This window comes from Nocardia sp. NPDC006982, assembly GCF_042869435.1.
GTDB lineage: Bacteria > Actinomycetota > Actinomycetes > Mycobacteriales > Mycobacteriaceae > Nocardia.
In genome coordinates this window covers 1-57,671 of record NZ_JBIAFV010000027.1, presented here as the reverse complement: position 1 = coordinate 57,671, position 57,671 = coordinate 1, and the positions used below count along the sequence as shown (strand labels likewise).

The 57,671-nt window shown below is 65.7% G+C and carries 43 protein-coding genes and 1 CRISPR repeat array (1 of these 44 running past the window's edge); of the genes, 32 read left to right on the top strand and 11 right to left on the bottom strand.

Going from position 1 to position 57,671, the window contains the following annotated elements:
* The 22 genes from ACFYOW_RS45585 to ACFYOW_RS45480 all read left to right on the top strand — a co-directional run.
* Positions 1 to 387: the final stretch of an SCO6880 family protein gene (locus tag ACFYOW_RS45585; protein ID WP_387297741.1), read on the top strand. 1,086 nt of this gene lie to the left of the window's left edge; 387 of the gene's 1,473 nt are visible here — the last part of the coding sequence; its start codon lies off the left edge, out of view; it ends in the stop codon at positions 385 to 387.
* Positions 384 to 2,108 carry a hypothetical protein gene (locus ACFYOW_RS45580; RefSeq protein WP_387297738.1) on the top strand — a complete coding sequence of 575 codons (1,725 nt, stop codon included), beginning with the start codon at positions 384 to 386 and terminating at the stop codon, positions 2,106 to 2,108. The genes ACFYOW_RS45585 and ACFYOW_RS45580 overlap by 4 nt, the downstream gene beginning before the upstream one ends.
* 6 nt (positions 2,109 to 2,114) lie before the next feature.
* Positions 2,115 to 3,263, top strand: a complete 1,149-nt coding sequence (locus tag ACFYOW_RS45575) for a C40 family peptidase (protein ID WP_387297736.1) — start codon at positions 2,115 to 2,117, stop codon at positions 3,261 to 3,263.
* Positions 3,264 to 3,695: 432 nt separating this feature from the next.
* On the top strand, positions 3,696 to 4,616 hold the full coding sequence (locus ACFYOW_RS45570; protein WP_387297734.1) for a hypothetical protein: 921 nt from the start codon (positions 3,696 to 3,698) through the stop codon (positions 4,614 to 4,616).
* Between the two features lie 78 nt (positions 4,617 to 4,694).
* The gene (locus tag ACFYOW_RS45565) at positions 4,695 to 5,375 is read left to right on the top strand and encodes a hypothetical protein (protein ID WP_387297732.1); all 681 of its coding nucleotides are present in this window, start codon (positions 4,695 to 4,697) and stop codon (positions 5,373 to 5,375) included.
* Entirely contained in the window at positions 5,372 to 5,917 is a 546-nt protein-coding gene (locus ACFYOW_RS45560; protein ID WP_387297730.1) for a hypothetical protein, read from the top strand. Before ACFYOW_RS45565 ends, ACFYOW_RS45560 begins: the two co-directional genes overlap by 4 nt.
* Positions 5,914 to 7,035: a hypothetical protein gene (locus tag ACFYOW_RS45555; RefSeq protein WP_387297728.1), complete on the top strand. Its 1,122-nt coding sequence runs from the start codon at positions 5,914 to 5,916 to the stop codon at positions 7,033 to 7,035. The genes ACFYOW_RS45560 and ACFYOW_RS45555 overlap by 4 nt, the downstream gene beginning before the upstream one ends.
* Before the next feature lie 55 nt (positions 7,036 to 7,090).
* The gene (locus ACFYOW_RS45550; protein WP_387297726.1) at positions 7,091 to 8,014 is read left to right on the top strand and encodes a hypothetical protein; all 924 of its coding nucleotides are present in this window, start codon (positions 7,091 to 7,093) and stop codon (positions 8,012 to 8,014) included.
* 78 nt (positions 8,015 to 8,092) lie between these two features.
* Positions 8,093 to 9,091, top strand: a complete 999-nt coding sequence (locus ACFYOW_RS45545; protein WP_387297724.1) for a hypothetical protein — start codon at positions 8,093 to 8,095, stop codon at positions 9,089 to 9,091.
* 73 nt (positions 9,092 to 9,164) lie between these two features.
* Positions 9,165 to 10,112: a hypothetical protein gene (locus ACFYOW_RS45540; RefSeq protein ID WP_387297722.1), complete on the top strand. Its 948-nt coding sequence runs from the start codon at positions 9,165 to 9,167 to the stop codon at positions 10,110 to 10,112.
* A gap of 48 nt (positions 10,113 to 10,160) precedes the next feature.
* Positions 10,161 to 11,081 (top strand): hypothetical protein, encoded by a 921-nt coding sequence (locus tag ACFYOW_RS45535; protein WP_387297720.1) that lies wholly within the window; start codon positions 10,161 to 10,163, stop codon positions 11,079 to 11,081.
* 204 nt (positions 11,082 to 11,285) lie between these two features.
* The gene (locus ACFYOW_RS45530; protein WP_387297718.1) at positions 11,286 to 12,167 is read left to right on the top strand and encodes a hypothetical protein; all 882 of its coding nucleotides are present in this window, start codon (positions 11,286 to 11,288) and stop codon (positions 12,165 to 12,167) included.
* Positions 12,164 to 12,592 carry a hypothetical protein gene (locus ACFYOW_RS45525; protein ID WP_387297716.1) on the top strand — a complete coding sequence of 143 codons (429 nt, stop codon included), beginning with the start codon at positions 12,164 to 12,166 and terminating at the stop codon, positions 12,590 to 12,592. Before ACFYOW_RS45530 ends, ACFYOW_RS45525 begins: the two co-directional genes overlap by 4 nt.
* Positions 12,593 to 12,667: 75 nt before the next feature.
* On the top strand, positions 12,668 to 13,429 hold the full coding sequence (locus ACFYOW_RS45520; RefSeq protein ID WP_387297714.1) for a hypothetical protein: 762 nt from the start codon (positions 12,668 to 12,670) through the stop codon (positions 13,427 to 13,429).
* 64 nt (positions 13,430 to 13,493) lie between these two features.
* Complete coding sequence (locus tag ACFYOW_RS45515; RefSeq protein WP_387297712.1) at positions 13,494 to 15,344, top strand: type IV secretory system conjugative DNA transfer family protein; 1,851 nt, start codon at positions 13,494 to 13,496, stop codon at positions 15,342 to 15,344.
* A complete protein-coding gene (locus tag ACFYOW_RS45510) occupies positions 15,341 to 16,237 on the top strand; it encodes a DUF4913 domain-containing protein (protein ID WP_387297710.1) in 897 nt (298 codons plus the stop codon). Before ACFYOW_RS45515 ends, ACFYOW_RS45510 begins: the two co-directional genes overlap by 4 nt.
* The gene (locus ACFYOW_RS45505) at positions 16,234 to 17,178 is read left to right on the top strand and encodes a hypothetical protein (protein ID WP_387297708.1); all 945 of its coding nucleotides are present in this window, start codon (positions 16,234 to 16,236) and stop codon (positions 17,176 to 17,178) included. Before ACFYOW_RS45510 ends, ACFYOW_RS45505 begins: the two co-directional genes overlap by 4 nt.
* Positions 17,175 to 17,792 carry a hypothetical protein gene (locus ACFYOW_RS45500; protein WP_387297706.1) on the top strand — a complete coding sequence of 206 codons (618 nt, stop codon included), beginning with the start codon at positions 17,175 to 17,177 and terminating at the stop codon, positions 17,790 to 17,792. The genes ACFYOW_RS45505 and ACFYOW_RS45500 overlap by 4 nt, the downstream gene beginning before the upstream one ends.
* Positions 17,793 to 17,825: 33 nt before the next feature.
* A complete protein-coding gene (locus ACFYOW_RS45495; protein WP_387297704.1) occupies positions 17,826 to 18,116 on the top strand; it encodes a hypothetical protein in 291 nt (96 codons plus the stop codon).
* A gap of 227 nt (positions 18,117 to 18,343) precedes the next feature.
* Positions 18,344 to 19,201: an MBL fold metallo-hydrolase gene (locus ACFYOW_RS45490; protein ID WP_387297702.1), complete on the top strand. Its 858-nt coding sequence runs from the start codon at positions 18,344 to 18,346 to the stop codon at positions 19,199 to 19,201.
* A 108-nt stretch (positions 19,202 to 19,309) separates the two neighbouring features.
* Positions 19,310 to 20,023: a GNAT family N-acetyltransferase gene (locus tag ACFYOW_RS45485; protein ID WP_387297700.1), complete on the top strand. Its 714-nt coding sequence runs from the start codon at positions 19,310 to 19,312 to the stop codon at positions 20,021 to 20,023.
* Between the two features lie 18 nt (positions 20,024 to 20,041).
* A complete protein-coding gene (locus ACFYOW_RS45480) occupies positions 20,042 to 20,347 on the top strand; it encodes a hypothetical protein (protein ID WP_387297698.1) in 306 nt (101 codons plus the stop codon).
* A gap of 424 nt (positions 20,348 to 20,771) precedes the next feature.
* Here the strand turns inward: ACFYOW_RS45480 and ACFYOW_RS45475 are convergent, their stop codons facing one another.
* A complete protein-coding gene (locus ACFYOW_RS45475; protein WP_387297696.1) occupies positions 20,772 to 21,704 on the bottom strand; it encodes a hypothetical protein in 933 nt (310 codons plus the stop codon).
* Positions 21,705 to 22,334: 630 nt separating this feature from the next.
* Here ACFYOW_RS45475 and ACFYOW_RS45470 point away from each other — a divergent pair.
* The 8 genes from ACFYOW_RS45470 (at position 22,335) to ACFYOW_RS45435 (ending at position 47,433) form a co-directional block, all read left to right on the top strand.
* Positions 22,335 to 25,946, top strand: a complete 3,612-nt coding sequence (locus tag ACFYOW_RS45470; protein WP_387297694.1) for a CHAT domain-containing protein — start codon at positions 22,335 to 22,337, stop codon at positions 25,944 to 25,946.
* A 204-nt stretch (positions 25,947 to 26,150) separates the two neighbouring features.
* Positions 26,151 to 26,333 carry a hypothetical protein gene (locus tag ACFYOW_RS45465; protein WP_387297692.1) on the top strand — a complete coding sequence of 61 codons (183 nt, stop codon included), beginning with the start codon at positions 26,151 to 26,153 and terminating at the stop codon, positions 26,331 to 26,333.
* Positions 26,334 to 26,752: 419 nt separating this feature from the next.
* Positions 26,753 to 27,181, top strand: a complete 429-nt coding sequence (locus ACFYOW_RS45460; RefSeq protein ID WP_387297690.1) for a hypothetical protein — start codon at positions 26,753 to 26,755, stop codon at positions 27,179 to 27,181.
* Between the two features lie 548 nt (positions 27,182 to 27,729).
* Entirely contained in the window at positions 27,730 to 27,948 is a 219-nt protein-coding gene (locus ACFYOW_RS45455; RefSeq protein ID WP_387297688.1) for a hypothetical protein, read from the top strand.
* A 181-nt stretch (positions 27,949 to 28,129) separates the two neighbouring features.
* Complete coding sequence (locus ACFYOW_RS45450; RefSeq protein ID WP_387297686.1) at positions 28,130 to 28,522, top strand: Na+/H+ antiporter NhaA; 393 nt, start codon at positions 28,130 to 28,132, stop codon at positions 28,520 to 28,522.
* A gap of 226 nt (positions 28,523 to 28,748) precedes the next feature.
* Positions 28,749 to 36,689: a SpvB/TcaC N-terminal domain-containing protein gene (locus ACFYOW_RS45445; RefSeq protein ID WP_387297684.1), complete on the top strand. Its 7,941-nt coding sequence runs from the start codon at positions 28,749 to 28,751 to the stop codon at positions 36,687 to 36,689.
* A gap of 64 nt (positions 36,690 to 36,753) precedes the next feature.
* A complete protein-coding gene (locus tag ACFYOW_RS45440) occupies positions 36,754 to 44,130 on the top strand; it encodes a neuraminidase-like domain-containing protein (protein WP_387297682.1) in 7,377 nt (2,458 codons plus the stop codon).
* Positions 44,131 to 44,139: 9 nt separating this feature from the next.
* Positions 44,140 to 47,433 (top strand): toxin, encoded by a 3,294-nt coding sequence (locus tag ACFYOW_RS45435; protein ID WP_387297680.1) that lies wholly within the window; start codon positions 44,140 to 44,142, stop codon positions 47,431 to 47,433.
* A 265-nt stretch (positions 47,434 to 47,698) separates the two neighbouring features.
* On the opposite strand, the gene ACFYOW_RS45430 is transcribed toward ACFYOW_RS45435, so the two are convergent.
* Both ACFYOW_RS45430 and ACFYOW_RS45425 read right to left on the bottom strand, forming a co-directional pair.
* Entirely contained in the window at positions 47,699 to 47,869 is a 171-nt protein-coding gene (locus ACFYOW_RS45430; RefSeq protein ID WP_387297678.1) for a hypothetical protein, read from the bottom strand.
* 167 nt (positions 47,870 to 48,036) lie between these two features.
* Entirely contained in the window at positions 48,037 to 48,471 is a 435-nt protein-coding gene (locus ACFYOW_RS45425) for a hypothetical protein (RefSeq protein WP_387297676.1), read from the bottom strand.
* A gap of 2 nt (positions 48,472 to 48,473) precedes the next feature.
* On the opposite strand from ACFYOW_RS45425, the gene ACFYOW_RS45420 reads away from it, so the two are divergent.
* Both ACFYOW_RS45420 and ACFYOW_RS45415 read left to right on the top strand, forming a co-directional pair.
* Positions 48,474 to 48,692 carry a hypothetical protein gene (locus ACFYOW_RS45420; RefSeq protein ID WP_387297674.1) on the top strand — a complete coding sequence of 73 codons (219 nt, stop codon included), beginning with the start codon at positions 48,474 to 48,476 and terminating at the stop codon, positions 48,690 to 48,692.
* Between the two features lie 44 nt (positions 48,693 to 48,736).
* Entirely contained in the window at positions 48,737 to 49,168 is a 432-nt protein-coding gene (locus ACFYOW_RS45415; RefSeq protein WP_387297672.1) for a hypothetical protein, read from the top strand.
* Positions 49,169 to 50,587: 1,419 nt separating this feature from the next.
* Here the strand turns inward: ACFYOW_RS45415 and ACFYOW_RS45410 are convergent.
* The 8 genes from ACFYOW_RS45410 to ACFYOW_RS45375 form a co-directional block, all read right to left on the bottom strand.
* A complete protein-coding gene (locus ACFYOW_RS45410) occupies positions 50,588 to 51,217 on the bottom strand; it encodes a hypothetical protein (RefSeq protein ID WP_387297670.1) in 630 nt (209 codons plus the stop codon).
* Positions 51,218 to 51,385: 168 nt separating this feature from the next.
* Positions 51,386 to 52,231 carry a hypothetical protein gene (locus ACFYOW_RS45405; RefSeq protein ID WP_387297668.1) on the bottom strand — a complete coding sequence of 282 codons (846 nt, stop codon included), beginning with the start codon at positions 52,229 to 52,231 and terminating at the stop codon, positions 51,386 to 51,388.
* Positions 52,212 to 52,475, bottom strand: coding sequence for a hypothetical protein (locus tag ACFYOW_RS45400; RefSeq protein ID WP_387297666.1), 264 nt, complete (start codon positions 52,473 to 52,475; stop codon positions 52,212 to 52,214). Before ACFYOW_RS45400 ends, ACFYOW_RS45405 begins: the two co-directional genes overlap by 20 nt.
* Positions 52,472 to 53,488 (bottom strand): site-specific integrase, encoded by a 1,017-nt coding sequence (locus ACFYOW_RS45395; RefSeq protein WP_387297664.1) that lies wholly within the window; start codon positions 53,486 to 53,488, stop codon positions 52,472 to 52,474. The genes ACFYOW_RS45400 and ACFYOW_RS45395 overlap by 4 nt, the downstream gene beginning before the upstream one ends.
* A 49-nt stretch (positions 53,489 to 53,537) precedes the next feature.
* A complete protein-coding gene (locus tag ACFYOW_RS45390; protein WP_387297662.1) occupies positions 53,538 to 53,951 on the bottom strand; it encodes an ankyrin repeat domain-containing protein in 414 nt (137 codons plus the stop codon).
* A complete protein-coding gene (locus tag ACFYOW_RS45385; protein ID WP_387297660.1) occupies positions 53,952 to 55,373 on the bottom strand; it encodes a GH-E family nuclease in 1,422 nt (473 codons plus the stop codon). It abuts the gene before it with no gap.
* The gene (locus ACFYOW_RS45380) at positions 55,373 to 55,669 is read right to left on the bottom strand and encodes a WXG100 family type VII secretion target (protein WP_387297658.1); all 297 of its coding nucleotides are present in this window, start codon (positions 55,667 to 55,669) and stop codon (positions 55,373 to 55,375) included. The genes ACFYOW_RS45385 and ACFYOW_RS45380 overlap by 1 nt, the downstream gene beginning before the upstream one ends.
* Complete coding sequence (locus ACFYOW_RS45375; RefSeq protein ID WP_387297656.1) at positions 55,666 to 55,986, bottom strand: WXG100 family type VII secretion target; 321 nt, start codon at positions 55,984 to 55,986, stop codon at positions 55,666 to 55,668. Before ACFYOW_RS45375 ends, ACFYOW_RS45380 begins: the two co-directional genes overlap by 4 nt.
* Positions 55,987 to 56,313: 327 nt before the next feature.
* Positions 56,314 to 57,561: a CRISPR direct-repeat array (repeat unit 28 nt; unit sequence GTGCTCCCCGCGCACGCGGGGATGATCC).
* Between the last annotated feature and the right edge of the window lie 110 nt (positions 57,562 to 57,671).

The following is a 57,671-nucleotide window of genomic DNA, read 5'->3' as shown; positions in this document are numbered from 1 at the left end:
CGCGTCGCCATCGTGTACCGGCTGCACTCGGCCGCAGAGGCCACCAAACTCGTCGACTCCGACTTCCGTGACGCTCTCGCGGCTGAACAGACCGAACGTGGAATGGCGTCGGCGTCGGCGTCTTTGCGGGTCGGCAACACCAACGCTGCCCGCCAGGAACAAGCGCGTGGCGCGGGGTTGACCAGATTCGGTGTGTTGATCACGGTCAGTGACCATCTCGAGGCGGACCTGCCCGGCATCGAAGCATCGGTGCAGGGCATGTCGGACGCGTCGCGGCTCGGAGTTCGCCGCTGCTATGGGTCGCAAGCCAGCAGTTTCGCGGCCAGCTTGGGGATCGGGTTGATCTTGCCCGAGCACACTTCCATCTCCAAGGGGGTCTCGGTATGAGCACGAACCGCACGACCAACAGCAACGCTCGCCAGTCCGATCGGCGCCGAAAGACGGTCAATGTCGCCGGTATCCGGGTGCTGACACCGTCAGCGCGCCTCCAGGTCGAAGCGGATGCGGCGCTGCCGGGGTGGCGTGGACGACGTGCCAGGTTGGCGATGTCTGCAGATGATCACCGCCGGGTAAATGCGGCTCGCCGTGTCGAGGATCTCGACCGCGACGGTGGCTTCCAGCGATCGCTGGCCCGGCTGAGCGACCGCGGCTACGCCGGCCTCGGGGGTGGGCGTGCCGCCGTGGTCGCGTCGATGCCGGAATGGCGTTCGACCACCGTGCAGGTCGCCGGGTTGTGGCCGTTCGCGATCGGAGCCAGCGCCCCCATCGTCGGCACGCCGGTCGGCAGCCACTACATCACCGGTGCCCCCGTGCATTTCGATGTGATGTCCTGGTTCCTCCGCGGATATATCACCGCGCCGATCGCTTTCGTGTTGGCACTCAACGGTTTCGGGAAATCCAGCTTGATCCGGCGGATGGTGACCGGCGCGGTCGCGGCCGGGGAGACCGTGCTGTGCATGGGCGACACCAAACCCGACTACCGCGACCTCGTCGAACACCTGGGCGGGCAAGTCATCGACGTCGGCTACGGACACGGGCACCTCAACCCCCTCGATGTCGGCGCGCTCGGAGAGATCATCAACCGGCTGCCCGATCCGGACCAGCGCCGCCAGGTCGCCGCCCGGGTGGAAGCCGGACAAGTCAACATCGTCGCCGGGCTGGTCGAACTCGTACGCGGCAGCCGCGTCGCGGACTACGAAGAAACCCTCCTCGCGGCGGGGCTTCGCGAACTCTATAGTCCCGCAGGCGGATTCACCCCGACCACGCCGCCGGTGTTGTCGGATCTGCTGGCGGTCATCTCCGGTGGTGGGAAACAGTTGCGCCAGTTCGCCGAAGAAGACGACGACCGCAGCTACCGGGCCAGCACCAAAACCTTGCGCCGCTCTCTGCGGGCACTGGTCGAGGGCCCGTTCGGTGCCATCTTCGATGGCCACACCAGCACACCCCTGAACCTGGACAGTCCCGCGATCTGTGTCGATGTCTCCCGTATCCCCGAAGGCGACACCAAACTGCTGGCGGCGGTGCTGATGGTGTGCTGGTCCCAAGGTTTCGGGGCTGTCGCCGCCGCACACGCCCTCGCCGATGCCGGACTGGCCCGCAAACGCACCTACGAAGTCGTGATGGACGAAATCTGGCGCGTTCTCGGGGTCGGTGAGTTCATGGTCGACCGCGTCGATGCACTCACCCGACTCAACCGTGTCCTGGGTACCGGGTTGATCATGTGCAGTCACACCATTAGAGACCTGGCTGCTTTCGATTCTGTTGCCGCAGTATCCAAAGCGCTCGGCTTCTTCGAACGAGCCCGCGCGAAAATCATCGGCCCCGTCGGGCCGGAGGAGATCAACCGTATCCGTGCCGCGGTCGGGATCACCGAAACCGAGAAACTACTGGTCACCTCCTGGGCAGCGCCACGTCCACCCAGCGACGAGGACACCGACACCCGCGAAACCCCACCGGGCACCGGATGCTTCCTGCTCAAAACCGGAGAATCCGGCGAACCCGGAATCGCGTTCCGGCTGACCTTCACACGAACCGAGCGCGAATCCGACATCCACAACACCAACCGTCGCTTCCAGAACATCGGAACCACCCAGGAGGCGGGCAGGTGAACAGTGGTGAATTCTTCGAAAACCCTTGCAGCAGTCGCAATGTCGCTGCCGGTCGCCCTGATCTTGATGTTGCTGATCTTTGTCGGAGCCGACCCAGCGACCTCGTGTGCGGCGACAGTAGCACCCAGCTCCGCCGGTGGGGAGGCCGGATCGGGAAAGGCCGGCGTGGCTGGGCTGAACGAAGCCCAGCTGAAACTGGCCCGCAATGGTGTCGCGATCGGCAAACAGCGGCAGGTGCCCGAATCAGTAATCGTGGCCGAGCTGGCTGCCCAAGCCACCGAGTCGACGTTCCGCAACTTGGCGAATTCGTCTGTGCCGGAATCACTGTCCTACAGCAACGACGGCGTCGGCCACGACCACGACAGTGTCGGTCCACACCAGATGCGGGTCAGTCTATGGGGATCGGTCGGTATCGCCCGATTGATGGATCCGACCTATCAGATCAACTGGTTCTACGACCGAGCCACCAAAACCGCTGGCGCCGAACAGATGCCCCCGGCCGAGCTCGCGCAAGCCATCGAACAATCCGCCCCGGCCGCCTACGCCGGGCAACTCGACCTCGCCCGTCAGCTGTATGCGATGTTCGCCGACATCGACCCGGCCTCGATGCCCGCACCGCAGGCAGGGCAACAGCCAACGGGATGCGGTGGCAACGGTTCCGGTGCACCCAATACCCCAACCGGTTCGTTCGCGCAAGCGGTCATCGACGCCGCCCGACGTTGGATCGGCACCCCGTACGTATGGGGTGGCGGGGACGCCAATGGCCCGACCAGCGGCGGATTCGACTGCTCCGGGTTGACCTTGTACGCGATCTATCAGGCCTCGGGCGGGCAGTTGCGGTTGCCGCACTACACCCAAGCTCAGCAAGATCATCCGTCTGCACAGCCGGTGCCGTTCGACAAGAAACAACCGGGAGACCTGGTGTTCTTCACCGAACCCGGCGCCACGGATTCCCACCATGTCGGGATCTACGCGGGCCGCAACGAACAAGGTCAAGACCTGCTGCTGCACAGCCCGCAGACCGGGCAAACCGTCACCCTCACCCCACTGAGTGCATGGACCGGCGAGCACATGGACGTGCGCAGATACACCCCGCCCTCCACCACCACGACCGAGGTCTCGGCGAACCACGAAGCGGGACAACGCCATCGATGACAACGAAGACCAGCGGCCATACCGCGCAGCAAGTTCGCGCAACGGAGAAAATCAAGAGAGTACTCGGATGACAACGCCACAACCGCCCGTCGGCGACAGCGCCGCGGGACTCGAAGAGCAGCATCTTCAGCGCAGATCTGCGCTGAAGGCAGCGATGTATTTCGGACCGGAGCCCGAGTGGGTATCAGGCGAGATGCCCCGATACCGACTCCCAGGCGGGCACGTCACGAGATCGCGGGTTCTCGCGATGACCGACCACATGCTCAGTCCAGGATCGGCGCGGCGGGACACGAAATCTAGGGCTGCCCAAGGATCTATCGCACAAGCCGGGTACGAAGCCGATCCGCATACACACCAGAGATCACGGCACATCCAGATCGCGGACCCGGGATCTGAAACATGGTTTCTGCCAGCTAGTTCGGGTCCTCGACTATGACTGCCCCGGCGTCGGATGGCAGCGCGGCCAGCGCGGTTCAGTTGGGAATGCTGAAGGTGATCCAGAACGTCACCGCCGATGTGGCTCAGCTCGCCGACGGCCCCAGTGGCGGCGAGCTCAGGAAGTGGCGCAACAACTTACGCGGACTGTCGGTGGCATCACAGCTGGTCGAGGAACAAGCTCGAGCTATCGGGGTGCCCGATACCTGGATCACCGTCACCAAGAACGCCGGAAACACCGGAGCACGCTGGAGCGGCGGTGAGCCGCTGCCGCCCGCAGCCGCGGTAGATCGCGAACAGTTGCTGGCGCACCTGCGCGAGCAAGTGGCGCTGCTCTACGACATGACCGCCACCCACACGGTTTGCGTGGACCGCTTCGGCGCTGTCCCCGGCGATCTCGCCGACCGATTCCACGAGCACCTGCGGTTGCAGTGGGCCAGGGTCGCGATGGTCGCTATCGCCCTCGAGGTGACCGAGACCGAGGTCGCGGGATGGTGGTTCACCAGCAGCGACGCGTGGGGATCGGTGCTGGGGTCAACCCGCGATCAGGCCGCATCGCAACTGCTTCAACGGTGGAGAACGCACACGAAGACGACCGCGGTGAGCGACGCCCACGTGCGAGTCGAAGCCCTGAATATGGCGGGGATCAGCCTCAGCGACGCCGCCACACACCAACTTCCACCGCGCCCCGGTGAGCTGATCAAGGCCGCTGAAACAGCGTGGCTCACAGGCGCCAGGAGCGGTGGCATGGGCATCGCCTCCGATCTGGGGACAGATGGCGCCACCGCGATCAGCGACGTCGTTGACGCCGCGCTGCCGGGCAGTACGACTCGTACCTGGCAGGGCGAGGACCTCGGCGGCGACACCACACACGACACAGCGAGGCAGCCGTCCCCCATTGCGGACCCGGGCCCATGACCGGACCAGGTGAAACCGCTGCACCGCAATCGAACCGAACAGCAACGAGCCAACCCGCCAACGAGAAAGCCCTCACCAATGACAGTCACGCCCACTGTGACCCCCGCTGACGCACACGCACTCACCCTCCCGCAGTTGGTGGTGCGGATCTTGGCGCGTGAGCTGCGCGGTTGCACCAGTTACCGGCAGCTGGACCGTGTCGCTGCCGAACACCGATTCAGCAGCCCGGGACTGTTCGCCGATTTCACTGCCGCGCTGCGAACCGAAGCGGGGATCGACTACACGCGGTTGCGCGAGAACGAACTGGCACGTCAGCAAGCCCACGCCAGGCTGGTCGAACGCGGAACACGCGGACCACACCTGTTGTTGTGGTCGGCCGCCACGACCGAGCAGTTCACGCTGTGTCGCGCCGACGGACAAGTGATCTGGCGGCAGCGCTTCGACGACCTCACCCCACCCACGGTGATCGAATCCGAAGCCGACGGCCTGGAAACCGCTGCCCGCCATGCGATCTGGCTGGCCGGACAAGCCCGCCACGACTGGGGCGCCCCGGTCGCGACACTGCACCTGATCCTGGCGCGCAGAAGCAGCGACCTGCCCGAGAACCTGAAACAGGCGGCGTTCATCGCCGGACTCGTGCTGGACCTGATCACCGACCCGGACCACAACCCCGCCCATGAACAATCCACCGCCACCAGCCCCGTCGACTGGCGCCACATCGACCTGGGCACCCTGATCCAGCACCGGATCCCGACATGAGCGGCATCCGACCCCGCGCGCTGGTCGTGGTAGCGGCAATGAGCACCACCGTCCTGGCTGCTGGATGCGACCACGAACCCGCCATCGGCAACCAGACAGCAAGCACCGCAACCGCATTCGCTGCGCCCTACACCACGGTCGATCCGTGCTCGGGTGGGGCCGTGCTGGCAGCCGCTATCTCGGCGGTCTTCACCTATCGACCCGATATCCAGGCCGATCAACGCGTCGCGTTCCAGAATGCAAAACCGTTACTGACAGCGGAGTTCGCCGTCGCTGGTGAATCGGCGGCGACGGTGCTCACGCCGATCACCGCGGCGCGCTGGCAGCGATGGCGCACCCAGCTCGTGAGCGTGACGGCCACCGCGCGAACCACTGGCGATGACCATCCACCCGATACCGCGACCTCGATGAGTCGTGTCCTCGCGGTCGATCTGTATCCGGGTGACACCATCCCCGCGATGGGGTTCGCGGTCTACGCGCACGCCGTCCGTTCGGGCCTGTCGGGTCCGTGGCTGGTTGCGGGTTTGGAGGTGATCGGGTGAGTGGGGATCCGGTCGAAGAGGGCGGTCAGGCGGTGCGTCAAGGGTTCATCCAGGCGTTCCAGACCGGGGCGATGGTCGGAAACTTCTTGCAGCGCCGTGGCGGCGAGTCCCGTTCTGTGGCAGAGCATCTGCAGCGGATGGAGGACGCCGGTGCTCGTGAGTTGCGTGACCGGCAACTGCACTGGGCGAAATTGCAGGGCTACGCCGATCGCCAGACACAGGGACAGCGGCTGTTCGAACTCGACGAACAAGCCAAGCTCGACGAGGCGACCCGCAAAGAGACTGTGCACCAGCGTCAATTGGACGGATACGACGATCGGTCGCGGTGGGGCGAAGCCTTGAACGAGGCGGAAATCGAGGTCAAGAGTGAGCAGATCCGACGAGGCAACGCGGATCTGAAGCGTCGCGACGATGAGAGTGCGGCCGAGCAGCGGCGCAAAAACGAGATCCACCAGCTGCAGATAGACGGGTACGCCGACCGGGCGAAGTACGCGAAAGACTTGTACGACCTGGACGTGGAGTACAAGAAGCTGCTGATCGACATCCGCCGCCGCGCTGCCGGTTTCAGCGAGACCTTGTCCACCACGAGCGGCGAGGACGCGGCAACGCATCACGCCTCGGTCGGGTTCGCCGCCGCCCATCACACCGCGGATCTGTCCGAGCAGCACCGCACCCATGCCGGCGCCTATGACGAGCGGTTCACCGACGACACCGGCACGGATCCGCAAACCTATCTCGACGGCGACCCCGACACCGGGCAGCCGGGAGTGTCGATGGTCCCCTACGGCACCAGCCCGGATGATGACCTGCCCTATATCGACGTCGAGACAGTCGAGGTCGACGAGATCGAGGTCGAGACCCGCACCCGGTATCCGGAGCCGATGTTAGATGCGGTCGCCGGGCTGACCGAGGAACTGACCATCGGTGTATACGCCGAATACCTCCTCGGCGATGTGGTCGACCCCGGCTCGGGCGTGGTTGCCGATACCGGGGACGGTATCGGCACCGCGATCGAGGACGCCGGACTGACCGGCGAGGTCGGTATCGGAATCGAGGCCGACCTCGGTCCGGCGCCGACTGGGCAGGTGCTCGGTGTGGACGTGGGGATCCAACGATGAGCGCCCCGGGGTCGAGGACTGGCCGCTGCGTCGACGACGGGGGCGGGTGGTTGTGATGGTCGAATCGGCATCGGCGTTACCGCCAGTCCAGCAGGCGTTGCTGACCGCGATTCAGAACATGAGCGTCTATATCCGCAATACCGCTGATCGGGGCCGATTCGGTTGGGACCGTTTGGACCTCGCGCAGGGGTGGCAGCACCAACTGCAACATCTCAACGAGGCCCGCGACATCATCACCGGTGAGGCCGCCTCGATCGGAGTGCCGCCGCGGCTGATCGAGCACGTCCGCCAGCGCGGCACCAACGGCATCCGGTGGCACCCCCAGCAGACAATGCCCACCGCTGAGGCCGTCGACCGCGCACAGTTGCTGGCCGGATTAGCCACCCAGGTCGGCCGGCTCGAGGAGATGGCCGCGGTGCACGCCGCCTACACCCACCGGTACAGCGACTACACCGGTGAACCACAGATGTGGTTCCAAGCGAGCATGGAAGCTCTGCGCGAGCACCTCGGGGCGCTCGCGCACGCTGTGGAGCTCACCGCGGACGAGCGCGCGCAGTTGTGGCCTGACCGCGCCAGTATCGGCGCGGCCACCGCGGCGGCACAAGGCCTCGATGACGAGGCGCTGACCGAGAAGTGGCGCAGCCGGGCGAGTATGTCGAATTTGATCGGTGAAAGCGTGCCGTTGGATGTGCTGCGCTCAGCGGGGATCACCTTCGACGACACCGACATGGCCGGGTATCTGCCGCCTGGGCCGAAAGAGCTGATCGCTCTCGCCGAGACCGCACTCGACGCCGCGACCACCCCCGCCACCGAAGCTGCCGATGCGCCCGGTGCGCGGGCAGCCGATGGGGCGGTGATCCACACGGCGATCGAGCATGCGGGCCTGAGCAGCGACAACCACACCGCACAGCTGGACGAGGTCACCGATCCGCCATCGCACCCACTGCCACTGACCACCAAGCACGGCATAGACCCATGAGCGCCATCGCATTCATGAACAGCGATAGTGCGGATCTGCACACCTATCGCGCAGCGACTGCCCGGGTGGGTGGTCGTGGTGAGTGATCCGCTGTGGTCGAGTTCGGTTGCGGGCCTGGCGATTCCGGCGGTTCAGGTGCAGATGCTGCGCGCGATCCAGAACTTCACCGTGGAGATCGGTAACGTCGAAAACCGCGCCCGTCACGCGAATCTGGGGGACGCCGACCTTACCGCGGCGTGGCGGCGGCAGTTGTGGCATCTGAACCGGTCCCGGCAGCTGATGCGCGAACAGGCCACCGCGATCGGGATCGCCCAACACGCGATCGATCACGTCCAGGCCCGCGGCGCCAACGGGCTGCGTTGGCGCGGCGATCAGGTAATTCCCGACGCCGCCGTGGCAGACCGTGCGGGACTGCTGGCTCGGTTGGGGACGCAGGTGGATCAGCTGGAAGATATGGTCGCTGTCCGCGTCGCCCATAATCACCGATTCGGTGCCGCCGACCCGGATTTGGAGTCGTTTTTCGACGCGCGAATGACCGTGCTACGCAACCACATCGGTGCGGTAGCGCACGCCCTCGAGATCACCAGCAGCGAACGTGAGCAGCTGTGGTCGACCGATGATACGAGTCTGCGCCAAACCCTGCAGACGCGGATGCACGGCTATGACAACGACACCGTGAGCGCCCGATGGCTCGAATACGCCTCGCTGCCGCAGCTGCTGGCCGCGGAACTGCGGTTGGCAGCGCTGACCAGCTCAGGGATATCCCTAGCCCACGCGCACGCGGCCGGGCACATGCCACCCTCACCACACCAACTCATCGCCGTGGCCGCAACCGCGCCCAACATCGCAAGAACCGACGCCACCACCCTCACCGATCCGGACTCGAGCCGCGCCGCCGGCGTCGCGATTGGTCAGGCCATCGACGCGGCAGGAATCGACACCGACACCGACCCGACCGGCGACACCGCCGCCGACGCGGATGCCGGTGCCTTGCGCGACCGGCTCCAAGCAGGTCTTCCGCATGGCCCGCACCAGCCCGCGTCGCAGGTGAACACCGAGCGCGGTATCGAACGGTAACCCGACAGGAGTCACGCATGAACTTGCGAACCACAATGCAGCACAACCGGATTCGTAGACCAGGGAGGTGGCAGTGACCGGGCCGTCGCGACCGTGGGAGTCGCTGCCGCCGTGGAAAACTCGACTGCTCGAGCAGGTACAAGATCTGTCGTACCACCATCAGCGGGTCCTGCATCACGGCTACCCCGACTACAACCTCACCCCCGGCAGCGACGACACACGAGTCCATGTGTGGCAGGCCCACCTGCGGGAACTGGACGCCGAACGCGACCAGGCCGTGATCCGCGCCCGCGCCAACGCAATTCCCGAACCGATGATCGAGCAGGCCCGCGCCCTCGGTGATCGCGGAATACGCCGGAACGCCCGCCAACCACCACCGCCGGAGCCCGCCCGCGGAACTGACGTGGCGCGCGAGGCGATGCTCGACAGCATCGCCGACGATGTCTGGGCCCTCGAACACACTGCCGCGATCCTTGCCGCGCACCGGCAACGCCGCATCGCGGCCGGGATTGTTTCCGAATCCGAGCCGGTCGCGGCGAGCCAGATCCACACCAACATGTCCGCGCTGTGGGTGCGTGCCGCCGACACCGCCGTCGCCGCGGACCTCACCGATACCGAACGCGCTCAGCTGTGGGGCCGCGACGCACAGGCCTGGCGAACTCTGGTGGAGGCGACGGTCAATCGCTATAGCGACACCGAGTTGGAACAACACTGGCGCACTCGAGCGTGGCCGGGGATCGAGTACGACGCCCGAACCCACATGCACCCCCTCGACAGCAGCGGAGCGGGCCGCGCCGTCGTCCCCGGTGAGCTCCCACCGACACCACAGGTGATGATCGACCACGCCCAACAGGCGCTCGCCATCACCTCTGGCGATGACACCCGCACCGACGGGCAAGTCAGCGAGAAGGCGATCGCGGCAGCACGGCTGGACGAGTTGACCCGCAGCTGGGGCGGTGAACCGGTCGGCGAACCGGCCACCGGCTCGGGTTCGACACACGATCTGGACCGGGACTTGTGATGGCACCGGTGGACATCGAATTGGTGGCGGGAGCAGGGGGTTTCGATCGTGACCGATCCTGACCTGACAGCACACCAGCGTGAACTCGCCCGGTGGCAAACCGAGTTGCTGCGACGAATCCAGCATCTCGAAGGTGAATACACCCGGATCTCGCGGCTGGGATTCGACGGCTACGACGGACCCGACCCGCAGCTGGAATGGACCACACACCTGCAAGCGCTCAGCGCCGAACGAGAGGCCCTCGAACAACAAGCGCTGCAAGCTGGGGTCAGCCCCGACTGGATCGCCGACGTGCGTGAGCTCGGATCCCGGACCGCGACATCGCCGCAGCAGGCGGAGTTGCCGAGCGCATCGAGTGAGGTCCGCGGGTTCTGGTTCGACATGATGGCCCCGGATCTGTGGAATCTGGAGCGGATGGCGTATCTGGCCGCGGCCTATCAGGACCGCGTCGCCACCGGCCGGGCAACCTTCGAGATCACCGCTATCCAGGCGCGGCATTTCGAGCGCAATATGCGTGTGCATCACCGGCGGGCGACCGCGTTCGCGCACATGGCGCAGGTGAGCGTGGCCGAGGGCGAGCAGTTGTGGGGAATCGGGCGAGCGGGATGGCTCAAACTCCACAACTCTTACGTCAGCGCCCAGGACGAAACCGGGCTCCGCAATGAACTCGGCAAGTACATGAGCGCGGATCCGGGAATGCCGGTGCCGCCGTATGTCGCGGTCGACGACGAGGGGCATCCGATCCCGCGAGCCGACAGCGTGCCACCGGCACCGGAGCAGATGATCGCCGACGCCTACGCCGCGATCCGCACACAGTTCATCGACGCCGCTCTCGCCCCGCAAGGGGAGATGACCGCTGCGATCGAGCAGGCACTGCCACCAGGACTGGTCGGGCAGTGGCACAGCGAAACCACCCCCACCACCGAGGTGTCACCACACGCCCGTAAGGAGGCCGGTCCCGAACCGTAACCATCGACACCGCAACAACATTCGCGCCACGATCGTATCGGTCTCGGCGCACCAGCCGACAGCGCGTGCAACATCCGGGTCTTCCTCGCTGACCGTAGGTGCCGGTCACAGGCAAGGCAGCCACACAATCCGCCGGGGACATCAGAAATCAGCCGCCCCAGAACGCTTCGGCGTCGCGGCCCACTTCGACGAGGTCGAAAGACGATGTCCGACAACACATTCCACGACAATCCCGAAACACCCACCACCACAACCAGTTCACCCCCGAACCCGGGCGATACAGCTGCCGCCGCAGGGCAATCCTCGCCCACCGATTCGACCCCACTCGCGATGGACACATCCCCCGCGCAGGTGGAAAAGCTTGCCCTGGAACTGTTCGTGTCCTCCGAGCGAATCGACGGGACGCCGAGCGAGGCGGGCCGGTCCTCGGCCGCCGACGATGCGGCCGACGCGCTCTACACGCGCCGGTTGCGGGAGGTGCAAAACCTTGCCGCGGCAACAACTCTGCTCGCCGACACCGCAGGGGTGGGTGAGCACGGTGACGGTGTGCCAGCCCAGCTGGATGCCCTGACCGTGGCGTTGGGGCAGGCGCGTCGTGACGCGCTGGCCGACGGTGTCGCCGAGGACGATGTCATCGCGGCCGAATTGCTGGGCACCGAGGGCATGCCATGGGCGGCGCACCCGTCACACCGCTGGCTGGGCCGGATCGAACAACTCGACGCCCAAGCCCAAGCCTCTGCACGACAGGCATACCAGTACCACGAGCAGGTCATGCGGCTGCGCATACACATCACCGGCCAAAACTCCAAGATTCGAGGGCTCGAACACCAGCTCAGTGCCAGCCACACCAAAGTCCGAGAGTTCCTGGGGGACAACGCTGTCCGCGACATCGCTGCAGGCCGAACGATGGGCGACGCCGAAGTCGGCGACGAGAACCTCCAGCACCGTGCAGCCGATTCCGGTCGCGATATCGGCGAGGCCATCGACGCGACATCACACACCCCAGGCGGTGGCCAATGGGTGCCCGAAACGGAAGCACCGCCTGAGGATCCCGCGGCGAGGCCGGAGTGGGGGCGGGACCTGTGACGTGGCTGGAACAGCCGCGCGGCTACCTGGACCCCCGCTACTACGCCGACGCGGCCTCTGAGACCGAGCAGCACCTACGCGCCGACTTCGCCAAGCACTACGCGCTGCGCGAGATCGCCCCCTTCGGCGAAACACCCGCAGATGTTGCGCGGCTCGAGAATAATGCCGTCGAGCTCGCCGCGCCGTGGGTCCACCATGATATGCCGCAGTGGCGCACCCTTTGGGGGCAGATCGACGCCGCTGCCGGGGCGTGGGAAGCCGATTCCGAAGCCGCGCGGCGAGGTTTCGACAGCATCGCCCGCTCCCGCGACGCTGGTGATCGCAGTGTCGATGACATGAGCTGGCGCACCCTGCGCCAGGCCCGTGAAATCACCGGCCACACCGACGGCATCGCCTACGGCTCCAACCAGGATCAGGCGAGCTAGCACGCACCTGGACCGCAGTTACGTCTCATCACCAACACGACCGTCCCTCAAGCCCAACCGTCTCCAGATGCTCCGGTGGCCTCGGCGCAGGGGACCGGACCGGTGTTGAGTGCGGTGGATCGTGCGTTGGGGGCCAGGCCGGGCGCGCAGTTGTTGAGCATGGACGAGGTGGGGGCCGTCATCGACGGGATCGACCTAGCCCTGGACTGGGAGGAAGAGTTCGGTGACCGCGACGGCACCGAACAGTTGGCGCGCCAGGCGGCGCTGCTGCGTGAAGTGCAGGACCTCACGGCCGAGCACTCGCGCGTGGCGGATGGACAGGGCGAACCAATCGGGGATCCGGAAGCTCTTGTCGAGCACATGGAGTCGTTGTTGGCTCAGGTGCGGCGCGCCCGTGCTGAGGCCCTCGCCGGCGGGGTCGAGGACTCCGATATCGACCTCGCCTACCGGGCGGGTCTGGACGGCACGTATTGGAGCGACCGCCCGGCCCACCCTCATTTGGGGCGCATCGCGCAGCTCACTGCCGAACGCGACGACGCCCGCGCCGAAGCCGCCACTCTGCGCGGCGTCGTGGCCGATCTGCGCAACCAGCTCGCCCGCCACGAAGCCGCGCCCACCAGTATCGAAACCGCAGCCGCACCAACACTCTCGACGCCCGCAACCGTGAACCCCGCCATCGGCGCCGACACCACCGGCGACGGTGGCGCCGCGATCGGCGCGGCCATCGACGCCGCCATACCCGAGGACGCGGGCAACGACTGGGACACCGCCACCGAACCCGCCGAACCGATCTCCGACAGCCACCGGACCGAGGTCATCGAGGAGGCGATTCAGTGAATCTGTCTGCCCCGCAACCTAATCCGCATCCGTCTTCGTGCTCGTACTTGAGGAGTTCGCGATCATGATTTCCACACGAGAGGCCCGCCGCCGCAGGGTCGGTGGTCTGGGACCCGAAACCACCGCGCTACTGCTGTTTCTGGCCGTCTTGGTGCTGGCGCTGCTGGCGTGGGCGGCATTGAGTGCGGGTAGTTGGTGGGCAGGGCTGCCAGTGACCCGGCACCCCGTGGTGGCGTTGCTGCAAGTGGCCCTCGGTCAGCACCCATGGCCGTGGCAATCCAGCGTCGTAGCCGCCGTGTTGGCCGTGCCGGTCGCGGTGCTGGTTCGGGTGGGGTGGCGATCAGTGGCCTCGCGTCCGCGCATCGATGCCGCCGCCCGCACCATGCACCGCCCCGGCGAGATCACCATGGCCACCCAAGCCGACAACGCCGCCGCCGCAACGCGATTGCTCAAGGATGCGCCACCGCAAATCCAAGCCCTGAAAGGGCCACCGCTGGGCACAACAGTGCAGGGCGGGATCGAGTTGTATGTGCCCGCGGAGATGGGTGTTGTGATCGCAGCTGGTCAGCGCACCGGCAAGACCATGGTGTGGGCGGTGCCCGCGGTCCTTGCGGGGTGGGGGCCGGTGCTGGCGACCTCCAACAAACCTGATGTGTATCGCCACACCGTCGGCGGGCGCGAAGAACAGGGTTCCCGGATCTGGTTGTGTGATCTGCAGGCGGTCACCGGGACGGTCGCATGCTCGTTCTGGGTGGATCTGCTGGCACAGGTGCAGACCTTGCCCGCCGCCCGGAAGCTGGGCGGGTTCTTCATCGCCGACTCGAACGCCGAAAACGCGCGTGTGGACGCCTATTTCGACGGCGGCGCGCGAGAGCTGCTGGCACTGTATGTGTTCGCGGCGGCATGCGCGGGTGGGGATCTGATACACGCCGCGGAATGGCTCGGCCGTGACCAGGACCAAACCCCGGCGTTGATCCTGCGCCATCACGACCACCCGCGTGCCGCGGACCGGATTCTGGAAGCCCAAAGCCTGTATGCCCGTCAGCGGGATGGTCTGTTCGATATGGCGCGCCGGTATCTCAATGTGCTGACCCACGAAGGCTATGCGCGGATGGTGACCCCACCACAGCGGCGCGTCATCAAAGCCCACGAAGGGGCCAACAACACGGTGATCCTGGACATCAGCGACGGCGAGGCAGTTCATGACTTGCCGCAATTCCAGCCGCGGGAATTCGTCACCAGCAACGACACCCTCTATGCGCTGTCGATGGCCGGACACGACAGCGCGACCCCGCTGACCGCGGCGTTGATCGGACAGATCCTCGAGGCCGCACTTGCCACGGCGCGCGCGAGAGCTGATGGGCGCCTGGCGGTTCCGTTGCTGGCGGTGCTGGATGAAGCCGCCAACTGCGCACGCATCGCGGAGCTGCCGGAGTACTACACCTACTGCGCGGGCTGCGGCATCATCTTGATGACCATCCTGCAAGTCCTCGAACAAGGCGAAGCCCTGTGGGGCGCGAACGGGTTGAAGATCATGCGCGCCCAAGCCATCGAGGTCTACGGCGGCGGTATCGCCGCCCTGGACTACCTCGAACACTGGTCACGCATGACCGGCCCCCACGACGTGGCCGAGCGCTCCCGCAGCTACGGTCCCGGCGGAGTCACCCGATCATTAACCTGGCGCTCCGAACCGATCCTGGATGTCGCCCAGCTAGGGGCGCTACCCAAAGACCGCGCCGTCATCCGGTTACCGAACCACGGGCCGATGCTGGTGAAAAAGGTTCCCTGGTACCACAACCCCGACCTCGCACCCCAAATCCAGCGATCCCTGGACCGATTCAAGGACCCCACCGCCGAAACCGTCACCCCACCGGCGACCGGGACCACGGACGGCACTGCGGGGAGCGCGCCATGAACACCCCGGCACCAACCCCACCCGCAGCAGCCGGCCCGAAACTGAAAGGACCGCCCCAGCCACCGGCGTACCGGCACTTCACCGAATTCGCCGACACATGGTTACTGCCGATGGTCAATGTCCGCCTCGCCGAAGCGAACCGGGAAGGCACGTACACCTGGTGCAGTCAATGGTGGCGCCACCGCTCTGTCGCAGTCCGCATCGCCCACCTCCATGCAGCTTTCGAAGCCTCGCGGCGCAGCAAGTCCGGCAGCGCGATCAGCACCTATGTCCTCAACCACGTCGACCCGCATTTCACCCTCATCCTCGACGCAGCGAACGGACCGCTGTACCGGTGCACCCGAACCGAACACAACACCGTGCCCTCGCTATCGGCGGACCCGGTGCCCGCGAACTGGTTCGGCACCACACCAACCCCCACCCCGGACGCGGGCACCGGAAGCGAAGAGAAACCACAACCGCTGTTCGCCCATTACAGCGACTTCGTGACCGACTGGCTGCTGCCGGTCACCGCTGTCCGCGTCACCGCGAACAACCGTGAAGGCCACTACACGTGGTGTCGGCAATGGTGGCGCCACCACGAAGTCGTACTACGCTTCGCCGCCATCCACTCCGTCTTCGAAGCCGCGCGCCGCGCCGAGGACAAGACCGCCATGTCGAGCCTGTTCGTCAGCCACATCGACCGGCACATGCGCCGAATCCTCGACGCCGCACAAGGACCACTACACCTGTGCACCCCACACCGACACATCGAACTCACCGGACTCCCCAACACCGCGATCGCGCCAGCCTGGTTCGGCATCGACGGCACGACAACCCCGATCGAACACCTCGGATGGGGACCCGACTTCCGGGCCCTGGCACCCGCCTCGCCAGCAGGACCACGACCGTGAGAACGCCGACCCCTGTGCAGGCGCGAGTGCTCAAAGCCTTGCAGAACCAGACGAAGGCGTTGAACACCATGGTGGCCAACGCAACTCGCCGCCAACAGCAGACCGGGCAAAACCCACCACAGTCCTGGTTCGAGGACTACCACGGCCGGGCGATCCTGCGTGAGGAACTGATCAACGCCGCCCACGCAGGCGGGGTACCCGCTGCGTGGATCGACCACGTGCGTGAGCGCGGCGAACGCGCCATCGCCTGGCGCCCCGAGCTATACCTGCGCACCCCCGACACCCTCGACTGGGACCCGATCCTGGCCGCCCTCACCGCGGACGTGCACCGGCTGTGCCAGTGGAGCGCCCTCGACCTCGCCTACCGCCAGATCAACCCAGCACCCGAGATCGACATTCGCACCGACTTCGATCGCAACCTACGCAACCTGCGCGAACGGACCACTGGGATAGCGAACCTGCTCGGCCTCACCGCCGAGCAAGGTCAACAGTTGTGGGGCACCACCCCCGACTGGGCACAGGCCGGATCAGCAACCCTCAACGGTGTTCCCGTCGAGGAACTCTTGCAGCGTTGGCACGCCGCCGCACACACCGACACCGGTGTCTACGCACTGCAAGCCATCGCCTTGGCCGCCGCCGGGATCACGACCGAATCCGCGGCGGCACTGCCACAGCATCCACAGTTGGTCGTCGCGATCGACGCCCGATTCGTCGCCCCACAGCAGCTTTTCCGATCCGCCGCCATCACCGGCGAGAGCATCGACACCGCGATCACTGCCGCGAACCTGACCAACAGCGCCGAGGCCGACACCGAAACCGTCATCGAGGCAACACTATTCAGCCACGCACCCAGCGCGGACCCCCTCAGCTTCGACACCACCATCGACCGGGAGATTTCGGCCCCGGAATTCCTGTCGCCGGTCGAGGGAACCGAGCCATGACCTCACCGGGACCAGCGCCACGCGTTCGCGATATCGCAGCCGAACAGGCGCGAATGCTGCACCGCATCCACCAGCTCGCCGCCCAAGCCGCCCGACTACGGCACAACACCCAGTCCGCAGCGGCCGACACCACCACCAGAATCGACATACTCGCCCAAATCAACGCCCTCGACCGGGCCCGGGACCTGACCGAAATCCAGGCCCGCGCACACGGTCTGCCACGCAGCTGGGTCGATCTCGCGCGCCGGATCGGTCAGACCGACGGCACGTGGACCGACGAGCAACTGCTCCCGACACCACACCCAAAACCCAAGCGCCGCAGCATCGTGCGCGTCATCGCCGACACCACCCAGCTCACCGACATGGCCGCGATCACCGTCGCCCGCGAACACCTGCTCGCCACCAATGGTGTCACCGGTGAACCCGAACCTGCCGCGGCCCAACAGGTCCGGCGAAACATGCAAGCGCTCTGGACACGCGCCGCTGCTACCGCCACCTCGATCGGGATGGGCCGCACACAACGCGCCCGCACACTCCACACCGCCGTCGGCGACCTCGAACACCGACTCGGCCACTACCTGCAATACCGCCTCGAGGACCTGGATCCACCGTGACGCCGCTACAGCACCCCCACCATCGCCGCCGCCGTGCGGCGCTCACTGACCAGCCTGCGCCGCACCAACCGCGACACCAACACCACCGCAACCGGCACCGACGCCGAGCAACCCCCGACACCGAAAGCACTACTCGAACAAGCCCGCCACGCCCTGCATACGACACTGGCCGACCAATCCCGATCCCACGGGACCGAGATCAACGCAGCGATCGCCGACGCGCTACCCCAAACAACGTCCTATGGCTGGGACTGCGAAATCGACACCCTCGCCAGTGAGACCACCGCGCCCGAAGCGCACCACGACGCCGGACCCGATCCCTAGCGGCGAGGGAACCGATTCTGGTTGGCCGACATCCATATTCATTGTGAGGACCCCATGCACCCATGTATCGGCGTCAGCGCTGTGGTGGCCCACATAGCGACCTCGCCCACCCGCCCGTGACCCGCCCGCCCGGCCGCAGCCAAGAGGACCGCCACCCCAACCCCCACGCGCCCAACCCCGGTCGGCGCCGCCGTCGGCCTGCCCGTACACATCGTGAAGGAGATCCGTTGAAGACAACAATCAGCCCTAACCGCCTGACCCGTCCTGGCGCCTTGCGCATCTTCGAGTTCGGCGACCATCGCACCACCTATCTACCCGACGGTTTCGCGACCCTCGACCCCCGCGCCTGGCTCCCCGAATCCAGCGAACAGTTGTGGCGCGACCACACCGCCCTACTCAACGCCGAAGGTGAGCTCACCGCCAGCATCGGCGGCTTGCTCATCGAGCACGGCGACCAGAGCTTGCTCATCGATACCGGATTCGGACCATCGCAGATCCCGACACCGTACGGGCTGATGTCCGGTGGACAACTCCTGGAAAGCCTTGCCGCCGTAGGCAAAACACCTGCCGACATCGACCTGATCGCGCTCACCCACCTGCACCTCGACCACATCGGCTGGCTGTGGCAAACCACGCCCACCAGTCCGTTCGCTGATACCCCGGTCTTGGTCGGGGACACCGAATGGGACACCCGCGACCTCGCGGTCACGGACGGGATCAGCCAACAGATGCTTGAGGTATTCGCAGACCACGTCAACCCGATCGCCGATGGCGAGGACATCTTCCCCGGCGTGCGTGCCCTCGCCACACCCGGACACAGTCTCGGACACACCGGGTTCGTGGTCAGTTCACGCGGACACCGCCTCATCGCATTCGGGGATGCCATGCAAACCCCCATCCAGGTCAGCCACCCGCACCTGACCGCGGCAGCCGATGACGACCCCGCCCAATCGATGAGCACCGCCAAATGGCTCCTCGACGAACTCACCGCCCCCTACACCCTCGGGTTCGGACTCCACTTCGCCGACGTGCAACTCGGATCCGTCACCGACATCGACGGCGTGAGCACCTGGCGACCTCAATGAAAACCCCGTCCCCTCAGCCGTCCCCCTGCCCACTCAACTGCTCGGCGATGTGCGGCAACCGATCACGGCACAACACACCAGACCTACCGCCGCGACAAGGAGACTCCCGTGCCCTCAGCATCCCCACAAACCACAGACCCCTACCAAGGACAGCGGCAGCCGGTGCTGATCCGCCGTGCCCGAGGCCGCGCCGAAATGCTGAAGTTCCGGCAGTGGCATGAGCTGGCGGGCAACACCGGCGCTCGCGCCGCCGCCCGACACCTCGCCGACCTCAACGACGCCGGACTGCTCTCGGCCGCGTTGAACGGTGGGCCTTTGCCGTCGGAGCACAGCGCCCTCGGGCGTGGCGGTGTCGCTGCCCTGGCAGCAGCACGAACGATGGCGCTGGTCGCGGTCGCAGACGGGCGCATCATCGGCGGACTGATCGCCGGACCACCGATACCGCTCGCGCTTCAAGTAGCTGCGCACGGTCCACACGCAGTCGTTCATGTTGGGTTGAACACCATCATGATTCGCGCCATCGCGGTGATACCCCAACACTGCGGTTACGGGGTTGGCCGCGCCCTACTACGGGAGGCCGTCGCGACCGCACGGCGCGCTCGCGTCCCGATTATCTTCGGACAGTTCGACACGGCCACAGTCGGCCTGGACGAGTTCTATCGACGTTGCGGAATGATAGTGACCAAGCCTGGTGGGGCCTTAGCCTTCAGCGACTACCTCGCGGCACCGGTAAAGCACGTCCCCCCGGCGGGCCACGCCCTGTTCTACCTACCCCTGGGGACATCGAATCGAATGCGTGAATCCTCTCGCCCCACGCGGTGACCAGGTGCCCGGCTCTGGATGACCTCGCCCGACGGTGCGGCCAATGGGCAATACTTGTCGGCTGTGGCGATGCCGACGTTGCGAGAAATAGCCGAACAAGCCCACAGCGACGGACACGAGACGCTGACTCTGGGCGGGCCTCTCGTGCGCTACCGCAGCATCAACTCAGACGAGGTCGCCGACGAGATCCGAGCCGATGAGCTCGGCTTGCCGATCCAACGGGAGGCCAGCACCGCCCGCGCTGTACTGTCCCGGCTGGCGCAGCAGTACCCGCACCCGTTCGACGAAGCGTGGCACAGACGCACGGCCGCACCGAGGTCCTGAACCAGGTTGTGGTTCAATCTGCAGTCGCCGCGCGGCGGCACCCCGCACCGTCGCCGCACCCGCAGTATCACACGCCGGTCACGGCAGCACGGCGGCACGGCTGGGTTTCGGACTGGTGGGTTGCGTATTTAACTGTCGGTGGGACCCCAACCTGGGCGGATCGGCATCTGCTAGTGGCCGCCTGCGCTGCGGGGTTCACTGCCGTTTGCGGCCTGGCCGAGACCGGAGTCAGCGCGATAGCGATCAGCGTGTCAGGAAGGTAGATAAAGGGGCGATCATGTGGTGGTCGGTGCCGGGTGATCGTGCCATCCGGCACCGACCGCGGTCACTTGAGCCGCCTGGGGCTGGAACCAGCGATCGCCGTCGTCTTTACGGCTTCAGGGGGTTGCCGGCTTCGGATGGCTGTGGCGGTTGTGGGCTCTGTTTATGTTGGGTTCAGGGGTGGGATGTGTTGGAGGTGCCAGGTGAGGGTGTGGCCGATTTCTGGGGTGAGTGGTCCGGTGAATGTGATGCCGAGCTGGGCGGCGAGGGCGGTGGAGTAAAGGCGGGTGGTGGCTTCCAGGAGATGGGCATATGTGTCGGTGGTGGTACGGATCCGGCGGTGAGCGATTACGGCGATGACAGCAGAGAGGGGAGCTGCTGGCCACCACCAGATCGCCAGGACGAGGTAGAGCAGCGACCAAGCGGCGAGGGTGGTCGCGCGGGACAAGGCAGCGCGGGCCTGGGCGATCTGGTCCCGGGCGGGGTCGGGCAGGATCAGCCAGAGGTAGGGCCAGACGGAGCCGAGGTCGAGGTGGTGGTCGCGGTCGAGCCGCATTGCGGCGGCGTGGATACGGTCGCCGCTCCAGGTGGGCCGTTCGGGCAACTCCACCGCGATCTTTGCTCGTCTGTTGGCGGCGCGGTGCCGGGTGGCCGGGTCGGGTCGATCGGCGGGGTTGGGTGCGAGCGCTTTGCGGTATTCGCTGTGGTAGGTCTTGTGGGCGTCGAGCCAATGGCTGCGGCGGTTCTTGATCCGCTGACGGGCTAGGGCGCGGATGGGCCCAGGCCAGGATTGCCACTCGGCTGCCAGCGCGATGCGTTCGGTGAATGTGCCGAGCGCTTGGGCGACTAGCCCTGCTACGGCGGCTGCGACCAGAACTGCGCCCAGCAGAACTGCTTGGCCTCCGATGCTGGTGACGGCGGGGTTCTTGGCGCGGTCTGTGATCTGTCGGGTCAGCAGGCCGACGTCGAAAGCATGGGAGTGGTTCACCATCAAGGCGGCCGCCGCGACCGCGAGGTAGAGAACGCCGGGCAGGACCAGCAGCGTCAGCCACCGGTCGGCGAGCTTCTTTCCGAGTTCCGCCCATAGTTCGCCCATGTCAGGGCAACCGTTCGCGTACCAGGTGCTGCCCGTTGATAGCGCAACGGGGAGGTTCGTCGGTCACCTGTGAGCGGTCTCGCCCGTAGCAACGCTTCAGCGGGCACCGATAAACCACCTCGAATCCCTGCACTCCTATCGCAGTATGCAAGTCACGGAAATCCCCCAGATGTCCGTACACGCCTCGCGCATCGCCAGCGGCCCTTAGCGCTGTGTGCACCGCGTCGAGTAGTGCACCGAGGTCCTGCTCACGACATGCGAGGACTGCATCGAGTAAACGCTGCAGCGGCGTAGAAGCGTCGGTCCCGTCATCGCCAAGCATGGTGCGGATCTCCTGCAGATCTCGGCATATATACCCCAATCCACTTCTGATCCGTTCTGCGGCTTGGGAATCGGCATGTGATGGCGGTGGCAACTCGAACCTCCTTTGACTTGCGACTGATTGAATGACGCAACTCCGGTAACGAGCTAGTCTGTCCGCCGAAAGCGGCCGTTGCTATGCTATCGACAGCAACATGCTGGCAAGCCCGCAATAGCTAACCAAGCTCCTAGGAACGAGAGCGAAGGTGGTGGGACGCAGCGGTGGGGGTAGGTCGTGGAAGCACTAGCGATGAGAACGTCGAGCGACGCTTGATCCTGCAGGCTGCGGTGGCGTCTCGGCTGGAACACTTCCGCGAGTCGCAGGATCCGGTGCTGGTCATTGGCCCTGCGGCTGAGATGGAAGCGCGCCAGCTCGCGGCCTTTGTCAGAGAAGACAAGTGGGACATGCAGTCGCGGCTGCTTCTCGGCTTGTTGCATTGGTATCGGCGTCAGGCCATGCCCGGAGAGCAAGATCAGCTAAATCTGTACGCCGCAGTCGAGGTGCTCACCCCGTATTTCCTGGCTGTCACCGACCTCAGCGAGTTGCCGAAGGATCTGCTTCCTCACCTTGTGGACCATGCGATGGATCTCGTGTTCCCAGGGGTCCAAGACGCAGTAGCTTCTTCCGACCTGCAGCTCCTCGGCCTTGTGATTGATGTGTCGCGGCGCATCCTGGACGCCGCTCCTGTCGAGCACCCAGACAGGTCAGGCATGCTGTCCAACCTCAACGCCGCTTTGCGGACCCGGTTCGACCTGGCGGGCGCGCAGGGCGATCTGGACGCGGCGATCGACGTGGCCCGGCAAGCGGTCGACGTCGCACCCATCGAACACCCCGCCCGGGCAGACATGCTGTCCAACCTCTACACCGCTTTGCGGACCCGGTTCGACCTGGCGGGCGCGCAGGGCGATCTGGACGAAGCGATCGACGCAGCCCGGCAAGCCGTCGTCGCTGCCCGCACCGACTACCCTCGCCGGGCCACATATCTGTCCCACCTCAACACCGCTTTGCAGACCCGGTTCGACCGGTCCGGCGAAGAGGGAGATCTGGACGAAGCGATCGACGCGGCCCGGCAAGCGGTCGATGCCACCCCAGCCGACGACTCCGACCGGGCACGGTGTTTGTCCAACCTCAACACCGCTTTGCAGACCCGGTTCAACCGGTCCGGCGTACGGACAGATCTGGACGAAGCGATAGACGTGGGCCGCCAAGCGGTCGATGCCACCGCCGCCGACCATCCCCACTGGGTGGGATGTTCGGCTAGCCTCGGTGTAGCTCTGGAAGCCCGGTTCAGGCGTTTCGGCGTAGAGGGAGATCTGTACGAAGCGATCGACGTCGCTCGGCAAGCCGTCGACGCCACCACTGCCGACCACCCCGACAGGGCCATCGCGCTGTCCAGCCTGGGTACCGCCCTGCGGGCCCGGTTCGACCGGTTCGGCACAGAGATATATCTGGACGAAGCGATCAACGTAGGCCGCCAAGCGGTCGACGCCACCACCCCCACCGACCACCCCCGCCGGGCCACAAGACTGTCCATCCTCGGTGCCGCCCTGCGGGCCCGGTTCGACCGGTCTGGTGCACTGGGAGATGTGGACGAAGCGATCGAGGTGGCCCGGCAAGCGGTCGCCGCTGCCTCCACCGATCACCCCGCCCGGGAGAGTGCGCCGCTGGACATCCTCGGCGGGGCTCTGCTGGCCCGTTTCGGCCGGTCCGGTGTACTGGGAGATGTGGACGAAGCGATCGAGGTGGCCCGGCAAGCGGTCGCCGCTGCCTCCACTGACGACCCCCGTCGGGCGACATATATGTCCAATCTCGGCGGGGCTCTGCTGGCCCGTTTCGGCCGGTCCGGCGTACTGGGAGATGTGGACGAAGCGATCGAGGTGGCCCGGCAAGCGGTCGCCGCCGCCCCCGCCGGCGCCCCCGACCAGGCAAGATATTTGTCCAACCTCGGTATAAATCTTCAGACCCGGTTCAAGTCGACTGGTGCACGCGGAGATCTCGACGAAGCGATCGACGCAGCCCAGCAAGCGGTCGACGCCACCCCCGCTGACCACCCCACCCGGGTCATGGTTCTAGCGGGCCTTGGCACCGCTTTGGAGACCCGGTTCGGCCGTTCCGGAGCACAGCTCGATCGGGACGCAGCGATTGCCAACTTTGAGCAAGCGGTTGATGTGGTAACGGCAGGGCCGTCGTTGCGTATCCGGGCGGCGCGCTCGGCAGCCCGACTCGCGGTGCCATCACAGCCGCATCGGGCCGCGAGGCTGTTGGAGCGCGCAGTGCGTTTGCTGCCGGAGGTAGCGCCACGAGAGTTGGAGCGGGCCGATCAACAGTACGCCCTCGGGGGATTCGCCTGGCTCGCCGCCGATGCAGCCTCACTAGCACTAGAGGACCCCTCCACACCGGCGAGCGAGCGCGCGGGGTTGGCGTTGCAGTTATCAGAGGCCGGGCGGACGGTAATGCTCAGCCAGGCGCTGCACGTCCGCAGCGATTTGACTGACCTCACAAGTCAGCACGCGGGGCTGGCACGACGCTTCACCCATCTTCGCGACCTACTCGACAACCCCTCCGACACCACCACATCCGCAGGGTCTATCGATGAAACCGGCCCGTTCCTGGAGCCCGACTACATCACCCGCGACAGGCGTCAGTTGGTACGCGATCTCGACGACATCCTCGTCCAGATCCGTGCACAGGACGGGTTCGCATCATTTGCCCTGCCGCCCTCCCGTGACGAGCTTCTCACCCAAGCAGCCCACGGCCCGGTAGTGGTTTTCAACATCAGCACATACCGCAGTGACGCACTACTGCTCACCACCGACGGCATCACCAGCCTGCCACTACCGGACCTGCCCCTTCACCGTGTTATCGCTCAGGCCATCGCGTTTCACCAAGCCCTGACCACCGCCCACCACGACAGTGTCGGGACCGAGAGAATCGCCGCCCAACAGCGCCTGACCAAGATCCTGGAATGGTTGTGGGACAACGCTGCCGGCCCTGTACTGGACAAACTGGGCTACCACCGGCCGTCCGCGCCGGCTGCGGCACCACCGAGGGTGTGGTGGGCCCCCGGCGGACTGATGAACCTGTTGCCGATCCATGCCGCCGGATACCACACCATCCCGCCCGACCCACAAGGTCGAACAGTGCTTGACCGCGTTGTCTCCTCCTACACCCCCACCATCACAGCGCTGGGCTTCGCCCGCCAGCATCGGTCGATTCCGCTCCCGTCCGGGGCTCGGCGAGCACTGATCGTGGCCATGCCTACCACGCCTGGCATCCCCGGTAGCCTGACCTTCGTCCGCGACGAAGCCGAAATGCTAGCCGCCCGCCTACCCGAATCGGTCCAGCTCACCGAACCTAAACCCGGCGCCCTCAGTCCAACCCCCGCGAACGAACTGCCGACCAAAGCCAATGTGGTCAGCCTCCTATCTTCCTGCCCGATCGCGCACTTCTCCTGCCACGGCACAAGTGACCCGACTGACCCGTCCCTGAGCCGACTATTGCTCCACGACCACAGCACTGACCCGCTCACTGTCGCCGCCCTCGCACAGCTGCACCTCGACGACGCGCAACTGGCCTATCTGTCAGCCTGCGCAACCGCACTTACTACGAACACCGAGCTCATCGACGAAGCCATCCACCTGACCGCAGCATTTCAACTCGCCGGATATCCCCACGTCATCGGCACCCTATGGGCCATCAACGACCACGTGGCCGCTCAAATCGCCGAAGAATTTTACACCCGCCTAACCTCCATCGAGTCCCGTGACACACTCGATGTCGGACACGCAGCTCACGCACTCCACGACGCCGTTCGCGCCGTACGCGGCGACTTCCCTGCCACCCCCTCGCTCTGGGGCGCCTACCTCCATTCGGGCTCATAAGGAGACTGCCGCGGATGCTTGTCGTGGGGAATTACGTGACCGAAAACCAGCTCAACCTGGGGATTTTCCGTGAACGCCGACATCCTCAGCCATTCGGCTCAAATCACCTGTGAAATGAGCTTCTCTGTAGGGAGCGGAAGTGACGGAAGCCGGGGAGACGGCCGATCCGAAGCCGGGTCGTTCCAGTGAAGTGGAAGATCGTGAATGGAAGCGTTCTGCTTGCGGGACCCCGACACGATCGGTGGCAGGATCATGGTTGCGGTGATCGGTGGAGTGATCAGTGGGTTGATCATGTGGGGTGTGACGGAGGTCGCGCATCACGGTGAGGTGCCCAAGCATGGCGACACTGTCGAGGTCGGCCGGCAAAAGTTGCGACTGGTCGTTTGAGCTGGAAGCGGGAGATTGCGCCGCTTCGTGTGTCGGGTCGGCCCTGCGTAGATCACAGATCAGAAGAGGATCAGCATCCTGCTGCAGCGTGGGCCAGTGGCCATGGGCCCGGCATGCTCGAGTGGAACTCAGCACCGCCGCGATGGAAATGATGCACAATCGACCCCGGCATGGGACCGGCTGTTTCACCTCCTTGGGAGGCAGTTCCTAACACACGGCGCGCGCTCGGACCCGGTCGGGATCCAAATTGTTACGTTGACGAAGTCTGAAGCTGGCATCTAGATAGCTACATAGTTGCGGACTGAAGCGTGCGTGAAGGGTTTGGGGCTCGGTGTCGAAAATCAATTATTCATGCCTGGCCTGCGTAAAGTGCCCTCGTTGGTCGACGGTGGCAGGTTATTGAATTCAAGGAGAATATCATGGCTGAGGATATCCCTAAAGTTATCAAGCTTCCTGATAATTTCGGCGAAACGCTTTCTGATGCACTCGTGGCAAAGAAACTACTGGATGCCACAAATGAGATGATCGCCACCCTTAGTTCTCCGGCCTTCGTTGCCGCCATGAAGAAACTCAAGAAAACGTCCGTGGACAAGCGGCTCGAAGTTGCTTCCAAGATACTTACCCCGACGGCACTTGCTGCGGCTGGAGTTAAACTCCCGTCGGGAATGAGGGTCACCAGCCGCTACTTCGAGCAGGGCGATCCGGACATCATCGAGGTGACAAGTCACGGTGCAGCACTCCGTCATGTTGGTTCAATTCCAGCACTCGGGGGCGGCGCGGTTGGAGCATGGGCCTGCGCGTGTGGGGGCGGTGTTTCGATCTGCGGCGGAGCTGGCGGCGGGTCCTAGATGGTGCACCTTTCAGTTGGTTGAAGCGCGCTCAGCAAAAGGCGCTTAGATCGCCTGATGCGACTAGCACTCCAATATGAGGTGAGGGCTGTAGGAGGTCATCTTGTCGAGAAATGTGAACCCCGATGGATCGTCGGATCGGCAGAATCCCGCCTTGGGCGGTGCAATCGTCGACGAAGATATGAACGAGCAAAACTATGAGGGCCTCGAATTCGATCAGGCCGAATTGATGAACGCTATGCGAGAGGCGTACGACGAAATAATTTCGTACGTCACAACTCCGAGCTTCAAAGCATTCTATGAGGAGCTGATGAGTGGTGAGGTCGCGTATTCAATTGTCCAGGTTCTGTCTGGTTTCCAGCCCTTGGGTGTCAGTGGGTTTTCACGACACTTCAATGGCTGGCTCGATGTTGTAACAGGCGCTGACCTGGGGCTGCGAGACTTTGATCATGAACCATTCAGAGCTTCCCGGAGATTGTGGAGATCGCCGAGTACCTCGCTTCCACGCCGGGATGTCCCATGGAGCGAAGCAGTGGGAAGAGGCGGCCATGATCAAGGCGAGTCTGATGAACGAGCGGGGCCGGTGGGTCCGGCCCCGGGTCTCGCCTGAGGCGTTCGAAGCGCAATGCCAACAGGTTGGGCTCTCGGCGACTGATGCTGCTACGGTCGGCGATTTCCTCCGGAGGGCTCAGGCGGGCAAGCGGCTCGTCCCCAACAATCGCTACCGCGACTTCAAGTTCGCGATTCCCTACGATCCGGTGGAATGACGGGGCGCCGAAAATCAGGCGGATACGGAGTCTCCCAGGTAAGGGCGCTGTCGACAGCTATTGTCGGGTCCGATCGGGGCCGTCGTGTCATCGCCGACTTGCTGAGGGTGGAGGCCCCGGTGAGCGCGTTCGCGGCGGTCCCTGTCTTTGCCCTCGCCCCCGCCAATGCCTGGGAGCGGCGGTGTTGGGTGATGCGGCGGGCGACCGCTTGGCATGGGCGGTGCTGGTTGCGCTGCTGGCCAGGAAGTTCCTCGGCGTCATCGGCACGATCGTGGTTGCCGTCGGCGGCAGGTTCGGTCGCCTTCCCGTCGGCGTGAGTTTTGGTCATGTGCCCGGGTTGAGGTGGATCGCGGGGCGGGGGTTCACTGTGGCGTTGTTCGTCGCCGAACTCGCCTACACCGGCCCGGAGACGGTCGAGCACACCAAGATCAGGGTGCTTGGGGTGTCGCTGCTGGCTGCGGTGGCGGCCTCGGGGCACTGCGCGCCTCCACTGACTGGACACGGTGAGCCGATCGCCAGTTCGAGGGTCACAGACAGACACCACACCGACTCCATCAAATCCCCAGCTTGGTAGGAATCACACAGCTAGAGTGCTATTACCTAGTCACAGCTAGGAGGAAGCGGCGCGAACGATCGCCGTATTGTCAACGGGCGGTAATCGTCGTTCCGGGGTTCCGCAGTTCCTTGCGCGGAGCAAGCGATAGCCACGATGGGTCCACGGGGACCGCCGCAGCATCCGATCGCATTGCACGTGTGGCGTGCCCCTCTCACGTACGAGGATCTGAACTCGGAGACCGAAGATGGTCCACACGCCTACGTCGACGACCGCTGAGCGGCCGGATGCCTCTGGGCGAGGGCAAGCGGGCGAGGCGCGTCCGCCCTCGCCGATTCCCGGCCTGTCGCTGCCTAAGGGCGGCGGGGCAATTCGCGGGATCGGTGAGACCTTCGCCACCAGCCCGGCCACCGGTACCGCCACCCTCACTGTGCCGATCGTCACCAGCGCTGGCCGCGGGGCCGTCGCTCCGAGCCTTAGCCTCAGTTACGACTCGGGGTCAGGCAATGGCCCTTTTGGGATGGGCTGGACGCTCGGAACCGCCGCAGTTACTCGCTCCACCGACAGAGGGCTGCCGCAATGCCGGGACGAGGAGGAGTCGGACGACTTCGTCCTGTCCGGGTCGGAGACGCTGGTCCCGGTGCTGAGCGCTGCTGGCAAGAGAACGATTCGCCAGCTCCGCCTGCACGGGATCGACTACGACGTCGCCACATTCCGGCCACGGACAGAGGGATTGCACGCACGGATCGAGCGGTGGACAGCGCAGCAGAGCGGCGAGTCTTTCTGGCGCACGATCGGGCAGGACAACGTCACCTCGCTTTACGGTCTTGGGCGCGACGAGCGAATCTACGACCCGGCGCATCCCCAGCGAACATTCTCTTGGCTACTCTCGCGGACCTTCGACGACAAGGGCAACCTCGCCGTGTACACCTACGAACGCGAGAATGACGACCGAGTCAACATTCACGATGTACACGAGGCGAACCGCGACCGCGCGAGCATCCAGGCGCAGCGTTACCTGAAGCGGATACGCTACGCGGCGGGCACGCCATGGTTCGCGAGTTGGGCTGCGGAAGGCACTCAGACACCGCTGCCGGACCTATGGCGGCACGAGCTGGTACTGGACTATGGCGACCACAACGACGACGCTCCCAGTCCTGTCCCGGACCAACCATTGCGCCCGGACCCTTTCTCGACGTACCGGGCGGGATTCGAAGTCCGGACCTACAGACGCGTCCGGCGGTCGCTGCTTTTCCACCACTTTCCGGAGAAGCCGGAAGTCGGTACCAACCGTCTGGTCCGCTCGACCGACTTCCGCTACTCCGACGACGACGCGCCGACCGACCCGCGCAACCCGACCTACACCTTCCTGATCGCTGTCCGGCAGACCGGCTATCGGCGGTCCGGAACCGGATACCTAAAGAGATCCATGCCTCCGTTGGAGCTCGAGTACTCAGTACCGAAGATTTCTCAGGACGTGCTCGCGCTCGACGAGGCGAGCATGGAAGGGCTGCCGGATGGCATCGACGGCATCCAGGCTCAGCTGTTAGACCTAGAAGGCGACGGAATCCCCGGCGTGCTGAGTCGCCACGAGGGCGGGTGGAGCTACAAGCCGAACCTCTCACCGGTACCGCAGCGCCAGCCCGACGGTACCCTCGTCACCTTGGCGCGGCTCGGCGCCCCCGCCACTGTAGCCAACCTGCCCGCCACGGGCCTGGCGACAGACCAAGGTCAGCTGCTCGATCTGGCGGGTGACGGACGGCCCGACTTCGTCGTCTGGGAGGGGCCGACTCCCGGCTTCCATGAGCGCACCGTGGACGGCGGGTGGACACCGTTCCGGGCGATCCCCAATCTCCCGAGGCTCGACTGGGACGACCCGAACCTGCGGTTCGTGGACCTCACAGGCGACGGTCGAGCGGACCTGCTGCTGACCGCTGACGATTGCATCATTGTTCACGAATCGCTGGGTGAGGACGGATTCGCGTCGGCCGAGCGCATCCCGGCGCCCTGGGACGAGCGGGCAGGGCCGCGGGCCGTCTTCGCCGACGGTACCCGGTCGCTGTATCTGGCCGACATGTCTGGCGACGGCCTAAACGACCTGGTTCGGGTCCGCAACGGCGAAGTCTGCTATTGGCCGAACCTCGGCTACGGGCGATTCGGCCGCCAGGTCACGATGGGTGGTGCGCCCCGGCTGGTCGACGACGACCGGTACGACCCTGGTCGGGTCCGGCTGGCCGACATCGACGGCACGGGCACTAGCGACCTGTTGTACGTGGGCGATGACGGTGTCTGGATGTGTTTCAACCGTTCGGGCAACGACTTCGGGGAAGTCCGACAACTGGCTGTCTTCCCCGACGCCGACGCCCGGTCTCCGGTCCAGGTCGCGGATCTGCTGGGCACCGGGACAGCTTGTCTGGTCTGGTCACCAGCTGGACTGGACCGACGTCGACAGCCCGTACGATACGTAGACCTGATGGGCGGTCAGAAGCCGCACCTGCTGGTCACCAGCCGGAACAACCTCGGCGCGGAGACTCGCATCCGCTACGCCCCCTCGACCCGTTTTGCCCTGGAGGACTCTCAATCGGGTCGGCCCTGGGCTACTCGCTTGCCGTTCCCGGTCCACGTCGTGGATCGAGTGGAGACCTACGACTGGATCGGCCGTACCCGGTCGGTTACCCGCTACGCCTACCATCACGGCCACTTCGACGGCACCGAACGGGAGTTCCGTGGATTCGGGATGGTGGAGCGATGGGACACTATCGAACTGCGTGACGACACCGCGTTCCCAGAAGTGGAGGCGTTGAACTGGGACACCGCGTCCTGGTCTTCACCAGTTCTGACGCGGACGTGGTATCACACCGGTGCATTCGAGGAGGCCGGAGCGATCTCGCGGTCGTTCGCCGACGAGTACTGGGTCGAGCCGGCGCTGCGACCGGCCGAGCGGGCGGCACAACGCGAGGCGACGATGCTGCCAGACAGTGTGCTGCCGTCAGGGCTCACCCCGGCAGAAACACACGAGGCGCACCGGGCGCTGCGCGGGACGACCCTGCGTACGGAGGTCTACGCGGCCGACAACACCGCCGCCGCGGAACACCCGTATGCGGTGACCGAGCAATGCATGACCGTCGAGCGACTCCAGCCGCACGGCCCGAACCGCTACGCCGTCTTCGCAGTCCTTCCCTGCGAGGCCCTCTCCTTCGACTACGAGCGGGTACCGGACGATCCACGCGTGACCCACGAGGTCACTTTGGAGACCGATCAGTGGGGCAACGTGCTCCGCTCAGTCTCGATCGGCTACCCACGGCGTACGCCGGAGACAAGCCCGGAGCCGACTCTTACTCAGCAATTTCGGGAAATGCTTGCCCACGATCAGAACCGTCTCCATATGACGGCCACCCACCACACCTTCACCACCCCGATCGTTGACCCCGCGGTGTTCCCGAACGACCACCGGACACCGCTCCCAGCGGAAAGCGTGGTGGCGGAGGTGACAGGCGTTGCCCCCGCCTTGGCGCTGGCCGGAATCACCAACCGGTTCACCCGCGACGAGCTTGACAGGATCTGGTCGAACGTCTGGAACGGCGCCCATGACATCGCCTATGAGGAGGTCCTCGCGGCCGAGATCGACGGCGTCGGCGGCACGCCCGCTACGCCGACCCGGCGGGTAATCGCCCACACCCGTACCCGCTACCGGCGCGACGATCTGACCGGGCTGCTGCGCCTCGGCCAGCTTGAGCCGCGAGCGCTGACCGGCGAGTCATGGCAACTAGCGCTCACGCCCCGCCTGCTGGTCCGAATGTTCGGGACACGCGTGACGGCGGCGGAGTTGGCGGAAGGAGGCTACGTTCAGGTTCCTGATCATGCGGGTTGGTGGGTACCCACCGGCCGGGTCTTCCTCTCCTCCGGTGACGACGACACACCGGCTCAGGAGTTGGCCGACGCCCGCGCGCACTTCTTCCTCACCAGGCGGGCGATCGACCCCTTCGGCAACATCACTCGGGTCCGGTACGAGCTCGACCTTGTACCGGTTGAGACAGTCGACCCGGTCGGAAACACGACGACGGCAGAGATCGACTACCGCGTCCTTGCGCCTTCCCGTGTCACCGACGCCAACGGAAGCCGGGTAGACGCGGCCTTCGACGTCCACGGCAACGTGGTGGCGAACGCCGTCCGCGGGACCGCCGCCGAGAACACCGGCGACGCCCTATCAGGGTTCGACCCCGACCCGGACGGAGTAGCTACAGAAGCCATTCTCGCCGATCCGCTCGGCGACCCCGCTGCGACAATCGGTGATGCCTCGATCCGGATGGTCTACGACCTCTTCGGGTACTTCCGCACCCGGAACCAGCCGCAGCCCTCCCCGGCCGGCGTCTACACGATCTCGCGCGAGCGGCACGTGAATGGAGCGGATCCCCTCCAGGCGGCTGGCTTTCAGCACACCTTCGCCTACTCTGACGGGTTCGGCCGGGAAATACAACGCAAGATCCGGGCCAAGGACGGGCCACTTCTGCCCGGTGGCCCACCCGTCTCGTCGAGGTGGGTTGGCACCGGGTGGACGGTATACGACAACAAGGGGCGCGCGGTCGCGACCTATGAACCCTTCTTCACCCGCACGCACGCCTTCGAGTTCGCCCGCGTGGAGGGCGTGGCCACCATCAATGTCTATGACCCGCCGGGGCGGTTGGTTGCCACATTGAGCCCGGACGCGACCTGGACAAAGGTCGTCTTCGACGCCTGGCGCCAGGAGCGGTGGGACGCCAACGACACGGTTGCCACGCGAGACTCCGCAGCCGGCGCCGTGGTCGCCGCCGACCCCCGCGAAGACCCGAACGTGGGGGCAGCCTTCCGGCGCATTCTTGGCGACAGACCCTTCGTCTCATGGTGGCGAGCGCGGGTGGACGACACCGTCGGTTCGACACCGGCTCAGCGGGCGGCCGAGCGCGACGCGGCCGACAAGGCCGCTGCACACCTCGGAACTCCGGCGGTCACCCATCTCGACGCGCTCGGGCGGGTCTGCCTCGACGTGTCTGCCAACGCAGACGGCGCCCGCTACCCGACTCGGACTGCGCTCGATGCGGAGGCCAAACCGCTGGCAGTGATTGATGCCCGGGGTCGACGTGTGCAGGAGTACTGCCTACGCGAGCCGCTGCAGGCGGGTGGATTCCGCTACGTCGCGGGTTTCGACCTGGTCGGCAATCCGCTGTACCGCAACGGGATGGACGACGGCGAGCGCCGGTCGCTGGTCGACGTCCACGGCGCCTCGATCCGATCCTGGGACGGCAAGGGCCGCATCTTCCGGATCCGCTACGACGCACTACGCCGACCGACCCACCACTACCGCACTGACGGCGCCGCGGAAGTGCTGATCGAGCGCTCCGTTTACGGGGAGGCGGCTCCAGCGGATCGCAGGCTGCGCGGCCGTCTCTGGCGGACCTACGACGGCGCGGGACTGGCCGTGAGCGAACGCTACGACTTCAAGGGCAACCTCACCGCAAGCACCCGGACTCTCGCCCGGGCCTACCGCGGCACCATCGACTGGTCGGCCCTCGACGCCCTCGACGACCCGGTCGACCTCGATGCGGCGGCCGCCCCATCCCTCTCGCACGCCGATCACTTCCTGTCACTCACCAAGCACGACGCTCTGAGCCGTCCGGTCCAGGTCGTGGCACCGCACAGCCCCACGATGCGTCCGTCAGTGCTCAGGCCCGGCTACGACGCTGCCGGCCTGCCAGACACGCTGGACGTCTGGATCGGCCAGGCCAATGCCCCAGCCGGTCTGCTCGACCCGACCACGGCCGACTACCGGGTCGTGGCCGCCGTTGACCACGACGCCCGGGGGCAGCGCACCGCCGTCACGCTCGGCAACGGAACCGTCTCGACCTACGAGTACGACCCACTGACGCTCCGGCTCCGCCGCCTGCGAACCGCCCGTCCGGCGACATTCGTAGTGAACCGGCGGGTGGTCCAAGACCTCTCCTATGCCTACGACCCTGTCGGGAACGTGACCCGGATTCGCGACGAGGCGGACACACAGAACGTTGTGTTCTTCCAGAACCGGCGGGTGGACCCGACCGCCGATTACACCTATGACGCCGTGTATCGGCTCGTGGCCGCGACCGGGCGCGAGCATCTCGGCCAGACCGGCGGGGCGCTCGATCCACCCCGAAGAGTGACCAGCGACGACGCGCTCCGGATCAGCCGCCCGCACCCGAGCGACGGCAGAGCGATGGCGACCTACACCGAGACCTACACCCACGACGACGCCGGCAACCTGATGACGATGGTCCACACCGTCAGCTCCGGCACCTGGACGCGGGAGTATCGCTACGGGGAGCCCTCGCGAGTCGTAGCTGGACAGACCGGCGACCGCCTCTCGACCACCCGTGAGCCGGGCCGACTTTTGGACGCGGCGTACACCTACGACGCACACGGCCTGACGACGCGGATGCCGCACCTGCCGCAGATGGCATGGGACGACTCCGACCAACTCACCTCGACAACCCGGCAGGTGTTCAACGGCGGTACCCCGGAGACGACGCATTACGTCTACGCCGGCGCTGGCAATAGGCTGCGGAAGGTGACCGACAGGGCCGCCCCAGCCAGCCGGGAACCGACACGGCGCGAGGAGCGGATCACGCTCGGACCGATCGAACTACACCGGATTTACAACAGTGACGGCACGACTGTCATGAGGGAGCGGGAGACGCTGTCTGTGATGTTCGGGACCGATCGGGCCGCGCTGATCGAGACGCGGACCCTAGGGACCGACCGTGGCCCGGCGCAACTGGTCCGCTTCCAGCTTGGGAACCACTTGGGCTCGGCCACGCTGGAGCTGGACGACGGATCCGACATCATCTCGTACGAGGAGTATTTCCCGTTTGGAAGTACGGCTTACCAGGCTGTGCGCTCGCAGAGCGAGACGCCGAAGCGCTACCGCTTTACCGCGCAGGAGCGCGACCAGGAGAGTGACCTGAGCTACCACGGCACCCGCTACTACGCCCCGTGGCTTGGCCGGTGGACCGCTCCGGATCGGGAAGGGCTCTCCGACGGGCTGAACCGTTACGCATACGTCCGGAACTGCCCGATCCGGCTGCTCGACCCAACGGGCACTCAGGGCGAAAGCTTTGAGGACCTGGACGATGTGATCAAGGAGCTGAACGAGAGCGAAATAGTCAAGGATCGCCTAACCGACAAACGAGCGCCGCTCGCTCCGCGATCCAAACCGTGGGATGCGAAGGAGGCCCGCAAGTACGCCAACGCGCAGGCGGCTGACTATCGCTCCTCTGCGGGGATGAACCAGGGTGCCACCGTGCAGGCTGGCCACACCGCCGCCGCCCGCCACGCCCCCGAGTCCGGAATCAGCGAAGCCGACTGGGACAAACAGCCAATGCAGCAGCTGCACAGCCGCAGGGGCCAAGGGCTGGACGTCGACGTGGTTGACCAGCATGGCAACCCCGCCACTCGGACTCGCCACACGGCACAGGAGGGACTGATCGACGACGCCGTCGGGCGGGTCAAGGCGGCGAACGGCGGCAAGCTCACCCCTCAAGGCCAACTCGACGCGGCGGCAGAGGTCGACTGGAGGACCTCGAACACCCCGCTGGACCAGCGCAACGTCGACGCCGTCCGTAATGGCGGGCTGGCCGCCCCGGAGAAGGGGCCAAAGGTGGACCCGAAGACTGGGGAAGTGGTGAAGGCGGAGACGGCGGCCGTGAAGACGGAGGCCAAGGCACTCAAGTCCGAGGCCAAGGCGTTGAAGGCAGGGGCGGACATGCTCGAAACGGCCGGGAAGACGACGGCCAAGACTGCGCTCAAGAAGCTGGGCACCAAGGCGTTGAAGGTCATCCCGTTCGTCGGAATCAGCGCTGGCGTCGCCTCGGCAGGTTATGAGGCGTCTCAGGGAAACTCGGGGACGGCCGCCCTCGATGCTGTCGGCTTGATCCCTGTGGTGGGTGACGTCGTTGATGCGGCTCGCCTGGGTGTGGAAGTGGGCGAGACGGCGAACGAGCTTCTCGGGATCAGCAACGTGGCCGCCGAGCACGGGACGTTTTTTGAGGGGCTGGGCAAGTCGGCGGGCCTGGGCGAGGACAACGCGCGCATTGTCGGCGCGATCGGTGCAGGAATCAGCTCGATCACCGTGGCGCCAGCCATTGCATGGAACCGGACGGTTTCCGGCTGGTTCAACTAACGAGTTCCGGCTCGGGACCAGTCCGTGCTGGCGCGCAGTAAGCACGAGCAGAGGAAGCGAACCTATGAAGAAGATCTTCCCGCCGCTGTCACTGGGCATGAACGGACCGGCCGTCGCGAACCTCCGGCGTGTCCTGCGTGCACTGCTTGAACAAGGAGGGATCGCCAGCCATGACGATGACCTCCGCCAGTCGTTATTGGAGGGCATCTCGGCCGAGGACGGCGCCTACGGAGAGGCCACGGCGGCGGCGGTCCTCGCCTTCCAGAGGGAGCGACGGATCCGCTCGAAAGAGGGCGGGACTGTCGACGACCGGACTGCCGAGACACTGAACGCCATCTCTAGCGAACTCGGCCTGTTCGACGACGCCGATGGCCGACGCGAGTCGAGTTGTCCGGCGGCCGTAAGCGGGGCCGTCTCTCGGGCCCAGGGAGGGCCTGCCAGCGGCGCGACGGTCCGCGCCTATCACGAAGCCGCAGGCGGCTCGGTGCGGCTGGGAGCCGACACCGTGGACGACGAGGGACGGTACGTCATCCGCTACTACCCGCTGCCCGGGATCAAACGGTTCGATCTACGGGTGTCGGTAACGACCGCGGACGGGCAGGTCACATCGGCGCCGGTGATTCGTGGAGCCAGCGGGATGGAAACTGTCGACGTCGTGCTCGACGCCGCTGGGGCATGGGTTTACACCGTCCGAGGGGTCGTGGCCAGTCCAGACCGGCCAGCGGTGGCCGGCCTCGATGTGTACGTGGTCGACCGTAACGTCGGCGGGGACGTCGAGCTGGCCCGGGTTGCGACAGACGAGCGCGGCCACTACGTTGCCACGTTCAACTCCGACGAGCTCCGGTGCCGGGGCAAGACCGCGCCCGACCTCCAGGTTCAGGTTCGCTCCGGACACGAGTTGCTTGGTGTATCCGAGGTGCGCTACGACGCCGGGAACCGCGAGGTCCTCGACGTAACGCTTCCCTCGTCGTCGGGCAACCTTGCGGCCGAGCACGACATCCTCACCGCTAGCCTGGCCGCCCGGTTCGGTGGCGCGCTACGCGACCTCGAGGAGACAGATGGCCGCGCGGACGTGACCTACCTGGCCAACAAAACCGGCTGGGACGCCCGCGCCGTGGCCATGGCCGCGCTGGCCGACCAGCTGAGTCAGCTGACCACCGACGACGGCGCCGCAGTCGCCGCGCCGCTTTACTACGCGCTCTTGAGGGCTGGCCTGCCAGCTGCCCCGGACGCACTGTTTGCCGTCGACCCCCGCACGGTCGAGCGAGCCTGGGACGCCGCGGTCGAGGCGCGAGTGATCGATAGAGCCGGGGTCGGCAACCTCGACCATGCACGTGACACGTTCCAGAAGTTGGCTGCCAGCCAGGCGCTGGAGGCTCGAGTCGTGGGGGGCGCATCGACGCTGAGAGAGCTGGTCGCACCGGTCCTGTCGGACGAGGGTGAGCAGCTCCGGTTCGCAGAGCTGCGGACACTGCACCGGCGGGACGGGACAACGCTGTGGCGCGCGGTCGAGGCAGAGTTCGGGGCCGAACGGGCCGCTCGCCTGCGGTTGGACGGACAACTGGCGACCCTGACGCTCAACAACGCGCCGCTGATCGCCAAGCTCCACGCAGAGCGAGAGGGCGAGCCGCTGGCATCACCGCTGGACCTCGCCCGGCGCGGCTATTTCAAGCCGGAAACATGGGCGCCGGTGGTCGGCGACTCCGTCCCGGCTGGAGTCCCCGGCGACTCCGCCGAGTCCCGGCGCGCGAACTACCAGGCGCTCCTGGCCGCCCAGATACGGGTCAGCTTCCCGACCCAGTCGGTGGCGGAAATGGTGCGGGCCGGTGATCTGGCCCTTACCGACACTGCGGCGATCAAGGAGGGGGTCTACGGTTTCCTCTCTGAGCACCAGCGGTCGTTCGTGATCGGGGCACAGCCAATCGGGCAGTACCTTTCCCGGACCGGCGCCGCCGTCGAGCCGGCGGTGGCAGATGCGATCACGCGTCTGCACCGGGTCTATCAACTCACCCCGACCGACGCGGCAATGGCGGGAATGCTGGCCGAGGGTATTGACTCAGCGGCGGCGGTGGCCCGGTACGAGCGGTCTGAGTTTGTCTCCGCGTTCAGCGATGCGCTGGGCGGGGGGGAGGCAGCCGAGCAGGCGTACGCCAAGGCCGAGCAGGTTTCGACCGCGGTTCAAGCCGTCATGGCGGACTATGTCGTGACCTCCCAGGCACCGGTGATCGGATCGGGTGATGGGGCGGCCACCCTGTCAGGCGCGGCGGGCGCCGCAGCGGATGCCGGAGACGTGATCGCGATGCCCACGCTGGAGACACTGCTGGGCTCGACCGACTACTGCGCCTGCGAGCACTGCCGGTCCGTACTGAGCCCGGCGGCGTACCTGGTGGACCTGCTCGAGTTTCTCGACCGGCCGGCGAACGCGCTCGACGGCAAGGAGAATCCGCTGAAAGTGTTGCTCGAGCGTAGGCCGGACCTTGAACACCTCCCGTTGAGCTGCGAGAACACCAACACCCGAATGCCCTACATCGACGTGGTCAACGAAACGTTGGACTACCTAGTCGCGCACGACCTGGCGATCGTCGGCTACGAGGGGTACGACACCGAGGACGGGGCCACCGCCGACGAGCTGCTGGCCAGCCCGCGGAACGTCGATGCAGCCGCCACCGAGCAGCTGAAGAACGACCTCTTCCCACCGCCGCTTCCGCATAACCACGTTCTGGAGGGACTCCGTGCGCACCTGGAGTCGCTCGATGCGCCGTTATGGAGCACGATGGCCGACCTTCGAGCCGACGAGCGGCTGGAGCGGGCGACGCCGCCGGGCTACGGCTGGCGCGACGTGCTGATGGAGCGGCTCCGCCTCTCCCGCGAGGAATACCAGCTGCTGACGGACCGGACCGTCGCGCTGCCGGACCTGGCTGGCTATCCGGCCGGGACGACCACTGTTGAGGCCATCGACGACCTGACGAGCGCAAAGAGCTTTTGCCATCGGGTGGGGATCAGCTACGACGAGCTGACAGCGCTTCTGTCAACCCGGTTCGTCAACCCGCACGCCCACCTGATCCCGCGGCTGGAGCGCCTCGACCTGTCGTTCGTCATGCTCGGGGAGGCCGCGGCCGGCCACATGGGTGACGCCGAGTTGCGGGCGCTGCTGCCGGCCGGGCTGAGCCCAGCGGCCTTCGACGGCGATATCGTGTCCTGGCTCAAGGCCCCCGCGAACGCGGCACGGTACCTGTCCATCATCATCTTGGACGACCGGGCCAGCGGGACCGACCCCTGCTCGCTCGAAGGCTACGAGCTGCGTCTGACCAACCCTGACGACGCGGCCAGCAAGATCAAGGCTATCGACCTCATCCGGATGTTGCGGTTTGTCCGACTCTGGCGGAAGCTCGGCTGGACAATGCAGCAGGTCGACGCGGCGCTGGCGGCATTGACGCCCGCGGCGAGCCTGCCGACCGCCGTGGACGAGGACACTGACCTCGAGGCGCTCGACGCTGGCCTGCTCACGGCGCTGCCGCGGCTCGGGGTGGCCCACCTACTGATGGACCGCCTGAATCTGCGCCCAGCGCGGGATCTCTACGGCATTCTGGCCCTTTGGTCCGACCTCGACACCCACGGCCAGACAATGCACGCCGTCGAGCCGGGTGAGCGTTCTCTCTCGCACTACGCCCGGCTGCTGCTCAACCCCACCACGCTTGACCGCGGCACCGCCTTCGCCGACGACGGATACGGCCGCCACCTGGTCGACCCGGCCGCGCGTCTCCTGCCCCAAGCCGAGACGCTCCGAGCCGCCTTCGGCCTGACCGGCGAAGAGCTCAACCTGATCTTGGCCGACCTACGCTTCGACGAGGCAACGCCACTCACCCTGGCCTCCGTCACGGCCGTTTACCGGCGCGGATGGCTGGCGCGGGCGCTCAAGATCAGCGTCCGCGAGCTGCTGGACCTCATCCAGTTCACGGGGCTGGACCCCTACGCGGCGCCGGACATCGCGACACCCACGCCAGCCGCCCCCCTCGATTCCGTTCTGCCCGCATGCTTACGGCTGATCGACCTCGTCCAGGCGCTGCGGGCGACGGACCTCAAGACGGCGGAGGCGCTCTACATGCTGTGGAACTGCGACCTCTCCGGCCGGTCGACGCCGGAGTCGGCGTTGGTGCTCGCATTCGCCCAAAAGCTGCGGTTGGCGTTCGACGCGATCGCAGCGGACCTCGTGGTGGTGGCCGACCCGACGGGCGAGATCAGCCGCACGAAGATGGCGCTCGCCTATAATGCGGCGACGGTCGATGCTTTCTTCGGCCTGCTCAACGGGACAGCGGTCTCATGGGTCGAATACAGCCACCCGCGGGCCGAGCTCGAGGATGCGATCATCGAAGCGGGCGCCGCCCAGGGGCAAGGACGGCTGATCTACGACGACATCCGCAAGCGTCTCTCCTTCGGCGGCGTGATGCTGCCAGCAACCCGTGCCCGGCTCAAAGCGGTCCCCGGCGGGTCGGCGGACTACGCGACGGCCGTTGACCAGCTATTCGCCGAGACCGCCGCGCTGGCCCGAGCTCTTTTCGACCGCTACCCGGAGCTGGAACCGCTCCACGACGCCTTCCTCACCTCGGGCGACCCCATCGAGGACCGCCGGAAAGCCCTGCTCGACGGAATCCTCCCCCCAATCGGTCACCGGCGGCGCCAGCAGCAGGCGCTCGATGCTGCCACCGCCGAGACCGACGCCGCCTCCGCCTTCGCGTCAACGCTGCTTCAGGATCCGACGGTGCTTTGCGGCGTAGCGGCTGACAGCCCGGCGGTGGACGACCTGACAGCGGTGGCTGAGCACGGGCTCTCAGCCACCTACTATTGGCGAAACACAGCGTCGGACCCGGTCGACCTTCCCGTCGACGCCGTGCCGACGCTGGAGCATCGACCGAGCACTTCGAGGACGCTCCCCGCTAATGGTGCCGTGCCCGGGAACCCGATCTCGGCCGTCTGGCGCGGCTACTTGGATGCGCCCGCGACAGGCGACTACGGCATATCGATCGAGGCCGACGCCGGGGCGGAGGTCTCACTCACCGTCGGCGGCAACGTCATCCCGCTGGCAGGGGCCGGAATGGTCCACCGCAACACCGTGCCGGTCCCGCTCACAGCCGGTTCACCAACGCCGATTGAGGTCAAAATCGAGCGCGTCCGAAACACGGCGGTGGTCCAGTGGACGACGACAGGCCTCGGCTGGGAGGTCATCCCCTCCCACTTCCTGTACTCGGAGACGCTCATCACGCGCCTGCGAGACGTCTACATCCGACTGCTCAAAGCCGTCTCGCTGGCAACTAGCCTGAGGCTGACGCCCCGGGAGTTGGCCACCCTGACGACCCTCCCGGACGAGCGGGTCGATGGCACTGGCTGGCTCAACGCGCTCCCGGTGACAGGCGTGCCGTCCGCGTCCACAGCAGCAGCACTTGGGCGGCGACTGGAAACACTGCTTTCTTTCGTCGAGATTCGGGAAGCGATGGCTGCCGACGACGAGCGGCTGCTCAACGTGCTCATTGCTCCCACAGCCGTGCTGCGCTCTGGCGAGCGCCCACTCGAGACCGTCACCGGCTGGTCGGGCGCCAGCGTGGACGCGCTGCTTGCGCGGATGGGGCGGACTAGGGACGACCTAAGCCGTCCAGCAATTTTCCGCCGCATTTATGAGGCGTTCCGGCCCGTCCAAACCATCGGCATCTCGGCCGCCTCGTTGATACCGGCGGTCACCAACGCGCCCGAAGCGGACACGATGACGGCGCTGCAGCGAGCGCTCCGCGCCCGCTACGCCGAGGAAGACTGGATCGCCCTGCTGAAGCCGATCAACGACCGGATGCGTGCGATGCGCAGGGACGCCTCTGTTGCGCATGTGCTGCACCGCCTCAGCTTCGACCCGGCCAGTGCCCATATCGCCACGGCCGAGAAGCTATTCGAGTACGTGCTGATGGACGTCCAGATGGAGCCGTGCATGGAGACTTCACGGATCCGTCATGCGCTGTCGTCGGTCCAGCTCTTCGTGGAGCGCTGCATGATGAACCTGGAACCGAGAGTTTCGCCCAGAGCCATCCGCTCCGCCCACTGGGAGTGGATGAAGCGTTACAGGGTCTGGGAGGCGAACCGCAAGGTCTTCCTCTTTCCGGAGAACTGGCTGGAGGCGGAGTTGCGTGACGACCAGTCGCAGCCGTTCAAGGACACCATGGCGGCGCTGCTCCAGAGTGACATCACTGATGACGCTGCCGCCCGGGCACTTGGCGGCTACCTGGTCCAGTTGGAGGAGATCGCCAAGTTGGAGCCATGCGGCATCCACGTCGTGGAGCGAGACCCAGGCATAGACGACGATCTCGTCCACCTCGTTGCCCGCACCGCGGGCGGTACCCGAAAGCATTTCTACCGGCGACGAGAAGGCGGCTCCTGGACGCCGTGGGAGCACGCCAAACTGGACATCGAGGACACGCCTGTGATCCCCGTCGTCTGGCGCGACCGTACCTTCCTCTTCTGGCTCAAGCTGACGAAAGAGGCACTGATCGACCCCGGCCAGCAACCCATTACGAGCAGCCCACCCGGCCCGATCACGGGGCTGACCATGGACCAAGTCAAGGGCGACCTGAAGGGACAGGCGGCAGCGAACACACAGATGCGGGTCTCGGCAGTGCTGTGCTGGAGCGAGCGGGTGAACGGGACTTGGACGGCCGCCAAGACATCGGACATCGAGCGTCCGTCGTACATAGGTAGCTTCGACGCGACTGGCGCCGCCGCCTTCGACCGTTCAGGCATCAAGCTCTACTCGGGTGAGACCGACCAAGGGCTCTGGATCTGGACCAGCTCCGGCGGCTCGTTTCTCCTGTACAACACCCACAGCTCGCCGGTGCGGGGGGAGGACGTGGACGGGGGGGATACCGATCAGCTGCTCTTGGCGTGGCAGCGTAAGCGCGACGCGTGGATGAAATCGGGCACCACGTTCATGGCCAGCTACTACGACGCCAACGTCTTCGAGGAACGCGAGATCCTCACAATGCCCATCGGTGGCCGCGCAATCGGCCCAACCCACCCGATGCAGGAACCTTGGGTCGCCCCAATGGTGGTCGAGGACGGGCGGCATGTCTTCTATGTCAAGACGACGCACAAGGCAGTCAGCATCGCGGAGTCGTCCTGGCACGGAGCGGAGACCGGCGCTTACGTCGCGCCGCACGTCAACGTGGTGTTCCCGAAGCTGCTCAAAATCCGGGAGTACCGCAAACCCGACCCCATCGGGCCAATCGCCAGCGGCTTGCTCGACAAGTCGGGGCCACTAATCAACCCGGTGCCTGACGAACGAGAGATAGCCATGTTCGTGACTGAGGACGCCTTTATCCGAAACGGCATAGCGAGCCGCAGCCCTGTCGTGTTCAACGGCGCAAGCATCGGCATGCGTGGCCGGGTAGTCGACCGGAACCGGTAGGGAGCCAAGATGAGCAACAACAAGCTGACTTTCGGCAACCACAGCTACAAGGAACTCAAGCTGGCTGGCTGGTATGAGACAACGTATCGGCCCGACACCGAGTACACCTACACCTTCGAAAACCTCTTCCATCCCTATGTCGGCCGACTGATCAAACAGCTGAACCGAAAGTCGTTGCCGGGTCTGCTGGACGCGAGCTTCCACCAGGACTTGGAGGCCGACTTCTTCGACGACTTCTACGACGCCCTCTCCTCGAGCCAGCAAGTCTCCTTCGGTACCTTCCCGAAGAAGAACATCGACCTGGCCGACGGCGGTCCCTACGCCGTCTACAACTGGGAACTGCTGTTCCACCTACCGTTCGGGATCGCGGTCCACCTCTCCAAAAGCCAGCGCTTCGCCGAAGCGATGCGCTGGTTCCACTACGTCTTCGACCCGACCAGCACCGACCCGGCTGTGCCACCACCCGCCCGCTATTGGCGGTTCCTCCGCTTCCGCCAAGAGACCGACCACCGCCAGATCGACGAGCTTCTCCAGCTGCTGAGCAAGCCAGACACCGAGTGCACACAGCCGGAACGTGACGAGAAGGTTCGGATCCTTGAGGGCTACAAGACCATCAAGGACAACCCCTTCCAGCCGCACCGAGTCGCTCGGACCCGGGTGATCGCCTACCAGTACGCCGTCATCATGCGTTACCTCGACAACCTCATCGCGTGGGGTGACAGCCTCTTCGCACAGGACACGGTCGAGTCGATCAACGAGGCCACCCAGCGCTACGTCCTCGCCGCCAACGTGCTCGGGTCGCGGCCGATGCGGGTCCCGCCGCGCGGCGAGGTCAAACCTCACAGCTACAAGCAGCTTCGCGAGCGGTCGGCGGCCGGGATCGACGAGTTCGCCAACGCCCTGGTCGAACTGGAGGGCAGGTTCCCGTTCAACACGGCACCGCCGCCGACCGGCACCAGCAGTGAGCCGCACAGCCCACTGCTGGGTTTCGGTCGAGCACTCTACTTCTGCATCCCGCGCAACGAGAAACTCCTGGGCTATTGGGACACCGTCGAGGACCGCCTCAGCAAGATCCGCAACTGCATGAACATCCACGGCGTCGTCCGCAGTCTGGCACTGTTCGACCCGCCACTCGACCCGGGGATGCTCGTCAAAGCGGCTGCAGGCGGGATCGATACCGCCAGCATCATCGCTGGTCTCAACCAGCCGATCGGACCGATGCGCGCCCAGCTTCTGCTTCAACAGGCCCAAGAGCTCTGCGCCGAGGTGAAATCACTTGGCCAGGCACTGCTCTCAGCCATCGAGAAGCGGGAAGGAGAGCAGCTCACGCTCTTGCGCCAGGGCCACGAGCTCCGCGTGCAAGAGTTGACCCAGGGCATCCGCTTCCTACAGTGGAAGCAGGCCGAGGAGGCGACCGAGTCCCTCCTGCGGACGCGCGCCTCGGCCCTGGAACGGTACGACTACTACCTGCGCGCGATCGGTGTGTCTCGCGACCCCAACGCCGTGCCGGACACCTTCGCGCTCGGCCATCGAACGCCGGTGACAGAGGAAACCTTCGACGAGGTCTTCGCAGCGCTCGTCGGCCAGTTCGACCAAGAAGTTCCGCGTCGGCCATACGCGACCCTCAAGCTCGCTGGGCAAACCTCGCCAGCCGTCGGCTCCGGTGCGATCGGCACAGGTCCGCTGTTCCTCAACGATAATGAGGCGGTCGACCTCAACGTCTTCGGCCCGGCAGCCCACAGCATCCGCGAGGACACGATGAAGGCCGACATGGTTGCTGCTGTCCTGGCACTGATCCCGGATATGGGCGTCGACCTGCACTTCTGGGGCATGGGTGGCCACGCCAACATCTTCGGCGGCTCCAGCCTCTCTACCGCTGCCCGCTTCTACGGCAACATCCATAACCTCGAGGCGACGGGAGAAGAGTTCAAGGGCTCGACCGCCACCAAGACCGCCTCCTTCGAGCGCCGGGCCGACGACTGGATCCACCAGGGCAATGTGGCTGCCCGAGAACTGGCCCAGATCGGCCGACAGCTGATCGGCTCTTTGATCGCGGAGCAGACGGCACACCAGGAGTACCTGTCGGTCAAGGAGCAGATCGACCAGACCCGAGAAGTCGACCGTTTCATGCGCGAGAAGATCGCCGGCGAGGCCCTCTACGGCTGGATGCAGGGCGAACTCTCGCGGCTCTACTACGAGCACTACCGCTTCGCCCTTGACGTAGCCCGCAAGGCCGAGCGGACCGCCAAACATGAGCTGATGCGGCCCGAATTCGACAAAGCCCAGTTCGTCAAGTTCAACTACTGGGACGCTGGCCGCCGTGGCCTGCTCTCGGGCGAGGCCCTCGCCCTGGACCTGAAGCGACTGACCCTGGCCTACGCCGAGAACAACCAGCGCGAGTTCGAGCTGACCCGCCACGTCTCGCTACGGCAGCTTGACCCGGTCGGCCTGCTCACGCTCAAGATGACCGGCTCGTGCACTTTCTCGGTACCCGAGTCGCTGTTCGACATGGACTGCGTCCACTACCTGCGCCGCCTACGCTCTGTCGCCCTGTCCATTCCCGCGGTGGTCGGGCCTTACACCCCGCTCCACGCAACGCTGACGCTGCTGGGCAGCTCCGTCCGGACCAAGCCGCTGCTAAAAGACGGCGCCTACGCCCGCCAACGCCCCGACGACGACCGCTTCGTCGACTACCTCGGCACCGTCCAGCAAATAGTCACGAGCGGCGGGACAAATGACGCGGGCATGTTCGAACCCAACCTGCGGGACGAGCGGCCGCTGCCGTTCGAGGGTGCCGGCGCAGTTTCCACCTGGCGGATCGACCTGCCCAAAAACAGCTCGATTTCGGATATCGTGCTCCACTTTCGCTTCACCGCCCGCCAGGTCAGCGACGCCTTGGCCAAGCAGGCCAACCTCGAGCTTAAGGACCAGCTCGAGCACGCCGCGTCCTCGGGGCTCGCACTGATGTTCAGCCTGCGACACGACTTCCCTACGGAGTGGACCGACTTCGCCACCAGCGGCGGGAATCTGACTTTAACGCTGCGCAAGGACTACCTGCCATTCTTCGTGCAGTCACGTGACGTCGCCATCGATGCGATCGACCTGGCCACGAAGCGCGGCGATACGCTCGGCCGACGGGCCGCCCTAACAACAGCGGGCGACAGTGCCACACTGACCGCGCTGTCGGACGGGCTCAACGGCCCCAACGCCAGCACCACGCTCACCCTCCCGCCCGACGCCCAGATCCTCCGCAGCGACGCGCCCAGCCCCGTATACCTCATCGTCCGCTACCACCTCGCCTAGTCGGAACTCAGAGTGGGCTTGGAACGAAGCCCGACGCCGGTTCCCGCATCGCGGGGTGATCTTCACCAGGGTGGTCGGGTGCGGCACGGCACCACCGTCGAGCCCGATCCGGCGGAACCGCCGCCAGGAGATCGAAACGCTCGCCCCCATCGGAATAGGCGGCCGCCCGAACCGGGGATCGAATTTTGCGCCGGTCGGTGACCCCACCTACACACTCGCCTGGATCAGGACCCTCCAGGCAGACCACGAACGAAGCCGACAACGATCATCCCGACAGTCGACTTGCCAGCACCAGTACGGTCTGATCGTCATCGGTCACCGCGACGACCGCAACCGTCTGGCCGCTGCCGATGATGTCCCAGTCCGATTCGTGCCCGGACGGCATCCGGTAGCGGCGCGTGATGATCCTGCGGTGACCATCTACCAGCTTGTTCATTCAGCGGCGTCCATCGCGTCACGCGGCGAGTATCAGCACGAACTGCGACTCTATGCCTCGGCATCAGTCGGCGCAACGAGTGCGGTGCCGACTCAGTCGGTATCGGATCCGGAAACTGGTGCGGCATCGCAGCCGATCGCTGGGGGCCGTCGAGGTTCGAGCGGACCTCAGCAGGGGCCGACGACGTTCCGACTTGAACGGCGCCTGCGTCCGCGCTCGAGGTCTGCGACCGGTGCTGTTTCGCGCGCGGACTCCTTCTCCAGGGTCAGCAGGTTGATCACCGATGCGTAGAGCTGCACCTGTTGTTCGAGTTCGGTGCAGTGCGCGCGCAGCTCAGCGTACGCGGTCTTGAGCTTGTCGTAGGCGCTGGGCTCGGCCGCCGCGGCGGCCGCGTGGGCGGCTTTGACGCGGGCCTGGAACAGTTCCTTGAGGTCGATGTGCTGGTGGGTGAGTCTCCAACGTTCGAGACCGGCCTCGACGGCGAGTTGGGAGACACTGAGCCGACCGGTGGAGCGTAGCGGTTTGCCGTCCAGCAGCCGGTTCATCGCGGCCAGGAGTTTCTTGCGGACGGGGCCTTTCTCGGTCGCGGCGGGCGGGGTCACCGGTGGTTCTCCAGGATGGCGTTGAGGCGGTCGAGTTCGTGTTGTTCGCGCTGGTGCCGGATGGGTGGTGCGAGGGGGTCGGCGACGATGTCGGCGAGTTCGTCTCGGCGCCTGCGGATTTCGACGATGTCGCGGTCGGTGCGGGCGATGTTCGGGCAGCGGGGCGGCAGTCGTCGGTGTCGGGGGTGACCATTGGATCGTCGGCCGTGCCGCGCAGCTGACAGGCCGCCTGAACGGGGTTCAGGACGCAGGTCATGCCCTGGCCGTGGAAGATCTGCAGCAGCGGGTTGCCGACCAGATCGCGGGCTTGTTTTCCGCTGGTGAGCACGTGTCCGGCGAACTGTTTGTGGGCGGCGGGGACTCGTATCCGGTAGGCGTCGGCGGCCGGGCCGCTGACGTGTTCGCCCTGTTCGAGGGCCCGTTGGTTCTCGGCGAGTTCGTCCAGACGAGCGAGGAAGTCTTCGAAGGCGTAGTCGTCTGGGAATCCGGACTCGTAGGTTCCGGCGTAGCCCTGAAACATTCGGGTTTCGACATGCCCGTATTGCAGTGCGCCGGCGACGATTCCGCGGGGGCGGCGCCGGATGAACCAGGCGAGAGTTCGCCGGAATCGGGACAGGTTCAGGGGGCCTCGTGGATCAGCGGGAATGCCGTCGATGCCGCGACTGGAGCTGTAGGAGTTGATCCAGGTGATGAATGATTCCAAGTCTTTTGCGACGATGTTGGCGAGTCGCGCTTCACCTTTGCGTGTGCCGGGGTGAAACCGCTGGCGGGCAAAGTCGTTCGGAAACAGTAGTTGGTGGTCGTGTAGACGTTCGAGGATTGCGACTGCCTCGGCGACGGGCTCGACGACCACCCAGGGATCGCGGCGCGGTGCCCCTGCCGGGATTTTGTTGCCTTCGTCGTCGGTGGCGTTTTTGAAGTAGGTGCCCGACATGACCAACAGGCCCGATTGTGGGTCGTGCTCGATGCATCCGCGATGCAGGTTGAGGATCTCCGCCGGGCGAGCGCCGGACAAATACGCGAGGATCACCGTGCAGGCCGTGCGCAGATGTCGCGCCAGCGTGCGGGCTTCGAAGTGGGCGATCGGGCGGTCGAGCCAAGGCCTTCGGTCGAGTCGCCCGGTGATCGGAGTATCCAGGTAGGCGTTGTCTGCCAGTGGGATTCCCGATTGGAGTATGACCCGCCCGATCGCTGCTTTCTTCAGGCCGTGGGGCGCGTATTCGAAGATCCGGCCCAGGTGCGGCCAATCGATGTCGGTGGTGCCGTCGGGCATGGTCCTGCCGGGCAGCGAGCCGCTGCTGCTGCGGAGCCGGTCGAGGTAATCGGTGACCAACCGTTCGATCTGGCCTTTGGGTGAGCGTATGACAGGCCCAGATTTGCGCCGGCCTTCGATGCTGCGGCTTTCGAGGAACTGGAATTCGGCGTAGGCGGCGATGATGTCGTCGGCGAGGTCCTCGATGAACCGTAGTGACCATGCCAGCAGCGATTGCATGGTTTTCTCGGCGATGCGTGGGGTGAGGTTCGCTCGTGCCTGGACGGTTTTGCCGAGCAGTTCGTGGCAGAGGTCGCCATGGCGGCAGCGGTGGCAGCCTCATCTGTTCCGGCAGGATGCTGCGATAGGACCATAGCCGTCGAACCTCGACGATTCGCCTATATTTCCTAGGCAGTGACAGGTCTCGATTGCCGATATCGATCAGGTAGTAATCGAGCAGTTCGGCAGTGACTTGACGCAGTTCGGTGACGCGATGGCGGTGCAGCCAACCCAGGAAGTCTTTCAGGGAAATCCAGGATGAGTCTATGGACAGGATCGAAGGCCGACTCACCCTCACCTTCCCCATCCGCACCGGGCAGTCGGTGTTGATCTGTTGCCAGACATAATGTTTCGCGGTCAGGCGCAGCGGTTCTGGGATGGCGGCGAAGTTCAGGCTGGTCGCGTCGGCGTTGGCTTCGAAGATCGCCTCGTTGAGATGCCACCGGTCATCACAGTACCGGGACAACGCTGCCGGATCGGTTCCTGGGAGTAGTTCACGATTCAGCAGGACCAGCGTGTCGTCCTGCGGCCACTGGGTTTCGGTGGGAGCGTCATGGGGCTGAGGGATGTCGACGGCGTGAGTGGTCATCGCAGGTCGAGCTCTCTGTTCAGGAACCGCTCCACCAGGGCGCGGTCGGCGTCGGTTGTGGCCGCTCGGGCGTCGTCGACGTCGATCGCGTCGTGGCGGCTGAGCAGTTCGGTGAGTTGGGCGTGGGGCAGTCCGAATCGTTGAACCCAGGTCAGGGAGGCCATCTCCGCTTTGCGGGCTTCGATCCAGTCGTGAACGAGCACCTGGATCGGCAGGTGTTGGGGCAATGCTCGCGCGCAGGGACAGCTCAGGCATTGCATGAATGAGGCCCGGCATGGCTCTCCGGCAGCGGAATGCGGGCTCGTGCCGTCGTCAACGCAGGCCGCCATCACGGTGTCGAGTTCCCGGGCGATCATGCGCTTGAAAACCCTTGCGTCCATGCCGTGTTGGGCGGCGACCGCGTCGGGATCCTTCTGAGCCCTTGCGAGGTCCTCGGTGGTCAGGTGGGCGATCACAGCGCGGGCCCGCGCCTTGTCGACCTCCCCGGCCAACGCGCCGGCGACGACCTTCTGATATTCGGTCACACTGCCGCAGTTGCGCGACAGGTAATCCGTGACCAACGTCTGTTCGCGATGCGCGACCGGTCTCTGATGCAACTCCAGATAGGTCAATCTGATACGGTCCATCGCAGCATGCATGGGAACCGGGTTCCCCTCGTCATCTTTGGAATCAGGCACCAGATTGTGCGATCTGCTCTACCGGCCATACCAGCCATCAGGTTTGTCGATCACCCGCAGCCAGCGCGTAGCGATCTTGGAGGCTCCGCCGCCGGTGCTGTTATAGCCGATGAAAAGCTAGTCCGTGCCAGCTAGCTCACGTGAGCGTGCGGTCAGCTCGATCATCAGGGCGTAAACGCCGAAGGGGGTGTGCGTTTCGTCGCGGGCGGACAATTCGTCGGGTCGGTCGGGGATGCTTATCCAGTCCGGAACTTCCGACAGCGCCAGGTTCATGTAGGCGCGGTGGCCGCGGCGAGGCTTGTGGGTGTCCAGGATCGCCGTCGCAGTCTGTCCGCTGTGCCCGTCGGCGCGGTGATGGGCCACCCCAACGTTCAGGATCACACTCCGGTTCTGACCCGTCATCGCTGCCAGCAGGATGATTCCCGCGATGGCCTCGCTCGCCACCAGATGTAGTTGGCCGATGGCATCGACCGTCGAGCCGACCCGACGAACCCAGTCCTTCGCCTGGTCTCGCGGCGCCCCGCTCCGAAGGGTGAACTGATATCTGGGGACATCAGCATGACGGTCGACGAAGTCGAGCAGTTCCAGTCTCCGGTCGGGGTCGGCCAAGTCCCCATCGCGATACTTCTGCAGCAACTCCCGATTGCGGCGAATCCGGACAGCAGCAGTACGCAGGTCTTCGCGGGCGGCCGTCACGATTCGCCTGAACTCGCCGCGGCTGTAGCTGGCCTTGGTCGACACCGGCCGCCGCAGAGGGTTGCGCTCCAGTAGCTTCGCCACCAACGCATCGGTGACGCCGTCGGCCTGCAGCAGCAGCTCCTTAAGCATCCCGAGGTCTGTCGAGATACTCGCCGCTGTGCGACGGTGCTCGGCGTAGCCGTCGATATGGCCCGGCTCCAGATCACGCACCCAGCTGGGCGGGTCGGGAATCATCGTCAGATACTCAGCGAACGAACGGGTCACCCCCGAACACGCTCTGCATCGAGCTGATCGCCGTCATCCGGCTTCCTCCAGCCGTCCGCCGCGCGAACGCGACCGCCAGCTCCTGCTGCATTGCCGGAGCCATTGGCAGGCGGGCGAAGTCGAAATCCTTGTGCTCACTGCCGTCCTGGGCGAAGCATCGGACGACCAGGCTCTCGCCGAGAATGCCTCGGGCAGGGCTGGTTCCGGTGCTGGGCAGGGCGGCTTTGCGTCCCCGCCGGCTCACCGTGCGCGCGCCAGCGGGTCGATGATCACTCGCGGGTGTCCCGCGACGGCTTCGATCACGAACTTCTCGATATCGAGTCCCTCGATCTGGGCGAGCAGGACCTCAACCGACAAGTTCTGGAACGGCTCCAGGTAGACCGATTTCGTGGTCTCCACCCGGCGATGACCAAGGACGGTCTGCACGAAATCCCAAGTGCCGCCGAATTGCTCACGAAAATCGCGGGCCTCGTCCTCACTGAGATGCTCGACCCGTTTGGCGTAGACCAGCTTGCCGACCGAGAACCATCGCAAGGCAGCCGAATGACGACCCATGTGCGGAGTCACCCGGAAGTTGTTCAACCCCAGCGCGGCGACGCGCTGGTTGGCGGTGTCGAAGGTGTGGTGCCAGCCGTGCGGGTCACGAGGCATCCCGTCCTCGTTCAACCACAACCACGCCGGCTCCAACCCCGCCGGCGTCTCCCGGAACATCCTGCGCCGCAACGACGAACGCACCATGTTCCAGTCCCGCACGACCCAGCCGCCGTTCTCCTCATCAGGCATCACCACCGAACCAGCGTGGCGGTCGACGTCCACCAGCATCCGGCGGGAAAGCCGCTCATAGGTGCCATCGTCCTGCGCCTGGCGGACCGCCCGTGCGCGGGCTCCCTCGACATATCCCCAGACTGCGCTCAACGCGCGCCTAGGGATCCAATACGGGTGTCCGTAGCCACCTTTGGCGCACTTGTCAGCCAGCTCACAGGTGTAGAAGCCGCGCCCGACTTGCAGCCGCGGCAGCTCCGGCAGCACCACGCTGGACCACTCGCTCAACCGCAGCGCGGTGCCGTAGAGACTGTCGACGAACGCCGCATCCCGCTGCTCGTTATGGCCCCGCCATGATCGATCCCGCCGCCCGGACAACTCCCGCCCGCGCAGCCCGACATCGCGCCACCGCGCCCACGCGGCCGGATCCAACCACTTCACCGCAGCGTTCCGCTTAGCCCTCGGATAATCCACCTCAGCGAACACGTCGACCACATCTTCGTCCTCATCTCCTCGAGCGCGGCGTCGATGTCGGGGTCCTCGGTCACAGCAGGTCCGCGAACTCGGCTTTGATGTGAGGTTTGTTGGTGGTCTCGTTGATGAAATGCAGCGGGCTCTTGGGGCCGAAGTAGGTCTTGATCGTCTCCCGCCGCGGGTCGGCGCCACGCGCCCGTAGCACGCGGATCGTGGCGACCGGGTCACCGCCGGTGGCGGTGGCTGCCCAGTAGATCGCGGGCATGCCCTTCTCGGTGAGGGCGTCGACATCGGCCCCGGCATCGAGAAGCCGTTCGACCGCCGTGGGGTTGGCTTCCTGGGCGGCGAAATGCAGTGGAGTCCAGTCGTCGTTGTCGCGGACGTTGACATCCTCGGTGGGGAGCAGGCGCTCGATGGCTTCGAGATCGCCGTGCAGGGCGGCGTAATGCAGTGGGGTGCGCCCCCATTCATCGCGTTCGGTCATCTACTTCAGTTCCCTTCTACCGCTGCGGTTTCCGGTTGAATCCTCGACGTGGAACCAGTCGGGGTGGCTGTTGACTTGTTTGTCCAGTTGTTCCTGGGTCCAGCCGTTGGCTTGTGCGTCGGCGATCAGCTTCCGGTTCTCATACCCGCTGTTGTGGCCGAAGTCCCAACCCGGTTTGACCGGGTACCGGACTCCGTTGGCTTCGTCGAGGTAGTACTGACCCTTGGGATCCTTGGGGAGCTGGGTGATCTCCGGGTGTTTGTCGTAGCTCTTGTCGATCGACACCTTGATATCCGGCTCGGACTTGACGGTATAGAAGTCCTCGGTGGCATCACCAGGGCGCTTCCACTTGTCAGTGTTGTTGACGATCGTGTCCTTGGTGGGCTTCCACAGATTCGGGCGGCGAAGCTTCGCCCAGGATGTGAACGGCCCTGGAGCCACCGCGCCATCGGCGACGGCGAGCGCTGGTCGTGCTTCGATCAGCGGGATCAACAATTCCGAGCCGCGGGCAAGGGCTTGGGACACCGCGACCGGAACGCGCACGGTCTCGACCACACCCACCAGGGCGCGGATCATCGTCGCGATGCGTGCGCCGTAGACGCTGATCGCGATCGCCATCCCGCCCTGAGCCGCGTACGCCGACCCGCCGGCGGTGAACGGGGCCGCGATCCAGCCGAAGGCTTGATCGACGGCCACGAGCGCCAGTAGCTCGATGAGTGCGTGTTTGATCGCGCTCTTGGTCTGCTCTACCGAATTTGCATATGAGTCGCAGGAAGTCGCGAGTTCCTCACACACCCCGGCCAGTGACTCGAACTCGCCTTTGACGATGTCGGCCTGCTCGAGCGCCTGCTCTGTCTCGGGGCTCTGCTGTGCCTCGATCAGCTCCCGTGCGGTTGGTAGCGGGGCAGCCGATACGCGCAGACCGTTGGCCATCGTCCGCCACGCCGCGGCCATCTTGCGCAACACATCTGGGTGCCCGTTCGGCCACACCTCGCCCTGCACCCAATCCTTGACCAAGGACCAGCCGGTGGGTTCGGTGTCATGGCCACCGAACGCGGCCGGAGGCTCGGGCGGGTTGTAAACCTTGAGCGTCCCTGGGGGAAATACGAGGTCGTTCGGGTTCGGTTCGGGCGCGGACTGCGAATTCGCGTTGGCGTGGTTGGCGGCGGTGAATTGCAGCAGGTCGTGCATCTGCCCGACCGCCAGCGCGAGGTCACCGAGTGCGTCGACGGTGCTCCACGCGGCCGGGTCGTAGTCGTTGGTCCATTTCCGGCCGGCGTTGTCCGAGCCTGCGCTACCACCGGAGGCGGCCAGCACCTTGTTCAAGGTGTCGACGTTGTAGGTCAACGCGTTGTGCACGCCCTCGTACACCTCGGCGGCTTTGGTGAACCCCTGCGGGTCCACCTGCACGGGAGGTGCCATCAGGGCCACATTCTGGTGTTGGTTTCGATTGCGGCGCTGTAGTTTTGGTGCGCGGTCCTGGCGACATCGCGGAGTTCGTCGAGGTTGTCGCGCATGTCACCGACACCGGCGACCCATTTGTCATGCGCCACGCGCTGCGCGGTCGCCGCCTGGCTCGACCACGTCAGATGCAGGTCGGCGATATGGCGGTCGACCTCGCCCAACCAGTCCTCAACACTGCGACCGAACTTGTCCATCGTATCGATCGCGGCATCGAGCTGCTCGAGGTCAACCCGGTAGCCGTCCTCGCTGGTCACGGCAGATCCAACCCCTGCAAACCGGTGATCGCCTCCCGGTTTGTCGCATCCCGCAACTCGTACTGGATAGCGGCCTCGGACAGGCTCGCCGCGGACTCCTCCAAGGCAGCGACCACCGTCTCGGCACCATGCTTCCACTCCACCCACGACTCGTCGTAAGCGTTGGCCGCCTTCCCCTTCCAGCCATCGACCAGAAGCTCCTTGCCGATCATGTCGTCGAGCTTGGTGAGTTCGTCTCGGATGGTCTGTGCTTTCCCGGCGGTAAACCGCGCCGCCTCACGTAACCGGTCCACCTCGACTTGGAGTTCCCCGGACACCCCGCCTCCCTCCGATCGTCCCGCTCGCCCCTGAACTATATGACGCAACGCGTAACCGGCTGGTTCCATTCTCAGATCGTCTGGCAGGTCGTGGAACGATAGTGGGGCACAGAAGAACTCGTGCGTGGGCACGATCAGGCGGTCTTTGGACACTTATACGTTCTCGGTCGGGAGCAACGAGCTCGATCGCCTCACGATCACCGTGCAGGGCGGCCTAGTTAGTGCAGCGGATACGGTCCTATTCGTTGCGTTGGTACATCTTGGATGCCGTGAAGGAAACCGAATGGAATTTGTTAGATTGGTCGACAAACCGCCACGTCAGCAAGTGTGCTCCCCGCGCACGCGGGGATGATCCGTGGCCTGCCAGGTCGTTGGCGTAGATGCCTTGGTGCTCCCCGCGCACGCGGGGATGATCCGGTCCGCGAGACAGGCCCGCTCGAGCTGTATCGGTGCTCCCCGCGCACGCGGGGATGATCCGACCGGCATGAGCGTGTGGTGGCGCGATCACTGGTGCTCCCCGCGCACGCGGGGATGATCCGGCCAGGAAGATACCCCTGTTGCAGCGCTCCCTGTGCTCCCCGCGCACGCGGGGATGATCCGGCCGGGCTCGTCGACAAGCGCCGGTCAGGGAAGTGCTCCCCGCGCACGCGGGGATGATCCTGAGAACACCCACCGGTACGCGGTCAGGTACTTGTGCTCCCCGCGCACGCGGGGATGATCCGATACCGCCATCGTTCCTGGACCGCACCGAAAAGTGCTCCCCGCGCACGCGGGGATGATCCTGTCGATGACCTGCCCGCGCTGATCGGTCACCAGTGCTCCCCGCGCACGCGGGGATGATCCGCATCAGGTCCGGACACGTTGCCCGGAGTGGACGTGCTCCCCGCGCACGCGGGGATGATCCGAAATCTCACCCGCCGGATGGGCTACCTCGAGGGTGCTCCCCGCGCACGCGGGGATGATCCGGTCACGGTGACCGGGCTCGCGCCGGTGTTGCGGTGCTCCCCGCGCACGCGGGGATGATCCGCCCCCAGGCGTGCGACGGCCTCACCGTGGTCCGTGCTCCCCGCGCACGCGGGGATGATCCATCGCCCGACCCTCGCCCAGACCGTGCCGTGGAGTGCTCCCCGCGCACGCGGGGATGATCCCGAGAGCCCCGAACTGGCCGAGCTGCGCGCGCAGTGCTCCCCGCGCACGCGGGGATGATCCGTTGCCGTAGAGCAGAATCTTCTTGGTCGCGGCGTGCTCCCCGCGCACGCGGGGATGATCCGACCTCACCGACCGAGACCGTGCTCGGGGCCTTGTGCTCCCCGCGCACGCGGGGATGATCCGCCGCCGCCCGCTTCGTGGTAGCTGAGCGCCTGGTGCTCCCCGCGCACGCGGGGATGATCCGGACATCGGTGGGCCGGTCTCGAAACCATGGATGTGTTCCCCGCGCACGCGGGGATGATCCAGCGCCGCGGCGACCGAAAGCAGCAGCAGGGCAGTGCTCCCCGCGCACGCGTGGATGATCCGGCACGCCGCGCGAACGGTGAAGGCAGCATGTAGTGCTCCCCGCGCATGCGGGGATGTCAGCGCTCTTCGAAAATCGGATCTGGCACGCTTTCCGTGATCTCGGCTGAATAGTTCAGTCGCGGAGCAGGATTCGTTTGCGCAGCAGGTCGAGGTTGGCGCGACCGAACATC

Coding starts and splice junctions, on each gene's coding strand:
- ACFYOW_RS45580 (WP_387297738.1), top strand. CDS start 384: ATGAGCACGAACCGCACGACCAACAGCAACGCTCGCCAGTCCGATCGG.
- ACFYOW_RS45570 (WP_387297734.1), top strand. CDS start 3,696: ATGACTGCCCCGGCGTCGGATGGCAGCGCGGCCAGCGCGGTTCAGTTG.
- ACFYOW_RS45565 (WP_387297732.1), top strand. CDS start 4,695: ATGACAGTCACGCCCACTGTGACCCCCGCTGACGCACACGCACTCACC.
- ACFYOW_RS45560 (WP_387297730.1), top strand. CDS start 5,372: ATGAGCGGCATCCGACCCCGCGCGCTGGTCGTGGTAGCGGCAATGAGC.
- ACFYOW_RS45550 (WP_387297726.1), top strand. CDS start 7,091: ATGGTCGAATCGGCATCGGCGTTACCGCCAGTCCAGCAGGCGTTGCTG.
- ACFYOW_RS45530 (WP_387297718.1), top strand. CDS start 11,286: ATGTCCGACAACACATTCCACGACAATCCCGAAACACCCACCACCACA.
- ACFYOW_RS45515 (WP_387297712.1), top strand. CDS start 13,494: ATGATTTCCACACGAGAGGCCCGCCGCCGCAGGGTCGGTGGTCTGGGA.
- ACFYOW_RS45510 (WP_387297710.1), top strand. CDS start 15,341: ATGAACACCCCGGCACCAACCCCACCCGCAGCAGCCGGCCCGAAACTG.
- ACFYOW_RS45500 (WP_387297706.1), top strand. CDS start 17,175: ATGACCTCACCGGGACCAGCGCCACGCGTTCGCGATATCGCAGCCGAA.
- ACFYOW_RS45480 (WP_387297698.1), top strand. CDS start 20,042: ATGACCTCGCCCGACGGTGCGGCCAATGGGCAATACTTGTCGGCTGTG.
- ACFYOW_RS45475 (WP_387297696.1), bottom strand. CDS start 21,704: ATGGGCGAACTATGGGCGGAACTCGGAAAGAAGCTCGCCGACCGGTGG.
- ACFYOW_RS45465 (WP_387297692.1), top strand. CDS start 26,151: ATGGAAGCGTTCTGCTTGCGGGACCCCGACACGATCGGTGGCAGGATC.
- ACFYOW_RS45460 (WP_387297690.1), top strand. CDS start 26,753: ATGGCTGAGGATATCCCTAAAGTTATCAAGCTTCCTGATAATTTCGGC.
- ACFYOW_RS45455 (WP_387297688.1), top strand. CDS start 27,730: ATGATCAAGGCGAGTCTGATGAACGAGCGGGGCCGGTGGGTCCGGCCC.
- ACFYOW_RS45445 (WP_387297684.1), top strand. CDS start 28,749: ATGGTCCACACGCCTACGTCGACGACCGCTGAGCGGCCGGATGCCTCT.
- ACFYOW_RS45440 (WP_387297682.1), top strand. CDS start 36,754: ATGAAGAAGATCTTCCCGCCGCTGTCACTGGGCATGAACGGACCGGCC.
- ACFYOW_RS45435 (WP_387297680.1), top strand. CDS start 44,140: ATGAGCAACAACAAGCTGACTTTCGGCAACCACAGCTACAAGGAACTC.
- ACFYOW_RS45430 (WP_387297678.1), bottom strand. CDS start 47,869: ATGAACAAGCTGGTAGATGGTCACCGCAGGATCATCACGCGCCGCTAC.
- ACFYOW_RS45410 (WP_387297670.1), bottom strand. CDS start 51,217: ATGGACCGTATCAGATTGACCTATCTGGAGTTGCATCAGAGACCGGTC.
- ACFYOW_RS45390 (WP_387297662.1), bottom strand. CDS start 53,951: ATGACCGAACGCGATGAATGGGGGCGCACCCCACTGCATTACGCCGCC.
- ACFYOW_RS45385 (WP_387297660.1), bottom strand. CDS start 55,373: ATGGCACCTCCCGTGCAGGTGGACCCGCAGGGGTTCACCAAAGCCGCC.